The following is a 57,671-nucleotide window of genomic DNA, read 5'->3' on the forward strand; positions in this document are numbered from 1 at the left end:
AAGCGTATGGCGCCGTCTATGTTCGGTTTGGCAAAGGGTCACGAGGATCGGCACACAAGCGTCGCACCGTGTTGACGGTACCGCTGATGGACTGGGCCTCCGACGTCCTCGAGGCCTGGGCAGGTCCCCAGGGCTGTCGGCAACTGATGCGCCAGGCGGACGACTCGCCCTGGTTGTGGCCGTCAGAACGCGGTCAGCAACTGACCCTGAACTCTTACGCCACACGGTTCACCAACTATCGCCGACGTGCCGGACTATCAGATGGATTGTCGCTGCACGGATTTCGCCGCTCCTACGTCACTCACCTGATCGAAGATGGCTACGACCCGTTGTTCGTGCAACAGCAAGTGGGCCACGAGCATTCATCGACCACTGCGCTCTACACCCAAGTCAGTTCGGACTACCGGCAGAAAACCCTGCAGCGCATGATCCGGGAGCGCCTGGCTTCCGCAGACATCCCCTACGGCGAAAGCAGCCACGCATGAACGTTCAGAAGCGCGTCGATTTCCATTGGAACCTCCGAAAACTCATGGCCGAGCGTAACCTCTGGAAGTCAACAGAATTGGTCACCCTGCTGCGCAGCCGCGGGGTCACGTTGTCCCAACCCCAGGCCTACCGGTTGATGACGGGCAAACCGGAACGCATCAACAGCCGGGTGCTCGCCGCGCTCTGCGACATCCTCGACTGCTCCCCCGCCGAGTTGTTCGAGCCCGTGGTCGTCATGCAGGGACGAGCCACCGCATCGGCCCCCGACATCGTGCCCGCTGGGGACGCCAGGCCGAAGCGGGCTCCCGGGGTTCGTCGGGTCCGTGTGGTGGAGTCCGACGAGGGTCCAGACCATGCGTAGCGCACGGTGATGGTCGATGGCACGACCCAAGCCCGCACCTGAACCTGATCGCTACGAACCGTGCGAACGGTGCGGACAGGCCTACCTGACCGCGGCGTGGTGGCAAGACACCCCGATCTGCTGCTACTGCTACAACCAAGCCAAACGTGTTGTCGGACAATGTGTTGAGTGCGGTCATGTGGGTATCGTTCCGGGCCGTACACCGACCGGCCGATATCTGTGCCGTGGCTGTAGCGGGATCCGACTCAACGTCGACTGTGCCGAATGCGGTGCCGAGGCCGAACTCTACCGGCGCGGGCACTGCTGGCGATGCGAACTGGCCCACCAGGTAGACGAGCTGCTCACCCATCCGCAGACAGGCACCATCAACCCACACCTGATCGGCCTGGCCCAGGCGATCAAGCAGATGCCTGACACGCCCTGGGAATCTTGGAGACTCCTGACCTTGGAAACGAGGATGCAGGTATGGCCACAGGATCGCCGTCAGGGAAGAAGCCGACCAGCCGTCGGTACAGCTCAGAAGAGAAGGCTGCCGCGGTCCGCATGGTCCGTAGTTTGCGGGCCGAACTGGGCACCGAGCAGGGCACCGTCTCACGGGTAGCTCATCAACTGGGCTACGGAGTGGAATCGGTCCGCTCCTGGGTGCGCCAGGCCGATATCGATGACGGACACACCCCCGGTGTCACCACCACAGAGGCCACCAGGGTCAAAGAGCTCGAACAAGAAGTCCGAGAGCTCAAGCGAGCCAACGAGATACTGAAACGAGCAGCGTCTTTCTTCGGGGCGGAGCTCGACCGCCAACACAAGAAGTAGTCACGTTCATCGATGATCAGCGGGCAGAATTCGGGGTTGAGCCCATCCTCGCCGTCCTGCGCAGCGCAGGTGTGCGGATGGCCCCGAGTACCTACTACGACATCAAGAGCCGCCGCCCCTCGGCGCGGTCGCAACGTGACGCTGTCCTCGCCCCTGCGCTACGACAGCTGTGGGAAGACAACTACCGGGTCTACGGTGCTCGCAAGCTATGGAAAGCTGCGCGTCGCGCTGGACACGATATCGGTCGTGACCAGGTTGTTCGACTGATGCACGCACTCGGAATCGAAGGCGCGCGGCGCGGCCGGCGGGTCCGCACGACCCGCCCCGATTCCTCGATGCCGCGCCACCCGGATCTGGTCAAACGGGAGTTCACCGCGACTACACCGAATCAACTGTGGGTCACCGATCTGACCTATGTCCCGACGTGGTCGGGCGTGGCGTACGTGTGTTTTATCATCGACGCCTACTCGCGGATGATCGTGGGGTGGCGAGTGGCCTCGCATATGAGGACTGCGATGGTCCTCGATGCGATCGGGATGGCCCGATGGAATCGGGGAAACATGTTGCCGGGCTTACGGTGTCACTCTGATGCGGGCGCGCAATTCACCTCCGTGCGTTACGGGGAACGTCTCGCCGAGATCGGGGCGACACCCTCGATCGGGACCGTGGGAGACAGTTACGATAACGCTCTGGCCGAGACGGTGAACGGCTACTACAAAGCGGAATTAATTTACGGACCCGCCCGCACCGGTCCATGGAAAACGGTCGACGACGTCGAACTGGCGACCCTGGGCTGGGTGCACTGGCACAACACCGAACGCCTCCACGGCTATCTCGGCAACATCCCACCCGTCGAGTTCGAAACCATCATCTACGATCAGTCACGGGCCGACCAACACCGGGTCGGAATCCCATAACCCGAGCCTCCGGGAAACCCAGGGCGCATCACGGTGACCAACCGCACAGCCTTGGCCCGGGTCGCCTCGTCGTACTTCTTCGGCATGATGCCAACTTTCCCTCACATAGAGGTGTGCACCAAACCCGGGGACGTTCAGCCTCAATGTCTGTTCGGTTGTGCACCCCAGCGCTCTGTCCCCCGTGGGTTCGATATTCGTCACTGTGACGTTTCGTGTTGTTGCACGTTGCTTGCTGGACAGGTCATTTGGCGTTTCCTGTCCGTGGCCCCAGGTGTGGTCGTCCGCTGGGATCGATGCGCGCCTCCCTCCGATCACAGCGAGAGACGCTCGGATACTCGACAAAATCAAAAGTAAAAAGAAATTCAACCCCGGACCACTAGGTACGTTCCGCGGACTTGGTATGTACCTGATGTACCCGAACTGAGGCATAGCCTTTTCAGTGAACGCGGTCCCGTTTGGCACGTTGAACTACCTAGCGCGAACCGGCGGAGTCGACATGCGCAATCAGTCTGGTTGGGAACCCCATCGTTTCGATCTCGCGCAGGTTCGCGCGTTCGGCCCCTCAAGAATTTCCTGTTCTGTTCAGTCCGCTGGCGACAGGGTCCACGATTTGCCGAGCCTGCCTGGCACTTGCTACAGGTACAGAAGTAACGTCTGTTACATTCACAGTCGTGACAGAAGTTCAGACGTCGGCTCGATGGCTGGTGCTGATGGTTCGGGTGCCGACCGAGCCGTCGCGGCATCGGGTGGCGGTGTGGCGTGAACTGCGTCGTGTGGGCGCGTTGCAGGTCGGCCAGGGCGTGTGGGTGGTGCCTGATGTTCCGGTGTTCGCCGACGGCGTCGCGCGGGTGATCGAGCTGGCGCGGCGAGGCGAGGGTGAGGTGCTGGTGCTCGATGCCACGGGCCATGCCGACACCGACACCGCACGGTTGCAGGCGCTGTTCACCGCCGAGCGTGATGAGGAGTGGGCGGAGTTCCTGGCCGATTGTGCCGGGTTCGATGCCGAGATCGACAAGGAGATCGCCAAAGCCAAGTTCACGATGGCCGAACTCGAGGAAGAGGAGCAGAGCCTGGAACGGCTGCGGCGCTGGCATCGCGACATCACGGCCCGCGACGTGTTTGGTGCACCCGTGGCCGCCGAGGCCGAGCAGCAGCTCAAACACTGCGCTGACCGGCTGGCCGACTACACCGAGCGGGTCTTTCAGGCCCTGCACCAGATGTAACCGACTGCCAACGAACCCGAGGGAGCCTCCATGAACTTGGATACACGAGTTTTCGACGACATCAACGACTTTGCCCGCGCTACCCCGTGGCTGCATCCGATCGTGTCCGGCTACGCCACATACGGTCTAGTGCTGTTCGCAATACTACTGCTGGCAGGATGGTGGACCGCGCGGCGCGACGGCGATCGTGTGCGGATGGTGGCGGCGGTGTGGGCGCCGCTGGGCGTGTTGATCGCGGTGGCGATCAACCAGCCGATCGCCGCCGCGGTCGACGAGACCCGTCCCTGTAACGCGTTGCACGACATCGTGGTTCTGCATTGCAATACCGATGCCGGGTTCCCCAGCGACCACGCGGTCATGGCCGGCGCGGTGACGGCGGGGCTGTGGCTGGTGCACCGGCGACTCGCGGTGATCGCCGCCGTGGCTGCGGTCGTGATGGCGTTCGCGCGGGTGTACATCGGCGCGCACTACCCCCAAGACGTGTTGGCGGGTCTCGTGCTCGGGGCCGCGGTCAGTCTGCTCGGGTTCTACCTCGCCCGGCCGCTTCTTTCGCGGCTGCTGGCCCTGCTCTGCGGTACTCCATTGAGCATTCTGTTCACCAGCACCGCCGCTGAGCCTGGCACCGCACGGCGAGAGTCGTGATGAGCGCTGTCCCCGATGCCCGCACCGGTGGCGGTCGGGCGCGGCTACTACCGCTGTATGCGGCGGGGTTCGTGACCGCGTTCGGCGCCCACAGCATCGCGGCCAGCCTCGCCGGATACACCGGGGAACAGCACGCGAGCCTGCTCACCCTGGGTGTGCTGTTGGCCGTTTACGACGGGGCGGAGGTGCTACTCAAACCCGTCTTCGGGACGCTGTCCGACCGCGTCGGCGCACGGCCGGTGCTGCTGGGCGGACTGGTGGCGTTCACGCTCGCGTCCACGGCATTCGTGGTGGTCGGCAATCCGGGCCTGGTCGGTGTCGCGCGGTTCGGCCAAGGTGCCGCCGCTGCCGCGTTCTCCCCGGCCGCCGGGGCGATGCTCGCCCGGCTGACCCCGGCGGGCGGACACGGGCGCGTGTTCGGCAGCTATGGCGCGTGGAAAGGGTTGGGATACACCCTCGGCCCGCTGCTGGGCGGTGTCCTCGTCGCCCTCGGCGGCTACCGACTGCTGTTCACCGCGCTCGCCGTGCTCGCCGCCTCGGTCGCACTGTGGGCGGCGTTGGTCGTGCCTGCTGTCGAGGTGCTGCCGAAGACCCGTCAGACCGTGGTGGATCTGGCACGCCGCCTGACCAGTGGTTGGTTCCTTCGCCCGACTGCGGCGTTGGCCGGAGCCACTGCCGCGCTCGCGGTTGGAGTCGGGTTCCTGCCTGCGATCGGTTCCCGCCACGGCCTGGGCCCGCTGGCCACTGGAGCTGTCGTGTCGCTGCTCGCCGCCACCGCAGCGGTCGTTCAACCACGCGTTGGCCGCGCCCGCGACGCCGGACGGCTGAAGGATCGATCCGGGATGGCAGCCGGGCTGCTGCTGGCCGCGATCGGGATCGAGGTCGCAGCAGCCGTGCCGGCAACAGTCGGCACGGTGTGCGCGGCCGTCATGATGGGGGCCGGTACGGGACTCATCACCCCCCTCGGATTCGCCCACTTGGCCGCGACGAGCCCACCCGAACGGCTCGGGCAGACCATGGGAGCCGCCGAACTCGGCCGCGAACTCGGCGACGCGGGCGGCCCGCTTCTCGTCGGCATCACCGCCACCGCCGCCACGCTCAACACCGGGCTGCTCACCCTCGGCGCGGTGCTCGCCGGCCTCGCGGCCGCGATAGCCCTGACCGCGCAGACAACCACCGTCGCGAACCCCGGCACCGGCGCTGCCTGACACCGCGAAAACCGCACCATCTGCCGCTGTGGGCTGCGGAGGCCTGCGCCACCACATCAGCATCGATGCAACGCCGACAGTTCATCTGGTCAACAGCGAGGCATAATACATTGCGGTTCAAGCGATTACCGCGCGGTGTGCAGGGTCGAACACCGTGCTTGGTCGGTTTGAGCTTCCAGGTGCGCTACCTGATCGACGGTCCCTTCCCCACTGGCGTCGTTCTCGTCGACACCGGGTGACCCTCTACGGATTCGGCTGAGCAAAGCCGTTGTGTGGAAAGAGTTCCCGGTGCGTCTGCATGACCGTCACTCGGGTCGATCGCTGGCATCGTGTGTGGTGGTGGGCAGCTTCATGGTAAACCGCGCGCCTGTGCCGGGACCGTCGCTGTGTGCGGTGAGGGTGCCGCCGTGGGCTTCGACGAGGGTGCGGGCGATGGTCAGTCCGATTCCGCTGCCGCCTTCCTGACGGCCGCGGGCGGTGTCTGCGCGGTAGAAGCGGTCGAACAGGTGCGCGAGATGCTCTGGGGGAACGCCTTCGCCGGTATCGGTGACGGTGATCGCGGTCCATCCATCTGGAGTATTGGTGGAGGCGACGGTGACGGTGCCCCCGGCGGGAGTGTGGCGCAGAGCGTTGTCGAGCAGGTTTCCGAGGACCTGTCCGATCCGGTCCGGGTCGACGGTGACGGGGGCTGTATCGGCGTCGTCACAGATCAGTGCGACGTGCGCGGCAGCGTAGCGATCGGAGTGGCTGCGGACTGCGGCGTCGACGAGGGCGCGGGTGTCGGTGTGCACGGGGTTGTTTGCAAGTCTGCCTTCTTGTGCTCGTGAGACGGCGGTGATGTCCTCGGCGAGCCGAGCGAGTCGGGCCGTGCTCGACCGCAGGATTGCGAAGGTCTGAGTGTCGGGCAGGCGCAGACCGTCCTCGAGGGCTTCGAGGTGGGCATCGAGAGTTGCCAGGGGTGTTCGCATCTCGTGGGCCAGGTCGGAGAGCATACGTCGGCGGGTGGTCTCCACCGAGTCCAGTCGGTCAGCGAGTTGGTTGAACGTTTCGGCGAGCTGGTCGAACTCTCGGCCGAGGCCGACACCGGTCAGTCTCGCCGTGTATTGGCCGCTGGCGATCTCGGACGCCGACGCGGCGACCTCGGTGATCGACCGTTGGACACGGCGCGTGAAGTACCAGCTCACCGCCAGTGCGATCAACACCGAAACCATCAGCGCGATGGCCAGAGAGAGGATCATCGCTGAGGTGAACGCCCGCTCGACGTGGGCTGTCTCGGTCTGGGCGTGCGCGATGCCGGCCTGCTGCAGGTGCTTGTGGAACAATCTCGGTGCCACCGCGGCCGCGACCAGCCAGGCGCTCACCGCACCCCCCACGACAACGATTGCCTGCGACACCAGCAGGCGGGTACCGAACCCGGACCCACGGCGCACGCGTGTGGGTGCGGGTGCGGGAGGCGTCGTGGTCACTGCCCCGTCCCCATCCGATATCCGACACCGCGCACGGTGCGCACGAAGATTCCGCGAGTGGCGTCGTCGCCGAGTTTGCGCCGCAAATGCCCGATGTGCACGTCGACCAGGTGTTCGTCGCCGATCCAGCTCGGCCCCCACACCGCGGCTATCAACTGGGCCCTGCTGAACACCACATTCGGATGCTCGGACAACGTGGCAAGGACGTCGAATTCGGTGCGGGTCAACGCAATCAAGGTTTCGTCGATCCGCACCTCGCGGCCCGCCGGGTCGATCGTCAGGGGCCCGAACACGCGGCGCTTCGGCGCTACGGCCGACGCAGCGAGGTCACTCGAGGTTCGAGGCCGACGCAGCATGGCCTGGATGCGGGCGACGAGTTCTCGCGGACTGAACGGTTTGGTCATGTAATCGTCGGCGCCGACCGACAACCCGACCAGGGTGTCGACCTCCTCGGCGCGGGCGGTGAGCATGATGACATAGGCATCGGAGAAGGTGCGTAGCCGTCGACACACCTCGATCCCATCCAGCCGAGGCAGACCCAGATCCAGCACGACCACGTCGGGATCGACCTGCCGTGCGCGCTCGACGGCGTCGAGGCCGTCGTGCACGATCGTGACGTCGAACCCGCTGCGCTCGAGATAACTGCCCATCAACGCCGCGAGAGGCACCTCGTCTTCGACCACCATCGCCCGCAACCCCGTTGGCGCGGTCGCCGCGATGGGGGGCGGGGCTGGACGAGGCTGATCGGAGTCGGACGCCATGTCCCCATCGTGGCGAGAGTCGCGGCTGACGGCATGTTCTTCAGCGAACCTTCATCAAAACCCTGTCCTCGGCGTCGGGTCCGGCGACCAGACTCGGACACGATCGTCGAGGAGAGGAGCCGGCGCGATGGTGGGATCGGGCTTGATGGCGGGGGGTGGCTGGCTGGTGATGGTACTGGCCGTCGCCGCTTTCTGGGTGCTGGTGGTGGTCGGAATCAGGGCGTTGTTTCGACCGGGGCGCCGCCGCGACGATGTTCCCGCGGACAGCGCCGATGACCCGCTGTGGATTCTCGACGACCGCTTCGCCCGGGGAGAGATCGACGCCGACGAGTACTGGGCACGCTATCGGGTTCTTCGCCCGCCGCATTGACCGCGATCCCGAAGGCAGCGCCATTCGGCGCCGAGGAAGAAGGGAAACGGAGATGGCCAACACCACCGTGGTCGAGGTCGGTGGACTGCACTGGGCGACATCGACGGCCACCATCGAATCGGTGCTGGGCCGCCGTCCGGGGGTGGTCTCGGTGACGGCGAACGCGATGAATCAGACCGCCACGGTGACCTACGACCCCGACCGCACCTCGGTATCACAACTGTCGGAGTGGGTGCGTGAGTGCGGCTACCATTGCGCCGGCCGCTCGGTTCCTGAGCATGTGTGCGACCCGATGGGCGAACCGAGTCCGGGCACTGCTCTGTCGACGGCACACGGCGAAGGCCAGCGGACCGGACACCCCGAGCACTCCCTCGACGCCGGACCCGAGGTGCACGGCGAGCGCGCCCCGCAGGAGATGATGGGCCACGGTGGGCATGCCGGCATGTCGATGGATGCGATGGTCCGTGACATGCGCAACCGTTTCCTGGTCGCGCTGGTGCTGTCGATCCCGATCATGCTGTGGTCGCCGATGGGGCGGGACATGCTGGGGTTCACGGTGTCCGCACCGTTCGGGCTCCGTGATGACGTGTTCACCCTGGTGCTCAGTCTTCCAGTGATCTTCTACTCGTCGTGGATCTTTTTCGACGGCGCCTATCGGGCGCTGAAGGCCCGAACCCTGGACATGATGGTGCTCGTGGCCGTGGCGATCGGCACCGGTTGGCTCTACAGCGTCGGGGTGACCCTGACCGGCGGTGGCGACGTGTTCTACGAAGCCGCGTCGATGCTGGCGACGTTCGTGCTTCTCGGACACTGGTTCGAGATGCGTGCCCGCGGTGGGGCCAACGACGCCATCCGCACACTGCTCGAGCTCGCACCGCCCAAGGCGGTGGTGCTGCGCGACGGCGAACTCGTGGAGGTACCCACCGCCGAGGTCGTGGTCGGGGATCTGCTGATGATCCGGCCGGGCGCCAAGGTTCCGGTTGACGGGATCGTCGAGGACGGCAACTCCGAGGTCGACGAATCGATGGTCACCGGGGAGAGCCTGCCGGTGGCCAAGGCCGAGGGGTCGGAGGTGATCGGAGCATCGATCAACACCACCGGCACGCTGCGGGTGCGCGCAACCCGGGTGGGTTCCGACACCGCGTTGGCCCAGATCGTCGCGCTCGTACAGGAAGCCCAGAACTCCAAGGCTCCCGGCCAGCGTCTTGCCGACAGGGCGGCGTTCTGGCTGGTGCTCGTCGCGCTGATCGGCGGATTGGGCACCTTCGTCGTGTGGTGGGCGGTCGACGGCGACGTTCAGGTGGCGCTGCTGTTCGCGATCACCGTCGTCGTCATCACCTGCCCGGACGCGCTCGGCCTGGCCACCCCGACCGCGATCATGGTCGGCACCGGGTTGGGCGCGAAACGGGGGGTTCTGTTCAAGAACGCCGGCGCACTCGAGACCTCCGCCCACGTCGACACGGTGGTGATGGACAAGACCGGCACCCTGACCAAGGGTGAACCGGAAGTGACCGACGTGGTTGTCGACGGGATCGGAGAGGACGAGTTGCTGACCCTCGTAGCGGCGGTCGAACGTGAATCCGAACATCCCCTCGCCGCCGCGATCGTTCGCTACGCGGCCCTCCGCGACGTTGCCACGGTTCGGCTGGAGCACTTCCGCACCATCCCGGGGCAGGGTGCGATCGCGGAGGTAAGCGGGCGCCACATCGCCGTCGGCAATCGGACGCTGATGACCACCGAGGGAGTCGATGTCGGCGCGTTGATGACTCGGCGCGCCGAGTTGGCCTCGAGTGGGCGCACCGCGGTCCTGGTCGCCGTCGACGGCCGCGGCGTCGGGGTCATCGCCCTCGCCGACGCGGCGCGCGAGACCTCCGCCGAGGCGGTGCGCACGCTCCACGAACTCGGTGTGGAGGTGGTCATGCTCTCCGGAGACAACGAGGCGACCGCCCGACGTATCGCCGGGCAGTTGGGCATCGACACGGTCATCGCCGAGGTGCTGCCCGGTGACAAGGCGGACAAGATCGCCGGTCTGCAGCGTCTCGGGAAGAAGGTCGCGATGGTCGGTGACGGCGTCAACGACGCCCCGGCGCTCGCGCAAGCGGATCTGGGCATCGCCATCGGCGCCGGCACCGACGTCGCGATCGAAACCGCCGACCTGGTGCTGATGCGTTCGGATCCTCTCGACGTCCCGCTCGCGTTGCGCATCGGCCGGGGCACACTGCGCAAGATGCGGCAGAATCTCGGGTGGGCCGTCGGCTACAACACCATCGCGTTGCCGATCGCCGCCGGCGTGTTCGAACCTGTCGTCGGGCTGGTGCTGCGCCCCGAAATCGCCGCGTTGTCGATGTCCGGATCGAGTCTGATCGTCGCGGTGAACGCCCTGATGCTCAAGCGACTGCATCTGCCGTCCCCGCCTGAAGCGCAACCGGTGACTCGTCGGGCCCCGGAGCCGATTCCCACCCGATCCTGAGATCGTGCGCTCCCCCACCTGGCTCTCCCGACGAGATTCCGTCTTCTCGCCGCCGGACGACTTCTTCATCGGATCTTCATGGGACAACCCGGTCAACGCATATGAGCGCTGAGCACCATGTGGAGTGAACAGACGTGGCGCAGCGGAGGGTCGCCGCCGCAGTGGTGGTGAGCGACGGGAAATGTCGGTGACGTCATCGTCGCTGCCACTGAGAGTTTCACTCAGATCTGATATGTACCCTAGGGGGGTACCGTATCTACATGACGATAGTCTCGGCGGAAAGGACGTGAAGGTGAACAAGACTTCCCGCAGGGATGTTCTGGTGGGTGGGCTCGGACTGATGGGGGCGGGAGTTCTCGCGTCGTGTGGCATCAGGTCGGGGGGCTCCGCGACGTCATCGGCCGTATCCGGGTCGTTTGGGGCGCCGCGCCCGATGAACGCGGCAGCCGGGCAGCGGGTGGTCGACGCGTCCTTGACCGCGACCGAGACGACCGTTGATCTCGGCTCGGGGGTGACCGCGCGGACCTGGGCCTACGGCGGTGTCGTGCCGGGTAAGGTCGTTCGCGCGAATGCGGGTGACTTCATCCGCGCGAAGGTGACCAACCGGTTGCCGGCCGACACCACGATCCATTGGCATGGGGTGCAGTTGCGCAATCCTGCCGACGGGGTTCCGGGTGTTACCCAGGACCCGATCGCCTCCGGTGACACGTTCGTCTATGAGTTCACCGCGCCCAATGCCGGCACCCATTTCTTCCACCCGCACGTCGGCGTGCAGATCGACCGAGGCCTGTATGCGCCTCTGATCATCGACGACCCGGGCGAACGCGGCGACTACGACGACGAGTGGATCGTCGTGCTCGATGACTGGACCGACGGCGTCGGGCAAAACCCCGACGACATCCTCGCCGGCTACCAAGCGCAGAACGGAACGCTCTCCGGCATGGGCGGGATGGGTGGTGGCTCCATGCCCGGGATGGGTGGTTCGTCGAGTTCGCCGCTTGGCGACGCGGGCGACGTCGACTACCCGTACTACCTGATCAACGGTCGCGTCCCCACCGCACCGACGTCGTTCTCGTCGAAACCGGGTCGCCGCATCCGGATTCGGTTGATCAACGCCGGCGCGGACACGATCTTCAAGGTCGCCTTGGGCGGTCATCAGATGACGGTGACCCACTCCGACGGCTACCCCGTGGTGCCGCGCACGACCCGCTCGCTCTACATCGCGATGGGCGAACGGTACGACGTCATCGTCACCGCCGGCGACGGCGTGTTCCCGCTCGTCGCCGACGCCGAGGGAAAAAGCGGCCAGGCCCTCGCTCTGCTACGCACCGCCGCCGGCACAGCGCCATCGGCCATGGTGCACCCCACCGAACTCGACTCGGCGGCACTGCTGGGGGCGAGTGATCTCACCGCGGCCGACTCGGCCCAGCTGCCCGCAAAGAATCCCGACGGCACACTCATCGTTCAGCTGGACGGACAGATGACGCCGTATGCCTGGGGTATCAACGGTAAGAAGTATGGCGCGGACACCCCGATGACCGTTCACGCCGACCAGCGGGTGCGGATGCGCATGACCAACATGACAGCGATGGTGCATCCGATGCACATCCACGGGCACAGCTGGGCGCTGCCGGCCAGTGGCGGGCTACGTAAGGACACCGTGCTGATCCGGCCGATGGAGACGATCGTGGCCGACTTCCAGGCCGACAACCCCGGCGACTGGGCCTTCCACTGCCACAACATCTATCACGCCGAGGTGGGGATGATGACCACCGTCAGATACACGTGAGCACCGACACGGTCATCACCCGCCGAGCGGACGCGGGTCACCCAGCAGGAGGAGTCGTCGACGGTGACGCGTTGGTGACGTCGAGTTCGGCGTACATTCCCGCGCCGTAGTGGCCGGCGATGTTGCAGACCAACTCATAACGTCCGGCGGGCAGGTTGATCGTGGTCCAGCCGGTCTCGCCGGCTGTGATGCCGTCCCCTTGCCCAGCGCCACACGACCGGGAGGCCTCCCCCAGACTGCCGGCCTCATCGACCTTGCCGTCCGACCCGATGGTGCGCTGACCGGGCTGCTGCCCGTCGGCGAGCGGGAGCACCACCAGCTCGTGGGTCAGCCAGCCGGAGTTGAGCACTCGGAACAACACCTCACCCGCAGGAACGGAAGTCGGATTGACCGCGACATGCATCATCCCCGGACGGCCCATGATGCCCATGTTCGGCCACTGGAACTGACCCTGCACCGGCCCGTACCCGCCGTTCCCGCCCCGGCCCATCATGCCGCCCATGTCGGCGAGGGTGACGTCGACCACAGTGCCGGGCAAGCCCGGCACGCTACACGACGACGATGACGTGCCCGGGTACCCGCCCATCATGCCCTGGCCCAAGCCGGCGCCATACGCTCCGCTCGGATATGGACCGGTGAAGGCCGGCGACGTGGTGGTGTTGTCCGGTCGGACAGCGTAGATGACTGCCGTGGTTCCGATTCCGAGCACCAGCGATGCGATCACGATGCCGAAGATGGTCCACAGCCGACGACGTGAGCCCATCGCGGTCAGCGGTGTTCTCGCAGCGCTGTCATGCGCTTGCGGTATTCGTCTTCATCGATCTCGCCGCGCGCGAACCGTTCGCCGAGCACGTCTTCGGCCCTCGACGGTCCAGGGCCGGGCTGGCCGGGTCCGGGCACTCCGCCGGAGTGGTGGCGCGGCCCCGAGAAATAGCGGATCGCCAGCACGACGGCCGTGATCACGGCCGCCCAGAAGAGCACCATCATGCTCGCCATCAGGATCCAGCCGCCCCAGCCCCAGCTATTGCCCCACATGTAGCCGTTGTCGTACATCGTCACCGCAACCCTTCTCGCGCTTGCCTGCACAACCTGATGCTCATGATTCCAGCTTGCTCTCGGCGGGGCAGCACTGTCGAGGGACGTTGGTCCGCACGTCACACCCAGAGTGACCGATACGCAACGCCTGTCCGATCTGCCAAGGGGGCTCTCACTCGCATGCCGCGACTTTGGTGGGTGCCACTTCCGTAAGATCTACCACATGCTGCTCGTGGGAACTCGAGACAAAGTGATACGAGTGCTTACCAGTCTGGTGGCTGCGGCGATGCCACGATTCCGTCGGCTGTGTGAACGGTCACCGAGATTGGCGAGTTTTCACCAATTTGGCGAATCTGACGTCCGTTTTGGCGAGGTTTGACAACGCTTCCGGCTCCGAACAAGCCCACCCTCGGTTATCCCGTGTTGTAGAACGCCAGAGTCTGCTGTTCGATCAGCTCGACCCCCACCTCGGCGCCGCAGTGCAGCACCCTGCCGAGTGGCATGACAAGGCATGGCATTCGGACAAGTTCGTCGGCGGTGGATACGCGGCCCTCCCCGTGCCCGGGACCCGCGAAGGCTTCTACCCCGTGGCGCACTCTCCGGTCGGTGACATCCATTGGGCTGGAACCGAAACCGCTGCCGAGCACGGCGGCTACATCGAAGGCGCCATCGAGTCCGCACATCGTGTGGCGGCCGAGGTCGGTGGCGACGATAGGTGAGGGACAGCCGGCGGTGTCCCCCGATTACGCCGAAGTAGCACTCTCGATCTCTGATCCGACAGGGCGTGCAGATACCTCTTCGGATGCACGGGTGGAGGGGTACAGCATGCGGCCGGTAGCGGCCGATGACCGTCGGCCTACAGTGCCGACGAGTCGCCCTGCTGCTTGCCTTGCATCCATGCGAGAACATCGAGGACTCGCGGCTCACTGATGTGCTCAGGTAGTCCCGCGGCACTGCGCGCTCACACGAGACGCGTGCGGAGTCTGGGATCTGTGCGCAGGGCTGCTTTGGGCCCGGCATCGACCGAGAGCAGCGTGATCGCAACGAAGTCGTCGGTGGTGAGTTGGTTGGCATCGGCGTCACGAGTCCCGAGTGAGTCCGGGGAGTCGAATGATGTCCCTGTGTAGGTCTTGCCTGTCAGTTGGCGACCATCTGTCACACCTCGATCACGTCGACTAGGTCATCGAGGCCAACAAGGTCCGATGCATTGCGGGTGTAGAGGCGGGCGGAGTGGGCGTGCGCGGTCGCGGCGATCAGCAGATCCATCGACCGTGCACGCGGTTGTCGACCCGCCGCAACAACTGCTGCGGCGACGATCCCGTAACTTGCGGACACTGCCTCGTCAACGGGCAATGCGTCAAACATCTTCTCGATCAACAACAATCGTCGCAGTCGCTCGGCGCGGACAGCGCCGGTCTTGGCCACCAGCACGCCAAAGTGCATCTCCGCGAAGGTGATCGAGCTAAGCGCCAGTGATCCCGCGATCGGTTCGACATTGTTCGCAACGATCACACTCGTGTCGAGGATGCCTCTCAACGACGTTCCCACGGATCTGCGATCGTGTGATCAAGCATGTCGCGATCATCAGCCCAGGCGGGGTCTGCGGAGCCGACGAATAGCTGCTGCACGTCGGCCCACTCCCGCCAGATGCGTGGGGCCGCGGGAACAAGCCGGGCACTCGGGCGACCAGACACGGTGATAACGATCTCGGCGCCCGCCTCAACCCGACGCACCAATTCGGATGCATCTTGACGCAGTTCGCGCAGCCCTACGGTGTCGCTGCCCATGACGCCATGGTAGCACCTGTGCTACCGAAGTAGCGCGCGGCGGCACGGTGGAGTGCGTCGATACTCCTTCGTCGGGGGTGAGGGCGTTGCCATTCGCCACCTCTCTTGCTCGTTCACACGGGCTGTGAACAGTCACGCCGCACCTACGGTTCGTGACCCGCTTGCTACCCAGATTGCGGCGAGCGTCGGTGCTCCTGCACAAGTTCTTTGGTGCGGAGCAATCGCAAGGCGGTGACCAGCACAATGCCACCGATCAAGTTGAACACCACGGCGTACCAGAACCACGACAGCCAGTCTGTGTAAGTCACATCGGCATGGACTTGGATTGCACCGAAGACGAGCAGCGAGTCCAGGACCGAATGAAACAGCTGTAGTCCGGCAAGCAAGAATGCGGCGCCCACCGCTGCCGCGATTTTGGCCGGGTCGGACGTGGTCCCCTGTTGCATCCGAGTCAGCAAGGTCATGGTGCTTCCGCCAAGCACCGCCAGACAGATGCTCTGTAGCGATAGCGGCGCGTCGACAAAATGATGCGCAGAATCCGACAGCGTCTTATTCCATTCGGGAAACGACCGGGTGATCAACCACATGATCGCCCAGCCGCCCACAAGATTCGCGAGTAGCGTCCCGCTCCAGAGCTTGATCAACTGCGGTACGGAACCGTGTCGAGCCGCCACGGCAGCGATGGGCATGAGGAAATCCTCGGTGAACAGTTCGCTGTGTGCGAGGTAGATCGCGATGAGTCCGATGCTGAACGCGAGACCGGCAAGGAGATGGTTGCCGGTCTCGTGCAGCACGGCAAGCATCGCCATCACGCCTAGACCGATTTCGAGCCCGCCGAACAGTCCGGTGATCAGTACCGTGCGAACCGTGCGGTGCAGGCGTTGGGCTCCTTCGGTCACTACCTCGTCGAAACTCTCCTCGAGTTCCTCCTCGACGGGGCCGTCGTTCTTGCCCACTTCGCGACGGACATCCTCCGGGTCTCGTTCGTTCGCGTTAATCCGATCCCCTTCATTTCGTGGCTGACTCGGCGTGTCAGAGGTCGAGCACAATTCGCAGCGCCTGATCAATCGCTTGCATGCGTTCTGGGCCGAGGATAGTTAGTTGAGACGACAATCGTTCAACGGATACGACTCGCAATTGATCGCAGCGTGCGTATGAGGTGTGGTCGAGTCCGCTGCTGTCTGGGTCGAGTTCGACGTGGCTTCGCAGACCGTAGCCTACGGTGGTGATCGGAACGACCACTACCAGGCCGCCGGGTCCGTTGTTGAGGATATCTACTGACACCACGACCGCCGGGCGGCCGAAGGCCGGCTCGTGGCCGGCCGGCTTGCCGAGATCGACGAGGTAGACCTCCCCTCGCCAGATCACGCCAAGCGGTCCCATTCTTGGCGTTCGTCTAGGTACTGTTCCCACAGTTCGGGATTGCTGCGCAGTCGCTGGTAGTCGCCGTTGAGTCCGCGAAGGAACTCCTGTCGTTCGAGGGCGTCGATTGCCGCGTGCACGACGTCGACAACGGCGGTCTGGCGGGCCTTGGCCAGTGATTGGAGGCGCTCGGAATCTGGTCGACGTACGCGGACGGTCGTGGTTTCGGCAGCCATCTCGCCAGTGTAGACGAATTGTAGACACGGAGATGGATCGCCGGTCGTGGCGGATCGCTCGGCATACGTCCTCAGCCCGGCATCACATATGCGCCGTCGAGCCCTTTGACCTGCTGCCAGACGCGGTCGAACGAGTCGGCATCGGCGACTGGCCGTCGAACGGCGCCGAGTGCCCATGACTGCTGCTCCGGCGTGGCCGTCGGCTTGCCGTACAGCGACACGGCGTAGCCGGAGAAGTCGCGGATCTGGAAATCGAAGATCCGGTTGAGGAGATCGGAGTCGAGTCCGGTGATCGCGGCCTGTTCGAGGATCAACTGCCCGTAGACGACCAGCGAGAACAGATGTCCGACGGTCAGGACGAAGTCCAAGTCCTTCTGCTGCTCCGCGCTCGGTGCCGCAGTCTGCAACAGCGTTTGCAGGGCTTTCGCCTGCTCGTAGAACACCCCGACGTTCGGCACATCGGTGCGAGCTTCATACGGCGTCGTCCAGTCGGCAAAGCGGACTTTACCTGCGCCGCCGACGGGCCCCTGTGCGAAGAAGAACGTGTCATCGGTGGCGTCGAGTCGAGTCCCGATCTCCGGGTAGTCGACCGGCCCGAACAGGTAGTTCGGCATGAACTTCAGGATCTGGCCGACGTTGACGTGCACCGTCCCCTCCAGCCGCGGTAACCAGCCGATGAATCGGTTGGCCTGATGGAAGTAGGTGTTCTTCTCGTATCCCTTGGCCGCGACGACGTCGAGCAGCAGCGTCATCACCGTCTCACCTTCGGAGGTCACCTTCGATTTCGTGACCGGGTTGAACAGCAGGTAGCGCCGGTCGTCGAGGCTCGCCGACCGGAAGTAGTCGACGGCGCGGTCGCTGAACAGCTTCATCGCCGACAACCGCGCATACGCGTCGACAAAATTGCCCTGCACGTGCGAAAAGTCGGTGATCGGTTTGCCGTACAGAATTCTGTTGTTGGCGTGGGTGATCGCCTCGAACAGCGAATGCGTGCACATGCCGATCGACCCGTGGCACAGGTTGAACTTGCCGACGTTAACGGTGTTGAGCGCGGCGGAAAAGGCCTCGGGGCCGGTGTGCAGGATGTCGTCGGCACCGACCGGATAGTTGTCGAGGGCGAAGGTCGACACGAACATCTGCCCGTGCACCACGTTGTCGATGAGGCGGTAGTTCTCGTGCCGAGAGTCGACGGCGAAGAACACGTAACCGTCCGGCCCCTCGATGTCGGCGCGGCGGCCGAACACCGACACCATGCCCGCCACGTTGCCGTTACCGATGTAGTACTTGGTGCCCGACGCGGTGAAACCGCCTGCGCCATCGCCCGTGAGCACCATGTCGGTGCTGTACACATCCGCGCCATGCGACCGTTCGGACAATCCGAAGGCCATCACTTCTCCGTCGAGAAGCCGCTGTGCCGCTTTGGTCTTCGCGACTTTGTTGTCCGACATCCAGATCGGCCCGAGGCCGAGGATGGTCACCTGCTCGGCGTACCAGTAGGACAGGCCGTAGAAGCCGAGGATCTCGCTGAGCGCGGCATTGCGAGACCCGTCCCAGCGACGGTTGTCGTCACCGTCGGCATAGGTGGCCGGCGTGAGAAATGTCGCGAACAGTTTCTCCTTCTTCTCGAACTCGAGGAAGTCGGTGACCCACTCGGCGTTCAGGTCGGCCTGCAGCAGGCGCTGCTTCCCGTAGGACTCGAAGAAGTCGATCGTCGCGCGCAGCAACCTGCGTGTCTCGGCGTCGAACCGTGAGTAGTCGTCGGTGGCGGGGTTCAGTAGCAGGCCCATGTGGCAAAGCGTAGTGGCGTCGAGAACTGCACCGGAGGCGGACCGCCCACGGGCCATGACAGCACTCAAGCGATTCGCGACACAATCATCCGTCATGTGGCAGCCGGTAGGGCGCCGCACCGCCGGCGTCGAGCGCTATCGTCGAGCGGCTCCTGCTGTCAGTGCGCATCACAGGAGCCACCTCTACCGGGCGATATCGGCGTCCCGCGACGCCATTTCCTTCCCGCGTCGGTAATTCCATGCGCGAGAAGGAAATGGCGCAGCGGGAGGGTCGAGCCGGGGTCTCGGCTGTGGTGGCCGACCGTCGGGTGGCCGTCGCGGTCTCCGATCCCGGCACACCGGCGCTGTTCACTCAGATCCGTGGCCGGGTGGTCGAGATGACCAGCGACGGTGGAGTCGACTCGATCAACGCGTTGGCCCACAAGTACACCGGCAAACCGTACGCGTGGTACGGCGGTCGGGAGCAGACCCGACTGATCCTGACGATCGAAGCGGACCGCATCGCTACCGTGCCGTGAAAGCGTGACCCGCTCTGTCGGGATAGCGTGTGAACTTGCATGCCCAAACCACATCTCTAACGGGCGATGTCGGCGTCCCGCGTCGCCATTTCCTTCCCGCGTCGGTAATTCCATGCGCGAGAAGGAAATGGCGCAGCGGGAGGGTCGAGCCGGGGTCTCGGCTGTGCATCGCTGCCGTGCCGTGAGAGCGTGACGCGCTCTGTCGGGATAGCGTGTGAACTTGCATGCCCAAACCACCCTGGGAGCCGCTGTGACCGTCAAGCTCATGATCATCCTCGGCAGCGTCCGCGAAGGACGTATCGGATTGCCCATCTCGGAATGGGTGAACAACGCGGCCGAAGCCGACGACAGATTCGACGTCGACTTTGTCGACCTCGCCGAACTGGCCCTGCCGTTCATGGACGAACCCAACCATCCGCGCCTCAAGAGTTATGTGCACGACCACACCAAGGCATGGAGTGCGCGTGTGGACTCGGCCGACGGCTTTCTCTTCGTGTTCCCCGAGTACAACTACAGCTACTCCCCCGCGATCAAGAACGCCCTGGACTACTTGCACAACGAGTGGATTCGCAAACCGGTCGGATTCGTGAACTGGGGCGGGATTTCCGGCGGCACACGCGCCCAGGTGGCGCTGCGGGTGGTGGTGACCGCGCTCGGGCTGGTGCTCACACGCGGCAACGTCGAGATCAACTTTCCGCAGAAGCAGCTGACCGACGACGGCGTCTTCGAACCCAGCGACCAACAGAGCGCTGTGCTGGCCGCGCAGCTGGATGAAATCGCCGCTCTAGCAGAAGCGTTGCGTCCCTTCCGTAGTTGACGTGTGTTGTCGGCAAGAGTTTGCCGAGTGTTCAGCCACACCACGTGGGGCGCGTCCGATGCCGCGGTCGATGACCACGGGTATCTGCGTACCGGTTGCGCAGGTGCCCGGGGATCGTAATCCTCGTAGCCAGGGAACCTGGCAGACGGGTTCTGCCGAACGAGAAGCGCGAGGTACCGATGACAACCACGTACCCATCCAGTGGCGGGACCTCATCGGATCACCGTCATGGTTGAGCAGCACGCAGCGCCCACCAGTATCGGCGTACTGACCAGCGGTGGCGACGCATCGGGAATGAATCCCGCAGTCCGTGCGGTAATCCGCACCGCGCTGCATCATGGCCTCGACGCGTACGCGATCCACGAGGGCTACCAGGGTCTCGTCGAGGGCGGCGATCTCATCAAACGGATGTCCATCTCCGACACCGACGGCACCCTCCATAAAGGTGGCACCGACATCGGTACCGCTCGCTCAAAGGAGTTCCGCACCCGGGAGGGCCGCCGCGCGGCCGCCCGGCACATGCTCGAGCGTGGCATCGACGCCCTGGTGGTGATCGGCGGAGATGGCAGTCTCACCGGCGCGAACATGTTCCGGGCCGAATGGCCCGAACTGCTCGCCGAGTTGGTCGATGCCGGCGAGGTCGCCCCCGACGTCGCGCAGGCTCACCCGTTCCTCCGCTTGGCGGGCATCGTCGGCTCGATCGACAACGACATGTCGGGCACCGACATGACCATCGGCGCCGACACCGCGTTGCATCGGATCGTCGAGGCGATGGACGCGCTGCGCAGCACCGCGTCGAGCCACCAGCGTTCATTCGTGGTGGAAGTGATGGGACGCAACTGTGGCTACCTCGCGCTGATGTCGTCACTGGCCACCGCAGCCAACTGGGTGCTGATTCCCGAGCAGCCCCCCGAGGACGGTTGGCAAGACCGGATGTGCCACGACATACGAACCGGTCGTCTCATCGGCCGGCGCCAATCGGTGGTGGTGGTCGCCGAGGGCGCCCACGACTGTCACGGCAACCCGATCACCGCCGAGCAGATCAAGAAACTCCTCGAAGACGAACTCGGTGAGGACACCAGGATCACCACCTTGGGCCACGTCCAGCGCGGCGGCCCGCCGAGTGCGTTCGATCGCTACCTGGCGACGCTGATGGGCAACGCCGCGGTGGAACGCCTGCTCACCGACGATCCCGAAGCGCCGGCCCAGTTGGTGGGTCTGCGTGGGAACCGCGTGGTCACCTCGCCCCTGATGGAATGCGTCGAGCAGACCCGTGCCGTCGCCGACCGCATCAAGAATCATGATTACGAGGGTGCGATGCTGTTGCGTGGCGGCAGTTTTCGCCATTCCCACCGCATTCTCCAGACGGTCCAGCAGGCCGCCGCGCGCCCGACACCGCACGGTCGGCGCCGATTCCGACTCGCGATCGTGCACGCCGGTGGCCCGGCACCGGGCATGAACACCGCGGTGCGCGCAGCCGTTCGCCTGGGTCTGGACCGTGGCTACACCGTGGTGGCGGTGAAGAACGGTTTCCGTGGACTTCGCCGAGGCCAGATCCAGGAGATGGACTGGATGGACGTCAGCGGCTGGGTGTCGGACGGTGGTGCCGAAATCGGCACCGATCGGTACGTCCCGTCCGGCGAGGCGATCGCGCAGATCGCCGAACAGCTCGCTGCCCACCGCATCGACGGTCTGCTGATGGCCGGCGGATGGGCAGGGTACGAGGCCGCCTACGAACTGCACAGGCATCGAGAACGATTCTCGGCACTCGACATTCCGATCGTGTGCCTACCGATGACCATCAACAACGACGTGCCCGGGACCGAACTGAGCATTGGCAGCGACACGGCGCTCAACAGCATCGTCTCCGACGTCGACAAGATCCGACAATCCGCGGTGGCCACCCGGCGGGTGGTGGTGGTGGAGGTGATGGGGCGCAACTGCGGATACCTCGCGTTGCTCTCGGGAATCTCCTCGGGTGCCGAACGGATCTACATGCCCGAGGACGGCATCACCATCGACGACCTGACCACCGACATTCACAACATGGCCGACCGCTTCCGGTCCGGCAGAAGACTGGGCCTGATCATCCTCAGCGAAGGCGCCGACCCCGTGTACAACACCTGGTTCATCACGTCGTTGTTCGAGAAGGAGGGCGGAGAACTGTTCGACGCCCGACAAGCGGTTCTCGGCCATCTGCAGGAGGGCGGAGATCCCTCACCGTTCGACCGCATCCACGCCACCAGCATGACCGCACGCTGCGTCGAGTTCCTCTCCGAGCAACTGGAATCCGGTGGCCGTGCCAGCGCGATGATCGGGTTCCAAACCGGCCGACTGCAATTCACCGACCTGACGTCGTATCCGACTCTGATCGAGGCCGGCGCCAGAAGGCCCGTCGAGCAACGGTGGATGGAAGGCAAGAGGATCGCCGAAATCATGCGTCATTGATCCGACTCACCCGGTGGTGCTGCTGCCCCCGTGCGGTGCCGGGCGCAATGCCCATGCCGGAACCCAATGCGTGACCTGCTCCTCGCGGCTGGTGGTCTTCACGGTGTAGGTGACCCGCCCGAACCAGCAGCCCCAATCGTCCATGGACCACGCCGTCAGAACTCCCAGATGTACCGAACGGATCTGCAATCCGTCGGGTTGATAGCGACCCTCGAAATGCGGTGGCGTCGGAAACAGGGCGGCCAGGTCGATCAGCACCGCCCGGTGTCCGACGTGATGGAAAGCCGATGCGTTGCCCGGCCGTCCACTGTCGCCGCCGATCGCCCGCATCTCCATGCGTCGAGTCTATCGCTCATACGTTCGATATGAGTGTCCGGATCGCACATCGTGGATCAGCACGGCCACGTGCAGTGACAGCATCGATTCGCCGTCGCCGAGGTCGGCCCCCAGCGTCGCCTCCAACGCGCGCAACCGTTTGTACAGTGCCGGCCGGCTGATGTGCAGCCGCTGCGCGAGCGCCGCCTTGTTTCCTTGCACACGAAGGTATTCCCGGAGAAGGTCGAGCGAATCGGGAGTCCCGGCCAGTACCGGCCGGAGCTCGGTTTCGGCGAAGGCCTGAACACGTGGATCATCCTTGAGCACGGCGATCAATCCGCGGAGTCGGACATCGGCGGCGCGATAGAGCGAACGGCGGGGGCCGCTCATCGCGGTGGCCACCTCGGCGACGTGGGCCGCATCGTCGAGACCGAGGATGGCGTCGGCCACGTGCCCACGCGGCGTGCCCGCCGCGACCACGCAGTCGGCCGCATCGTCGATGCGGTGTGCGGCAGCACGAATCGATTCGGCGACTCCGAGGAGTGGGTCCCCGGTTGTCGGGGTGGTCGCGGAGACCGCGGCGATCGCGCCGATGTCGCCATTGGAGCGGCTCGTGAACAGGGCGCTGTGCCCGGCGGCGTGCACGCCGTGGGCAATGGCCTCCAGGTCGGCGGAATGGCGCCGCTGAGCGTCGATGGGATCGGTGTCCGGTCGAGTACTGCCGATCCGGATCGCCAGGGGCACATACGCTTCGGCGTGACGCAGACCCAGCGCGTGCGCGCGGGCGGAGATGTCGCGTTCGGCGGTGATGCGGCCCTCGAGGACGTCGTCGAGCAGCCCGCTCTGGGCGCGCTGTTGCAGGCCTGTCCGGTCTCGTTCGATCATCCGATGCAGAGCCAGGGCCACGGCGGCGCGTTCGAGGACCGTGCGTGCGCGGCCGGCAGACGACGGCGTGCGCGGAATGATCAGCCGGCCCCAGGACTCCCCGCTCGGACCGACCGTGGTCGAGAGCCAGCGCTCGGCGACACCGGTCGCGCCGGCCACCCGTCGGGAGCGACGCTCCCAGTCGGTCAACACCGACGCGGTGTCGCTCTGCCCGGACGCCGCCACGGCGAGAACGCGATGTGCGAGGTCTTCGAGGACCACGGGCTCGTCGAGCATGCGGGATGCGGCGTCAACGATGGCTGCGACGGAGGCGCGTTTCATGCTCAGGTCGGTGAAGGTCTCGTGCGCGCGCCGGTCGAACTCGACGGCGTCGTACTGCTCGGCGACGATGCGGCGGTGTACCGCTTCGGTGACCTCGACGAACCGCACCGTGCGATGCAGCACGACCAGCGCGAGGTCCTGTGCGCGTGCGATGCGGGCGACCGCGGGTGGAAGCCTCGGCAGCATGGTGCCCAACTCCACCACCACCCCCACCGCACCGGATTCCGCGAGACCCTCCAGATAGCGCTGCGGCCAGTTCGCCAGTGCCGCGCCGGTGGTGAGCACCAGTTCCCCACCTTGGAGCAGCCCGGTCAGGTCGGGCACGTCCCCGATGTGCACCCACCGGATCTCCTCGTCGAAGCGGCGGTCGCTCAGTATCTCGGGGTCACCCCGTTGCAGTTCGGGCAGCGAGACGGCATCCGCCACGGTGATCGGCATTTACAGAGTGTAATTCCAGTCGCCTCATTGGTTACAGAACGTCACGCTGTTCGGTGTCCGCCGAGCCCGACACTGGAGGAAACACCGCGGGTCACGAGCGTCGAACGAAAGGGTGCCGCATGTCAGCCACGATCTGTCACTGGGCCAACAACAAAGCATTTCCCGGCACATCGACCGCCACCGCCCCGGTGACGAACCCGGCCACCGGCGTGGTGACCGGGCAGGTCGCCCTCGCCGGCGTGGAGGATGCGCGAGCGGTGATCGCCGCCGCCGCCGCAGCCTTCCCGGCCTGGCGCGACACAAGTCTGGCCAAGCGCACCGAAATCATGTTCGGATTCCGCGAACTGCTCAACGCCCGCAAGGACGAACTCGCCGCCATCATCACCGCCGAGCACGGCAAGGTGACATCCGATGCGCTCGGTGAGATCTCGCGCGGACAGGAGGTGGCCGAGTTCGCCTGCGGGATTCCCCACCTGCTCAAGGGCGGTTTCAGCGAGAACGCATCGACCAAGGTCGACGTGCACTCGGTGCGCCAACCGCTGGGACCGGTCGGCATCATCTCGCCGTTCAACTTCCCGGCGATGGTGCCGATGTGGTTCTTCCCCATCGCCATCGCCGCGGGCAACACCGTGGTGGTCAAGCCTTCGGAAAAGGATCCGTCCGCCTCGCTGTGGCTGGCCGAACTGTGGCGCGACGCCGGACTCCCCGACGGTGTGTTCAATGTGCTCCAGGGAGACAAGACCGCCGTCGACGAACTGCTCACCAACCCCAGTATCAAGTCCATCAGCTTCGTCGGGTCCACGCCGATCGCCCAGTACGTCTACGCCACCGGCACCGCGGCCGGCAAACGGGTCCAGGCCCTCGGCGGCGCCAAGAACCACGCGATCATCCTTCCCGACGCCGACCTCGATCTGGCCGCCGACGCCATGGTCAACGCCGGCTTCGGTTCGGCGGGCGAACGATGCATGGCGATCTCGGTCGCCGTCGCCGTCGGTGACATCGCCGATGAACTCGTCGCCAAGATCGCCGAGCGGGCGTCGACCATCCGCACCGGCGACGGCACACGCGACGCCGACATGGGCCCGCTGGTCACCGCGGCACACCGCGACAAGGTCGCCTCCTATGTCGATGCCGGCGAAAAGGACGGGGCCACCATCGTTCTCGACGGTCGAGGCGTGGAAGCAGATGGTGGTGCCGACGGATTCTGGCTCGGCCCCACCCTGTTCGATCATGTCAGCACCGACATGAGCATCTACACCGACGAGATCTTCGGACCGGTGCTGTCGGTGGTGCGGGTGGACTCCTACGACGAAGCGCTCGAACTGATCAACAACAACCCCTTCGGCAACGGCACCGCGATCTTCACCAACGACGGGGGTGCCGCCCGGCGGTTCGCCAACGAGGTCGAGGTGGGCATGGTGGGCATCAACGTTCCGATCCCGGTTCCCATGGCCTACTACAGCTTTGGTGGATGGAAGGCCTCCCTGTTCGGTGACACCCACGCCCACGGCACCGAGGGCGTGCACTTCTTCACGCGCGCCAAGGCGATCACCACGCGCTGGCTCGATCCCTCACACGGCGGCCTCAATCTCGGCTTCCCGCAGAACATCTGATCAGGGCGGAACGCCTGATTCATTCCCACGAGACGAGAGGTGACCACACCATCGTGACAGCCACGGTTGACCGCCACACCCTTCCCAACGGCCTCACCGACGCCGGGGCGCGCGCGGAGGCGGCCCGCGCGTACGAACTCGACCGCGCCCACGTCTTCCATTCGTGGTCGGCGCAGGCCGAGATCGCGCCGATGACCGTCACCGCATCGCAGGGTTCCTACGTGTGGGACGGCGATGGAAAACGATTGCTGGACTTCTCCTCTCAGCTGGTGAACACCAACATCGGCCACCAGCACCCGAAGGTCGTGTCGGCGATCGCCGGCCAGGCCGCGAAGCTGTGTACCGTTGCGCCGCAACACGTCAACGCCGCCCGGTCGGAGGCGGCCCGCCTGATCACCGGCCACACACCGTCCGGACTCGACAAGGTGTTCTTCACCAACGGCGGTGCCGACGCGGTGGAACACGCGGTACGCATGGCGCGGCTGCACACCGGACGCTACAAGGTGCTCTCGAGGTACCGCTCTTACCACGGCGGCACCGAGACGGCGATCAACCTGACCGGAGATCCGCGGCGCTGGCCCAACGATCACGGAAACAGCGGTGTGGTCCACTTCTTCGGGCCGTTCCGCTACCGGTCCCGCTTCTTCGCCGAGACCGACGAGCAGGAGTGTGCGCGCGCCCTCGATCACCTCGACGAGGTGATCCGAATGGAGGGACCGTCGACCATCGCCGCGATCATCCTGGAAACGATCCCGGGTACCGCGGGCATCATGGTGCCCCCGCGCGGTTACCTGCAGGGCGTGCGGGACCTGTGCGACCGCTACGGCATCGTGTACATCGCCGACGAGGTGATGGCGGGATTCGGCCGCACCGGAGAGTGGTTCGCCGTCGACCTCTTCGATGTCACGCCGGATCTGGTCACCTTCGCCAAGGGCGTCAACTCCGGATACGTGCCGCTCGGCGGCGTGGCCATCAACGAGGCGATCGCCGAGACGTTCGCGCACCGCGCGTATCCCGGCGGACTCACCTACTCCGGGCATCCGCTGGCGACCGCTGCCGCGGTGGCCACCATCCGGGCGATGGAGGACGAGCGCATCGTGGAGAACGCGGCGCGGGTCGGCAGGGAGGTCATCGGACCGGAACTGCACCGCCTCGCCGATGCGCACCCCAGTGTCGGCGACGTGCGGGGTGTCGGCGTGTTCTGGGCGATCGAACTCGTCTCCGACCCGGTCACGAAGGCGCCGCTGGCCCCGTACGGGTCGAGTAGCCCCGCGATGACGGAGGTGATCGGCGCGTGCACATCCGCCGGCCTGCTGCCGTTCGCCAATTTCAACCGCATCCACGTCGTGCCGCCGTGCACGGTCACCGACGACGAGGTCCGCGAGGGCATGGCTATCCTGGATCAGGCCCTCGAGATTGCCGACCGGCACGTGGGGGCGTAGACACGACACATGCGACGACCTCCCTCCCCGCTGATCGCGGCGGCCATCGTCGGTGCGGCACTGACCGTCGGCTGCGCGACGGGGAGTCCGTCGCAGGCGACGCCGTCGGAGGCGTCGTCGGACCTTCCCACTGCGAGCCCGGTATCCCGGGAGGCCATCGCCCCGGTGTCGCCCGCTGCCCGAGCCGAGGGGTTCGTCGACATCCGGACGGTGGTGCCCGACGCCCTCGTCGACTTGCGGTATGCCACGCCGCACAGTTTTGTCGGGGTACGGCTCTACCCCGTCGATGCCCGATGCCTCGTCCACGAGTCGATGACCGCCGGACTGCGCACGGCCGCACGTCAGTTGCGCACCACCGGCGACACCCTGGTGTTCTGGGACTGCTACCGGCCGCATTCGGTGCAGGTGCGGATGTATCAGAAGGTGCCCGATCCGGCGTGGGTGGCGGCGCCGGGGCCCTACTCGCGTAGCCACGAATCGGGCCGGTCGGTCGACGTCAGCCTCGCCACCCGCAACCCCACATGCCCGGCGCCCCACCGAATCGGTGACCACTGCCTGGTCGACATGGGGACCGACTTCGACGACTTCTCCCCCGCCGCAACCGCATTCGCGGTCGATGGGGTGTCACCCACCGCGCAGCGCAACCGTGCGCGACTGCGCACTGCCATGGCATCGGGAGGATTGTCGGCGTACTCCGGCGAGTGGTGGCACTTCGACGGCGCCGGGGCCGGCGTGCGTCGCCCGATCATCGACGTCCCGGTGAACTGACGACCCGCACCGCGAGATACCCCGACTCGGGCGCACCCGGCGAGGGCCGGTCGGCGGGACAGGTACCGATCAGCACGGTTTCGGCCGGTCGCGACGAAAGACAGGTAGCGCGCTACGCCACAGTTCGAGAGCACCCGTGCCTAGCGTCACTGCCATCAGCCCGCACACTCACACCAGGGGGCACCGATGCCCAAGAAGCTCATCTACTGCGCAGACGGAACATGGAACGGTCCCGCGACCCACACCAACGTCTCGCGGCTCTACTCGGTCCTCGCACGGTCGCAGACGCAACTGACGTTCTACGACCAGGGCGTCGGACGCACCGGTGGGATGCTGCGGCGGCTCACCGGCGGGGCCTTCGGCGACGGCCTGATCGACAACGTACGCCGGGGATATGACCGCATCGCCACCAGTTACGTGCCCGGCGACACGGTATATCTGTTCGGGTTCAGTCGCGGCGCCTACACCGCGCGCAGTCTCGCCGGCATGATCGCCTACTGCGGACTTCCCGCCGACGCCCCCACATCAGACGACGTCGACGCAGCATTCCGTGCCTATCGCCGTCGCGACGGAGCGTCGTCCTGGGTCGACCGGCCGGCGGGATTCGTCGACGCCCACATCGAGATGATCGGGGTGTGGGACACCGTCGGTACGCTCGGCGTCCCCGGTGCACTGTTCGGACATCAGGATCAACAGCGGTACGGATTTCTCGACACCGCGCTGCATCGTGACGTCCGGGCCGGTTATCACGCGCTGGCCATCGATGAGCGCCGCCGACAGTTCCAGCCGTCGCTGTGGGATTCCCCGGCACCCGGACAGATCATCGAACAAGTGTGGTTCGCCGGTGTCCACTGCGACGTGGGCGGCGGCGGAACGGCCACCGCGCCTTCACTTTCCGACATCACCCTGGCATGGATGCTGGAGCGGGCCGGTCGGCACCGAATCGAATTGAACACGGACGCAACAACCAATCGACTTCTCCTTCCGAAGAGCAGTGCGTTGGCCGCAATGCGCCGGTCGTGGCGACCCTACTGGGGTCCGCCGGTCACCCGCACCATCCCGGTAGGCGCGACGATCGCCAATTCGGTCGCCGTGCGAATGGAGTCCGATCCGCAGTATCGTCCGGTGCGCCTGGCGGCGTTGACTGCCCCACGGGCGGTGAGACCACACGCCTTCGACGAGGTGGTCGAGGCCGCATGAGAAGGTGCTGATCGGGCCGATCAGGCAGCGGCGCGATACACTCACGGGTGTCGCTCACCGAACGCATCGACGGCTTCCAGCGTCGGCATCCCCGTTCGGGCTACCCCCTGGCCGTCGCGTACAAGTTCTTCGACGACCAGGGCGGTTATCTGGCCGCACTGATGACCTACTACGGGTTTGTGTCGCTGTTTCCGCTGCTGCTGGTGTTCACCTCGGTGCTCGGTTTCGTGCTGCACGACAATCCCGAACTCCAAGCGCGCATCATCGACTCCGCGCTCTCCCAGATTCCCGTCATCGGATCGCAATTGGGAGAATCCGGCAAGCTGTCGGGCAGTGGCGTGGCGGTTGCCATCGGCGTGGTCACCGCCGTCTACGGCGGACTGGGAATCGCGGTCGCGGCGCAGAACGCGATGAACATCGCATGGACGGTGCCACGTAACAGCCGACCGAACCCCATCCAGGTCCGGATCAAGGGTGCGATGCTGCTGTCGACGGTCGGCGTCGCGATCATCGCCCTCACCGTCCTCAACGGGATCGGGGCCGCCATCGAACTGGGCTCCCTGAGCCACTGGCTGACGCTGGCCGGATCGGTACTGCTCAACACCGCCGTCTTCGCGACCGCGTTCCGCCTCGGCACCGCACGCGCCGTCGGGCTGCGTGACGTGCTGCCCGGGGCGATCGTCGCCGGCATCGGATGGCAGGCGCTGCAGAAGTTCGGGTCCATCTACGTCGAACGCGTCATCGGCAGGGCCAGTGAAACCTACGGGGTGTTCGCGGTGGTGCTCGGTCTGCTCGCGTTCCTCTACCTCGCGTCGGTGCTGATCGTGGTGTGCCTCGAGCTGAACGTGGTGCGTGTCGACAAGCTCTATCCGCGGTCACTGCTGACCCCGTTCACCGACAACGTGGTGCTGACCGCCGGCGACAAGGCGGCCTACACAGCGCAGGCGCGGGCGCAGCGCAGCAAAGGCTTCGAGAAGATCAGCGTGAGTTTCGACAAGCGCGCTGCCGCCGGCGACCCGGGCACGTCTTCGGACACGCGCCCCGCGACGCCCGGCGACCCCACGATTCGGCGCGCCGGGGTCTCCGATGCCGGCGACGTGTCGCGACTGCTCTATGACTTCAACACCGAGTTCCACGCTCCGACGCCCACCGCGGCCGAGTTCGGTGAGCGGTTCCGCATCCTGCTCGACCGCGACGACGTCGTCGTGCTGCTCGCCGAGCAGTGCGGCGCGGTGGGCTTCGCGCTGATCACGTTGCGGCCCACACCTTATGGTGAGGGTTCGATCGCACAACTCGAAGAACTGTACGTGCAGCCGGATCTCCGTGACCAGGGTGTCGGGGCGGCGTTGCTCGATGAGGCGCTGGCGGCGGTGACGGCCCGCGGCGCCCTGGAAATGCACATCAACGTCGACGAAATCGACGTGGAAGCGCGGCGCTTCTACGAGCGGCACGGGTTTGTGAACATCGAACCCGGCGCCGACCACCGGATGCTGTGCTACCTGCGTGCGTTGTGATCGCCGGAGTGGTCGTCGGATGCGGGCACATCGGCCGCCAACGCTGCGACGCCAACGCGGTACACCTGGCGACCGAGCGTGATGACCACGGCGCCCGGCACCACGATCCACACCAGATTCGGAAGCACCGCCACCATGAGGAACCCGCCGAGGTCGCCACGGTCGAGCGATTGCCTGGTCATCTCCAGTCCGCTCGCCGCTTCCACCAGGAAGTAGATCACCGTCTTCCAGAACGTCGCGACCGACACCAGCAACCCGACGATCACCGCCGACCACCGACGCGCATGACTGAGCACCCACACCAAGGCGATCACCTCGAGCAGGTTTGCCCAACTCTGCGCGCTGCCGAAGGCGTCGAACCCGGCATAGCGATGATCGAAGGAGGAGTAGAACACGTGCCCCGGCCACAGCCAGGCCATCGACCCACCCCGGTGCGAGATCGACCCGAGCAGCTCGTAGCAGGCGTCATAGGTCTGGATGGCTGCGGTGACGGCGAACCACACCACCACCCATCGCGGAAGCCGGAGATCTCTTGATTCCACCGACGTCATCTTCCGATCGCCTCCTCGCGCGCAGACATACGAGCAGGGTAGAACGCGTGTTGTGGTTGCGAGGCACGGTCGCGGTGATGAGGATGGTGTGGTTGCCTCCGGCGGTTCACCGCTCGCCGCCGAAACACGCCGACGCCGCCGTCTCGAGGAGTAGCCGCAGATGGATCTGGACCGGACACACACCACCCACACCACATCCCCGGGGGCGCCCGCGCCGCAGGGCGCAACACTGACCCGCACCGGGGTGAACTTCGCGCTGCACTCGGCCACGGCGTCACGCGTGGTGCTCGAGCTGTATCCGAACGCCGACGCCGAGCCGACCGACGTGATCGAGCTGTCCGGTCCCACCGAGGGGACCTGGCACGTCCACGTCGAAGGGGTTGGCGCCGGACAACTGTACGGCTACCGCGTCGACGGCCCGTACGAGCCCGCATCGGGACTGCGTTTCAACCCCGCGAAACTACTCCTCGACCCGTACGCCAAGGCGGTGACCGGGAAGTTCCGCAACACCGACAATCTGCTGCTGGCCTACGATCCCGAGCAAGGAGATGCCGATCTCTCCCCCGATCACCGCGATTCGGGCCCGGTCGTCCCGAAGGCCATCGTCATCGACGACGACTCCTTCGACTGGCAAGGGATCACCAGCCCGGAACTGGCGCTCGAGGAACTCATCATCTACGAGGTGCACACGAAGGGATTCACCGCCCATCCCTCGGCGCGGGTGGACGCTCCGGGAACCTATCTCGGGTTCGTCGAGAAGATCCCCCATCTCACCCGGCTCGGAATCAACGCGGTGGAACTGCTGCCGATTCACGAGCACTACGTCGACGACTTCCTGGTGGACAAGGGACTGATCAACTACTGGGGCTACAACACGATCGGGTTCTTCGCCCCCGAATCGTCCTACGCGTCCGGCGACACCCCCGGCAGCGCAGTGCACGAGTTCAAAACCCTTGTCCGTGAACTTCATCGCAACGGCCTCAAAGTGATCCTCGACGTTGTGTTCAACCACTCCGGAGAAGGCAACGAGATGGGCCCCACCATGTCGTTTCGCGGTATCGACAATCCCGCCTACTACATGCTGACCGGAGCCGACGACGCGCCCAAGCGGTACTACATGAACTTCAGCGGTACCGGAAACACCCTCGACTTCTCCAGTCCCACCGTGATCGGCATGGTGCTCGCCTCGCTGCGGTACTGGGTGCAACACATGCATGTCGACGGATTCCGGTTCGATCTCGCGGCGGTCCTCGGCCGCGCTGGCAGCGACGATAGCTTCGAGGGGCATGCGCCGTTCTTCGAAGCCGTCAGCGCCGATCCGGTGTTGTCCAACACGGTCCTCATCGCCGAGCCGTGGGACACCGGCACCTATCAGGTCGGCAACTTCCCGGTCGACTGGTCGGAATGGAACGGCAGATTCCGCGACACCATGCGCCGCTTCGTCAAGGGCGACGACGGCCAGCTACCCGACCTCGGCCGGCGACTCACCGGTTCGGCGGACCTCTACGCCGACGACGGCCGAACCCCGTACAACAGCATCAATTTCATCACCTGCCACGACGGCTTCACGCTGCACGACCTCGTCTCCTACGACCACAAGCACAACGACGCCAACGGCGAGGACAATCGGGACGGGTCCGATGACAACAACTCGTGGAACTGTGGTGCCGAGGGCGACACCGACGACCCGCAGGTGATCGGGTTGCGTCATCAGCTTGTCAAGAACCATCTCTGTCGGCTCATGTTCTCCGCAGGCACGCCGATGCTGCTCGGTGGCGACGAGTTCCTACGCACCCAGGGCGGCAACAACAACGCGTACTGCCAGGACAACGAGATCTCCTGGTTCGACTGGACATTGGCCGAGCGCAATCGTGACATCCTCGAGTTCGCCTCGAAGGCAATCGCTCTCACGCGTCGATTCAAGGCGCTGCAGCACCGCAAGTATCGGCTCGGTGCCGACAACGACGCGGGAATGGTCGCCGAACTCACCTGGTTCGGCCCCGACGGCAATTCGCCGCACTGGTCGGATCCCGCCGCGCACACGCTGTGCTACCGCCTCGACACCGAGGACGCCTACCCCGACAACCCGGTCTCCTCGCTGTACTTCATCCTCAACGCCGACTACAACAACGCGTGGATCGTGCTGCCCGAGTTGCCCGATGGGCATTCATGGCATCGGGTCGTCGACACATGTCTGCCCGCCGGTGAGGACTTCGCCGAACCCGGTGCCGAGGTGCTGATCGACCCCGACGACCACTACCTGGCCAGCGCCCGGACCGCAGTGATCCTGGCCGGACGAAAGACGTAGCCGGTGGAGATCGACGGTCGCGAGATTGCCGTTTCGGGCAGTCTGCTGCAACCGCTGACCCGGCGCACCAGCGACATCCTCCGGTTGACTCTGGCCGGGCTCTTCCTCGCCATCGTGATCGTGGGTTCGCTGATCACGCGCGCCGACTGGGTGGGTCTGGAGAAGTCGATCTCCGACATCGTCGGCGTGCTCACCCCGCGGCAAGCGGATCTGGTGTATCTCGCCTACGGCATCGCCCTGTTCGCGCTGCCGTTCGTCGTCCTCGTCGGTCTGGTGGCGGCCCGACAGTGGCGCATGTTGTGGGCATACTTCGCGGCCGCGTCGATCAGCTTTCTCGCACTCTCGGTGACCGAGAACGGAATCGCCGCGCCGCAGTGGCATTTCGATCGGGGCGAACGACTGGACTCGGTGTTGTCGCAGTTCCTCGACGATCCGCGATGGATCGGGATGCTCGCCGCGGTGCTCACCGTGTCGGGGCCGTGGCTTCCGGCGCGGTGGCGGCGCTGGTGGTGGGCGTTGTTGCTGGCGTTCGTTCCCATTCATTTGTTCGTGAGCGCGGTGGTCCCCGCGCGCGCATTGTTGGGATTGGCGACGGGATGGTTCGTCGGTGCACTGGTGGTGTGGGTGGTGGGTACCCCGGCGCTGGCTGTGCCGCTCGAGCAGATGGTCCGGGCGCTGGCACGTCGTGGTGTCGTGGTCACCGGGCTCACCGTGCTGCGTCCGGCGGGGGCCGGGCCGTTGATGCTGTCGGCGGAAACCGGCGTCCCGGACCCGATGGGAACGCCGTCGACGGTGATGATCTCGCTGTACGGACCGAATCAACGCAGTGCGGGTGCGTTGCGTCAGTTCTGGAACAAGATCCGGTTGCGCAGCCAGGAGACCGCCCCGCTGCAATTGTCGGTCCAGCGGGCTGTCGAACATCGCGGGTTGATGGAGTTGGCGGTGCGGCGCCTGGACCTGTCCAATGCCGACACCCTGGCGGTGGCCCAGCTCGACCTCGGCTGGACTCTGTACGCGCACACGCCGACCCGCGGATGCACCGTGAACACATGCACCGACCCGGATCCCGCGCCGCGCGTGTGGCGGGCGCTGGCCACGCTGCACGAGCACGGCATGACACACGGCGACCTGCGCGTCACCGAGATCACCGTGGACGACGGGCACGTCCGCTTCGGGGGCTTCGGTTATGCGGAGTTCGGGGCCACCGACGTGCAGATGCAATCGGACATCGCGCAGTTGCTGGCCACCACGACCGACCTCTACGGGGCACACACCGCGGTGGCCGCGGCCATCGACGCCTTCGACGAGGACAGCGTGCTGTCCGCATCACGTCGGCTGACCAAATCCGCTCTGCCGCGCAGGATTCGGGAGCCTCTCGGCGAACCTGAGGCGGTGATGAAGGCGGCACGCGACGAAATCCGCTCGCAGACCGGAGCCGACGCCATCCCGGGAGAGGTGGTCACCCGCTTCTCGCGCAGCCAGGTCATCCAATTGGTGCTGCTGGTGGCTCTGGTCTACGTCGCCTACCCCTTCATCAGCACGGTCCCGACATTCTTCAGCGAACTGCGTACCGCCAACTGGTGGTGGGCCGCAGTGGGACTCGCCGTGTCGATGCTGACCTACGTCGGGGCCGCGGCAGGACTGTGGGCGTGCGCGAACGAGATCGTCAGTTTCCGCAGTCTCACGCTCATGCAGTTCGCCAACACCTTCGCCGCCACCACCACCCCCGCGGGCGTGGGTGGGCTGGCCCTGAGTACACGCTTTCTACAGAAGGCCGGACTCGGCGGTGTGCGTGCCACCACCGCGGTGGCACTGCAACAGGCGGTGCAGGTGATCGTGCACGTGGTGCTGTTGGTCTTCTTCACCACGCTCGCCGGCACGTCGACCAACCTCTCCCACCTCGTTCCGTCCACCACCGTCTTGTATCTCATCGGCGGAATCCTGCTCGGTGTGATCGGGATCTTCCTGTTCGTCCCCACCCTTCGGCACTGGCTTCGGACCGCGGTACGTCCCAAACTCAGCGAGATCCTCACCGACCTCGTCGAGGTGTCCCGTGAACCAAAGAGACTATCGATCATTGTTCTCGGTTGTGCGGCAACAACTCTCGGCGCAGCCCTGGCGCTGTGGGCCAGTGTGAACGCCTTCGGTGGCACCGCCACCTTCGTCACGGTGACCGTGGTGACCATGATCGGTGGCACGCTGGCGTCGGCGGCCCCCACACCAGGCGGTGTCGGCGCCGTCGAGGCGGCGCTGATCGGAGGCCTGGCGGCATTCGGGGTGCCCTCGGCGATCGCAGTACCCGGGGTGCTGCTCTACCGGGTGCTGACCTGCTGGCTGCCGGTCTTCATCGGGTGGCCGGTGATGCGCTGGCTGACCCGTAACAACATGGTCTGAGACTGCGTCGCGGCAAGAGTCGCCTTAGGCTCGAGCGCATGGATCTTCCGCGCATCCCGACCCCCGATTTCGTCGCCGGACTGCCCAAGGCCGAGCTCCACGTCCACCTCGAGGGCACCCTCGAACCGGATCTGAAGCTCACCCTGGCCCAACGCAACGGCGTCGAGCTCGCACAAACCACTGTCGACGAGGTACGCGCAACCTACGAATTCGACTCGTTGGCAAGCTTTCTGGCCATCTACTACCCGGCGATGGAGGTGCTGCGGACCGAGCAGGATTTCTACGATCTGGCCTGGGCCTACCTGGAACGGGCCGCAGCCGACGGCGCGGTGCACGTCGAGATGTTCTTCGATCCGCAGGCCCACACCTCACGCGGGGTCGCCTTCGCCGATGTGATCACCGGTTATCACCGTGCCGCCGTCGACGCCGCCCGGCTCGGCATCGATGCCGGGCTGATCATGTGCTTCCTGCGTGATCTGCCTGCCGACGGCGATCCCGATTCGGCCGAGGCCACCCTGGATGCACTGCTTGCCTCGACCGAGTTCACCAGCTGGGTGCTGGGTGTCGGCCTGGACTCCGATGAGCGCAACAATCCGCCGTCGAAATTCGCCGCCGTGTTCGCACGGGCCCGGGCCGCGGGACTGCATCTCACCATGCACTGCGACATCGACCAACCCAACAGCATCGAGCACATCAGGCAGGCGATTCACGAGATCGAGGTGGAACGCATCGACCACGGCACCAACATCGTGGAGGACCCGGCGCTCGTCGACGACGCACTGGCACGCGGTCTCGGATTCACCTGTTGCCCGGTCTCGAACAGCTTCGTCACCGACGACATGAAGTCCGACGAGATCACCTACCTGCTGGGGCGTGGTGCCGCGGTCACCGTCAACAGCGACGATCCCTCGTATTTCGGCGCGTATCTGGCCGGGAACGTGACCGCACTGGCCGAGCACGCCTCGCTGTCGACCGAGCAGGTGATTGCGCTCGCGCGCAACTCTTTTGTGGCGTCCTGGATCAGCGACGAGCAACGCCGCGACTACCTCGATCGGATTGATGCCTACGTGGCCGGGTTCGGCGGCTGACGCGGCCGCCCGGTTCGTCGGCTGTGCCCTGCCGCAAGGCGCGGCGGCGCACCGTCTAGGCTGACCACGAGCCATCAATCGAACAGCGGAGGATTGCAATGACACAGCTCGGAGTGGTCGGCGGCGGCACCATGGGCGCCGGGATCGCCGAGGTGGCGATCCGCGCGGGCGACGACGTCCTCGTCCTCGAGCGCGATCAGGCGGCCGCCGACGCCGCCCGCGCCCGGATCGAGAAGTCACTCGGCCGTGCGGTCGCGAAATCCAAGATCACCGACGACGACGCGCAGCAGGCGCTTGCGCGACTTCGGCTCACCACCACGATCGCCGATTTCGGTGACCGTGAGCTGGTGATCGAGGCACTGCCGGAGATCGAATCGCTCAAGATCGGGTTCTTCGCCGAACTCGACAAGGTCACCGCGCCCGAGGCGATCCTGGCGACCAACACGTCGTCGTTGCCGATCATCCGGATCGCCAAGGATGTCGCCGACCCCTCACGCGTGGTGGGCGTGCACTTCTTCAATCCGGTGCCGGTGATGCCGCTGGTGGAGATCATCTCGAGCCTGGCGAGTTCGCCGCAGGCCATCGAGACCGTCACCGCGTACGCGCGCGACCATCTCGGCAAGCACACCATAGCGGCCGGCGACCGCGGCGGATTCGTGGTCAACGCACTTCTGATCCCGTACCTGGTGAGTGCCATCCGCATGTACGAGAGCGGGTACGCCACCAAGGAGGACATCGATGCGGGCATGGTGAAGGGCTGCGCCCACCCGATGGGACCCCTCACCCTGTGCGACCAGGTGGGCCTCGACGTGGTGCTCGACGTGTCCGAATCGCTCTACCAGGAGTTCCGCGAACCGCACTTCGCGCCGCCGCCCGTGCTGCAGCGCATGGTGGAGGCGGGCTACCTGGGCAAGAAGTCCGGCAAGGGCTTCTACGACTACAGCGCTTAGCTCGTCGGACGCGTCTTCTTGCGGCCGCGTGGCTGATGGCTCTCCTCGCTCAGTTGGAGAACCTCGAAGCCGGCAAGGCGGTCACGCGCCGGTTCGCCCCTCTCGGAGGCGATCAGCGAGATCAGCAACTCGACGAGCATGAAGCCATGAGCCATCGAATCGAACGGTCCCGGGCCAGCGTGACTCGTGGTGAACACGACGCGCGCGTGCGCGGTCAACGGCGAAAGGAACTGGTCGGTCACCACGATCAGCTCCGCGCCTCGTTCGGCTGCCGCTGCACCCCATTCGATGGTGGTGTGCTGATACCGGCGGTAATCGAACAGCAATGCCACCGTGGTTTCGTCGACGTCGATCAGCGAGGCCATGTGATCACCCGAGTTCGGTGGCACGTCGACGACGTCGCGCCGCAGCATGTGCAGATATCGAGCGAAGTGCGTGGCGAGAACAGAACTGAATCGTCCGCCGACAGCCATCACGGTGCGGGTTGGGTCGGCCAGGGCCGAAACGGCCTGCCGGAGATCATCCGATGAGATGCCGTTGACCGTCGACTGAAGTCCGTCTCCGTACCGGTTTACGGCGTCGACAAGCGCCGCGTGATGGGCGTCATCGGTATACGCCGCTGGGTGCTGCTCCGCGGAGGGGTACGCGTTCACCGGCGAGAACAAGCGGGTCTGAACCTCGTCTCGCAGTGCTTCCTGGAATGCCCCGTACCCACTGAAGCCGAGCTTGGACACCAGCCGCAGTGCAGTTGGTGCACTGACCTCGGCCTGTGCCGCGAGTTGCGCGATAGGCACCAAACCGGCGGTCGGATATGCGCGGGTGAGGGCCGCAACAACACGAATCTCGCCGGGCGCCAGGGTGTCGCGCACCTGTCGGATACGTTGTGCCACGGTGCCGTTCGGTGAAGTCGCTGCGGTCATGAGACAAGAGTCTAGAGGCGAACGGCCTCGTTACACACGTTTAACGCGTTACGTTGACCGTCTGATACATAACAAACATAACGTCTCCTTTGTCGCAGCCACTCCCAGTCCATCCCTACGGTTGCATCCCAGGAGGTGTCATGTCCGAATCGTCGCCCCGCGCTTTCATCGCTCGCCACGCTCTGTGGTCGGACGAACAGCAGGCCGCCGCCGATGTCATCGAGCAGAGAGTCAAAGACAAGCAGTTCAAGACGATCAGAGTCAGCGTTGCCGATCCCCAGGGAAAGCTCCGCAGCAAGACGTTGATGCCCACAACATTCTTGTCCACCCTGCGCAACGCTCTCGATTTCAGTTCCGCCCAGTTCAATTTCGACTCCGGCGAGAACATCGCCTTCAACCCGTTCACCAAGGGCGGAAGCCTCGACATGGCGGAGATGGAAGGCTTCCCCGATCTCGTCCTGGTGCCCGATCCCCTCACTTTTCGCGAACTCCCGTGGTCACCGGGCACGGGCTGGATTCTCGGCGACATGTACTTCAACGACGGTACGCCCGCACCGTTCGACGCCCGCCACAGACTCAAGGACGTCGTCGCCGACCTTCGATCGGAAGGAATGGAATACGTTGCGGGACTGGAGATCGAGTTCTATCTGACGCGTGTGATCGACCCGAAACTTGCACCCGTCGACAGTGGGGCTCTCGGGTCGCCTCCCGCACCCCCCGAAGTCGAGACGATCGGAAAGGGCTACGCGTATCAGTCCGAGGTGCAGATGGACGCCATCGACGGCTTCCTCGGCACCGTCGCCGATTACTGTGAGCAACTCGGACTGCCACTGCGCACCATGGAAGACGAACTCGGACCGGGTCAGCTCGAGTTCACCTTCGATGTGATGGGCGCGCTGGAGGCGGCCGACGCGATGACTCTGTTCCGGTCGATGATCAAACAGGTCAGTGCCCGGATGGGCCTGCATGCCACGTTCATGACCGCGCCCGGTCTACCCGGGTTCTGTGCCAGTGGCTGGCATCTGCACCAGAGCCTGGCCGATGCCCAGGGACAGAACCTCTTCACCGCAGAGCCGGACTCCGACGGACTGCTCTCCCCCATCGGGCGAAGCTTTGTGGCGGGACTGCTCGAACACGCCTCCGCCGCTTCAGTCTTCACCACCCCGAGCATCAATGGATACCGGCGGCGCCGCCCCTACTCGCTGGCGCCGGACCGCGCGACCTGGGGGCACGACAACCGGGCGGCGATGTGCCGCGTACAGGGCGGCCCGGGTGACCCCACGTCGCACATCGAGAACCGCGTCGGTGAGCCCACCGCAAATCCCTATCTGTACATCGGGTGCCAGATCGCGGCCGGTCTCGACGGTATTCGCCGTGACCTCGATCCCGGTCCGGTGGAGGCCGACCCCTACAGTGCGACCGATCGGCCGGCATTGCCGGTCACGTTGATGGAAGCCGTCGACGAACTCAAGCGAAGCCAGTTCTTCCGCGACACCTTCGGGAGTGTGTTCATCGACTGGGTGCTGGGCATGAAGGCATCCGAGATCGGGAGATTCCTTGCCGCCGAACCCGAATGGGAGAAGACTCCCGACACCGTCACCGAGTGGGAGCACCGTGAATACTTCACCAAGTACTGATAGCGGGGAACCCGGAATGGTACATCCCTACGACGAACTCGTGACCGATGTCAGGGTCCATCGCAGTCTGTACACCGACCCTGCGGTGTTCGCCACCGAGATGACCCGTGTGTACGGCGGAACCTGGACCTTCCTCGCACATGAGAGTGAAGTCCCCCATCCCAACGATTTCGTTCGCAAGAAACTCGGTCTCCGACCGATCATCGTGACCCGCGACAAGACCGGCGAGATACACGGGCTGATCAACCGGTGCACCCACCGCGGCGCCACGGTGTGCCGTGTCGACTCGGGTAATGCGCGACGGTTCATGTGCCCTTATCACAACTGGACATTCACGAACACGGGCAAGCTCACCGGGGTGCCGATCCACAAGGGATACGGACCCAGTTTTGCCCGCGACGAAATGGGATTGGGTCGGCTGCGGATCCAGACGTACCGGGGATTCATCTTCGGCACCCTCAACCACGAAATCGACGATCTCGCTGCACACCTCGGCGATGCCACTCGCTACATCGACGAGTGGCTCGACCGATGGCCCGGTGCGCAGTTGGTGGTTCGCCATGGACAGACGCGCCTGAACTGCAAGGGAAACTGGAAGCTCGTATACGACAACTCCGCCGACGGCTACCATCCCGGCTTTTCGCACGCCTCCCTGCTGCGCATGCGCAAGGACCGCTACGGGGTGGGCGTGGACATGCAATGGGCGCTCGGCGACGTCGACTCCGGGCTACAGACGGTGACAGATCTGGGCAACGGCAACACCTTTCTCGACCAGCGGGCAGAGATCGACAGTTACTGGGACTCGGCAGCCCCGATGCCCGGACAGAACAGCTATGAGCAGGTCATTCGAGCCCGCCTCGATGAAGCGGCCGCCAAGGCGGCGCTCGACGTCGTCGTCGGTTCCGGTATGAACCTCAACATTTTTCCGAATCTGCTCATCATCGGCAACCAGATCCAGGTGATCGAACCGCTGGCCGTCGACGACACCGACATCGTCTGGTACTCGACCAGTCTGGACGCATCCGATTTACCGTCGGAGGTCAACTCCCTGAGAGTGCGTCTGCAGGAGGACTTTCCGGCGTTCGGAGAGCCGGACGATCTGGTCAACTTCGAGGAATGCCAAGTGGGGCTCGGTGTGGAGGAAATGGAGTGGGTGGTGACCAACCGCCACATCGACACCGGGACGGAGACCTATGACGCTCAAGGCAATCTGACCGGCCCGGTGACCGACGAACTGCCCATCCGATCCTTTTGGCGTGAATGGAAGAAGCTGATGACCTCCGAAACGAAGTTGGCTGCCCGGTGAATGCTCCCGAACTCGAGGTTCATCGTGATGTCGACGATCCCGTTGTGCGGTACGCGCTCAACGCGATTCTCGCCGACAGTCTGACGTCGAGTTACATCGACGACGACTACTACGCGATGCTGCGCCACGATCTCGAGGAGTGGGACTCGATCGGCACACCGCTGACGCAGGCCGAACGCGACGAGTACGAGGCACTGGTGCTGCACGAGAGCTGGTTGCTGGATCGGCGCGCCTTCGAACAGTGGTACCAGCTGTATTCACGAGAGTGCCTGTACTGGATACCAGCAGCACGTGACATGCCCGACCCCGAAGCCGGCGATCCGCAGAAGCACGTGACCATCGCCTTCGATGACCGACGGCGGATGGGTGACCGGATCGTGTGGTTGCGCACCGGGGTCGCCTACTCGCAACTACCGCCCTCGTACACCACGCACGTCAACACGGGCTTTGTCCGGGTCGAGACCGATATGGCCGACGAGGTGAAGATCCGCTCTCAGTTCGTGGTCCACGAGATGCGCGACGGACACCACTTGCAGACCGTTCCCGGGTGGATGGGTCATGTGTTCATCCGGGAAGACGGCGAACTGAAGATCGCACGCAAGATCGCGTGTCTCCTCGACGGTCATCGCAGCCATCACAACCTCACCTTCTTGGTGTGAGTCGACGCACGGTTCGGCGGGCGCTGGCCGTGGTACACGGGGTGCTACCCGGTTACGAGCGGGCCATTCTCGGGTCGCTGGCACCTGCGATGAGCCGACGCGGGTTCCTCGTCGACGTACGCAATGTAGGCGACCTTGTCGTTGACGGCCCCGATGCCGTGCGCCTTGATGGTGTTGATCTGGTGTGCGTCACCGGGTCACCAGACTCCGTGTACGACGAGACGCTGGACTGGGTCACGGCGGAACGGCGCCTTCTCCAGCGTGTCGATGACGCCCACATTCCTGTTCTCGGCGTCTGCTTTGGTGCCCAGATACTCGCCAGCGCGCTCGGCGGGTCGGTGAAACCGAGCGACTTTCCCGAACACGGATTCACCACGGTGAGTACCCTTCGCCCAGATCTCATCGCCGCCGGCCCGTGGTTGGAGTTCCATCACGACGCCATCACACCCCCGCCGGGTGCTGAGGTGATCGCCGCAACGGCGCACAATGTGCAGGCTTTTATCCTTGGTGCCCATCTTGGTGTCCAATTCCACCCGGAGATCACCCCGGAGTGCTTCGTCGCGTGGCGCAACGGATACAGCGCCGCCACGGCCGGATTGCCCGACCACGGCGTCGACTTCGCCGCACTCGCCGCGGAGATCGAACACAGCGCCACGCGAACTGCGGCAGATTGCGACGAATTGTTCGGCCGATTCCTGTCTCACGCGGGGTTGTGACTGCCTCGGTCCGAACTCGCGCCCTCAGCGCGATATGGGGAACACCGGCAGTCCGATGATGGTGTTGCAGGCGGTGGCGCCGCGTCGTAGGCCCGCATCGAACGCGGCCACGCGTTGTGCTCCGATGCCGTGCCCCGTATCGGCCCGGTTGCCACCCGAGGCCCGCAGCAGGTCCCGGGCGACGCCGAGATCGCGCCACGTCACGATGTGCCGCGCGATGTACCAGCGCATGGCCATCCCGGCCCAGCAGTCGGCGGACTGTTCGTAGCGGAACAGGTCGGGTGAATTGACCACCGTCACCCACACCGGGTCGAGTCCGGCCTTTTCCTGCAGGCCGTGGGCACTTTCGTGACTCAACGCGACCAGGGCGGTGACATCGTTGCGCAGCAGCTCCGTGTCGGTGCGGGGGTTGATGAACGTCGTGCCGTCACAGTGGTGAAGACCGAGCCCGATCGAGGAGAACCCGCAGATCCCGCGGGTGCTGCTGCTGCGCCACACGCCGACGGCGACGCTGTTGATCCACACGACCTGCTTGACCGCGGCGGATTCCTTCATGTGTGCGAGCCATTCACCGGAACGGGCGGTGGCACAGGCGGCGATGTCTTTCATATTGCTCGAACCGCAGGCCTCGAGCGATCCTGGCACCAGCGTGGTTCCCGGCGGTGGTGCCGCGGATGCGGTGCCGGCCTCGGTGGCGAACCCGGCGGTGAGGCCGAGTGCCACGACCAATAGCGGTATCGCGAGTACACGCAACGCACGAGGCCCGAGTGCCGGGTCTCGGGACCGGCCCCACAAACGTGTGGTGCGCATGTGACTCATGGGGTCATTGAACCACCGTCACCCCGGAAGGTGTCCGGTATTGGTGCGGCGCAGATCCGAGAACGTCTGGATCGACGTGGAAATCGCGGTCGCCACCGGGCGATTGTCGGCGTCCTGCGTCTTCGACACCATCACCACATTGTCGATGTAGGGCTGGATCGTGCTCGTGTTCTGCACGGTCGCGACGATGATGAGCTGGAATCCGAACTTGCGGAACGCGGCAAGCGCCTGCTGGGCGAATTGAGGGTCCGATTTCGAGAACGCCTCGTCGAGCATGAGCTGCGCGAAGATCGGCCGGGTACCGCCCGACGGGTGCGACAGGTTGAAGCTCAGCGCTCCGGCGAGACAGAACGCCATCAGTTTCTCCTGCTCACCGCCCGAATTGTCGCCGGCATTGCTGTAGGTCCGGATTGTCTCGCCGGTGTCGGAATCGCGTTCTTCGCAGTAGAAGTCGAAGCGGTTGCGCACGTCGAGTGCGTCGCGCGTCCACTGCCGATCCTCCGGAGTGGAACCGGCCAGGCGTTCGCGCAGCAGCAGGATGTCGGTGTACTGCTCCAGGATCGCCTGTTCGTCACCGAAACTCACCGCGGCGGTCCGCGCGGAGATCTGCCGTGCCTTCTCGGTCAGTTCGGCGACCGCGGGCAGGTGCTTGCGGCCCGGGCACAGTCGCAACCGGGTGCCGCGGTTGAATGCCACCGCGGCCAGGCCGGTGTTGACCCGTTCGATCTGCGCCAGGATGCGCTTCTCCTCGGTCTCGGCGGCCATGTGCAGGCCGAGAATCGCGCCGGGCGCCTGCTCGGTGATCAGTCGTCGCATGCGCTCGTACGCGGCGGGCAATTCGCGCTCGTCGATACGGCGGCACAGCGCCACATAATCGTGGAGGCGCTCGTCGAGATCGTCGCTGTCATTCGGGATGGCGTCGGGGAACTCCCGGTCGTAGGCGTCGAGAATCCGGGTCAGTTCGTCGCGGGACCGGCGGGTGTCGGCTCGCATCCGGTCACGTTCGCGCGCAACGGTTTTGCGTAGTTCCTGTCGATAAGGCTCGGGTGCGAGCACGTCGAGGGTGATCGCCGACTGCTCCCGGAAACCGTCGAGCGAGTTTTCCGCGTGCGCCGAGATCGGTTCGGGGGTGAGGCTTTCGACCAGTTCGAGCAGCTCGGTGCGGCGGCGATCGTGGGTGGCGATCTTGTCGCGCACCAGCGCCGCCTGCGAGATGGCGGCCCGCACCTGCTCCCAGAGCTCCTCGGCCTTGCGTCCGAGCGCCTCGGTGTCGGGATGCTCCTCCATCAGCAGTTCGTACTGCTCGGTGAGGGCGTCGACTCGCCCGTCCGCGGACTCGACGTCGATCTCGCTCCATGTGGTGAACTGTTCGCAGATCCGCCGGTAGGCGTCGCGGCGTTGTTCGTGCGCGGTACGGTCGGCGTCGAGTGCGCCGCTGGCCGCGCGCGCGGCCTCGTACGAGCGGTTCTCGTGGTCGAGTTCGTCGCGCAGCGCGGCAATCTTGGCGTCGACATTGCCGACGAAGATGTACTGCGACGGACGCAGGCGCTGGCGGTCGTCCTTGATCGCGAGTTTCGCCGAGTCCTTGCGCAAACCGGTGTCGGTGACCGCCCGGGTGTGATCATTGAATTCGGCAGTGGAGTCCACGCAGACGTGGTTGCCCAACTTCGCCAGGATGGTCAGCGCCTCGTTGGCGCACGGGTGATCCGGGTCGGCCGCGCGCAGCGTGGCACCGAGTGTCCCTGGTTCCGTCATCGGCGCCGGCCGGTTGTCGGCGTGGTGCAGGGCCACCCGGCCACGCATGTCGTGGTTGTTGACGAAACGTAGGGCTGCGCCGAAGTGCTTGTCCGGGACGAGGAGTCGCAGACCCGCGTGGCGCAACACCTTCTCCACCGCGACCCGCCAGCGCTCGGCGTCGGGACGCAACTCCACCAACTCGGCGACATAGCGTAGGTCGTTCTCGTCGATGCCCAACGCACCCGCGATGGTGCGGCGGATCTCGTGCTCGGCGCGTGGAAGCGCGGATCCGGCCTGCTCGACCCGGGTGAGTTCGTCGTGTGCGGCATCGCGGTGAGTGCGGGCGGCCACCTCGGCGGCAAGGGACTGGGCGTAGTGCGCCTTGCCGGCCTCGAGCACACCGTCGATTCGCGTGGCCTCCTCCATCAACGTCTCCCGCAGAGACCAGAACTCCTCGGCATCCTCCGGAATCTCGAATCCCAGTGCGCCGACACGGTGTTCGTACCCGGCACGCCGGATCGACGCTTCGTTGCTCACCTTCTGGGCGGTGGCCAACTGCTCCTGCAACGGCGCCAGATCCCCGGTCGAGGTGGCGACGCGCGCGAGCAGATGGCTGTGGTCCTGTCGCAATTGGTCGTGCTGGACGTTGAGAGCGGCGAGGTCGCTGTCGAGGCGCGCGATCTGATCGTCGAGGTCGGCGATCTCTGGCTCGGCGTTGCGCAGCCGCAGATTGGTGACGTACGCGCGCACCACGTCGGGTTCGATCGTGTCGAGTACGTCGAAGCCGGCGGCCTCGGTGGCGTAGCGCTCGTGGAGTCCCTCGATGTCGCCGAGAATGGTGCGTTTGCGTCGTGACACGTCGAGCAGTTCGCGGGCCTCGACGAGCGGATTGATCTGTTCGAGCGCATCGGTGATTCCGGTGATGCTGCTCGGTTCGTCGAGCATGAACTCCCGCACGAACTGCGCGAGTCCACCAACGCTCTTGAGCGACTTGGCCTTTCCGAGTAGCTGTTGCGCGGCGTCGGACCCGCGGATGCCGATCAGGGAGTAGAGGGTCGAGAGGTACCGACCCTCCCCTGGCCCGCCCTGCCAGCCGGCCTCCCGGAAACGGGCGGCGCTGTACCCCGACGACGCCCAGTCGTTACAGGGATCGACGATGTCGACGTCGCCGTCGTGGATGAAATAGGCGCTGTGGGCGTCGGTGAGTTTTCCCGCGGCGAGCCACTTGAGCACCAGACCGGTGATGGCCGTGCCCGACGTCGACGTGTAGGTGACCGCGATGGCTGCCCATGCCGGTCCCCCGCCCCGCAGGTACATGACCTCGCGATGCGCGCCGGTGGCGTCACGCCGTTCCCCCCACGCCCCACGCACGTACTTGCCCACGGTGCGCTTGCCGCCGGAGGAGCCGGCCGCCGTCGCGTCGCCGGAGGCGTTGAAATTGCGACGGTTGTCGGGCAGGAACGCCAACGAGATCGCGTCGAGCAGCGAGGATTTGCCGCTGCCGGACGAGCCGGTGATGAGTGCGCCGCCGGCGCTGAATCCGATGGAGTGATAGCCGTCGAACACGCCCCAGTTGATCAGCTGCAACCGAGACAGGTAGTACTGCTCGGTCGCGTCGCTCACCATTGGTCTCCTTCGTCCCCGGGCTCGTCCTCTGCCTCGTCCTCTGCGTCGCCGGGGCCATCGTGGGCATGTGCCTCACCGGGTCCGGGTTCGGATTCGAGGTCACCACCGGCACCGATGAATTGGTCGAACTGGCGTTGCAGGTCGGTGATCACCGACGCGGTCATCACTGCCGAGATCACCGGGCTCACGGTGAAGGTGTCGGGGTCGTCGCGATGTCGCCGCAGGAAGTCGAGTTCGCAGAGCTTGTCGATCGATCGTTCTATGCGCTTGTCGAACAGGGCGAGATCCCGGTCGATCGTGTTGGACACCCCGGCGAACATCTCGTGGATCTCCTCGCGGGTGATCAGGACGGTCTCGTCACGGGCGGAACGGAAGAACTTCGCGAGGTGCAGCGCGAGGATGGCGTCGTAGGTGTCGATGGTCTCCCGCTTGAGGATCCGGCGTCCCCACCGCGAGTCGTAGCCTGCCTGCTCCACGAATGCGACCTGCAGTTCGTCGACGAGCCGCAGCCGCAGGTCGAGTTCGGAGAGCCGGGTGCGCAGCAGATCCTGATACTCCGACACCCATGCCCAGAGCTGAGGTTGCTGATCACCGCTGAGATGCCGTCGCGTCAGGAGATTCTGGAGCGCCCAGCAGGCACGGTCGGGCATCTCGGACACGTCCCCGTCGAAGCGCGGGCTGCGGGGGGCGTCGTCGCGACCACGCGTCAGGGCGGTCGGCAGCTCGTCGAATCCGGCGAACTCGTTCGGCAAAGGGGCCGCCGACGGGGTGTCGGTATCGGTCATCAGACGTCGGTCTCCATCAGCTCAGCGGGTTCGGATGCGCCCGCACCGGTCGGGATCGGGTCGGAGAAGCTCGCCACGGGCACCTCGATGGCCCTGTCCTCACCTTCCAGGGAGCGGAACCGGACGAACACCGACTCCGTACCGCGTGGTCCCGGCTGGGTCAATGCCCACGACCACAGCACGATCACGTGTGCCAGGTAGGGCTCGTCGAGAGCGGCGATCAGGTCGTGCAGGAGTGCCGGACCCGAAGCGAGAGCGTCGTTGACCAGTTCGGCGAGTTCAACGGTGTCGACCTGGCCGGCCAGCGAGGCGAAAGAGGTGAGGTCGCCGCGGCCGTCGGCGGCGCGGGCCCGGGCGGGCGCCGAGGGTTCACGGATCTCGAAGGCCAACCGGCCCACCGACGTCACCGCCGGCGTGGCCAGGGGCAACTCGTAGCCGAGACGCCGGTCGGCCAGCGACTGCTTCAGCAGGTCGTTGCCGGCGGCAAGCGCGGCGTTGAGCTGACGTGCGACACCGCGACTGTCCTCGAGGGTTCCCGCGGCCACGAATCGCCGGATACGTCGGGCGCAGCGTTGCCGGGTACGGCCGACCTCGGCCATCTGATCGGCCACCAGGGTGAAGAAATTCTCCATCACGGCGCGCAGCCCCACATCGGCGGGCGGGAGGTGCTCGGCGACCACGGCGATGTCGGAGGTCAGGCGTGAGCGCCGGTCCGGATCCTGGATCATCTGCGCGAACGCGTGATACGAGGCGCTCTGTGCCGATTGCAGCAACGACTCGTAGTCGTCGAACAATTGACGCTGGGTGTCGCGGTAGGCCAGATCCGAATCGTGCGGGTCGTCGAGCAGCGCGGTGGTGATGCGATCGAGCATGGCCCCGTACTGGCCGATGTCGGTGATGATCTGTTCCATCTGATAGGCGATCGCCCGGGCCTCGTCGGTTGCTCCGCGCAGATCGGCGGGCGGGCGGCGGCCCTCGTCGAGCTCGGTGAGTTCGGTGTCGAGTTCCTCGATCTGCTGCTCGAGTTCGGCGCGGATCAATTCGGGATCATCGGTCACGCGGGTGGCCACCCGCCGCAGACCGGCGGCCACCCCGTTGATGGACCCGCCGGTGGCGACGCTGTCTTCGCGCCGCAACCGGCGCATGTAGTCGATCACCGACCTGGCCTCGGTGGTGAGGAAACAGATGTTGGGCGCATCGGGGGTGGCGGTGTCGGTGACGCGATGCACCCAGCCCTGCTTGGCCCACGACTTGATCAGGTCGAGACCGGGCGGCTGATCGGCGGCACCTTGATCGACGGCGGCGAGTTCGGTCAGGTCGCGGTCGAGGCGGATGGCGAGGTCGGATTCGGTCAGGCGGGCGCCGAAATCGAGGTGACGCTCCATCAGCGTGACGTAGAGGGCCGAGTTCGTCGCGGCGAACAACCGCACCGAGGCCGAACGCGCAATGCTGCGATTGGCCGCCCACGAGTCGGCCAGGGCCGACGACACCGCAGCGGTCGTCATGGTCACCTCACAGGTCGGCTCGGATCACGGGACCCGACGTAGTCTGCCATGCCCGTCGGACCGCGAGCCGGGGGCGTCGTGCCACTGCGGCGCGATTGCGCGACGGGTTCACCAGCAGGGGCGGCATCCGATCCGCCGACGAATTAGGGTTGATTCCGGACGCGCGGACCCGTGTGGCCGACGGTCGGACACGAAACCAGTGTGTGGCGACCGAACCCGAGAGCGAAGGCAGGTTATGAGCGAAACGCAGCCGACCATCATCTACACCCTGACAGACGAGGCGCCGATGCTGGCGACCTACGCTTTCCTCCCCGTCATCCGGACATTCGCCGATGCCGCCGGCATCGACGTCGACACCAGCGACATCTCCGTGGCCGCGCGGATCCTCGCCGAGTTCGACGACTACCTGACCGACGACCAGAAGGTCGACGACAATCTCGGTGAACTCGGGCGGCTCACCCAGGACCCCGACACCAACATCATCAAGCTGCCCAACATCAGCGCGTCGGTTCCCCAGCTGGTCGCGGCCGTCAAGGAGCTGCAGGCCAAGGGCTACGCCATTCCCGACTTCCCCGGCAGCCCGAAGACCGACGAGGAGAAGGCAATCCGCGACCGGTACACCAAGTGCCTGGGCAGTGCGGTGAATCCTGTTCTGCGTGAAGGCAATTCCGATCGTCGCGCCCCCAAGGCGGTCAAGGAGTACGCGCGCAAGCATCCGCACAGCATGGGCAAGTGGTCGATGGCGTCGCGAACCCACGTCGCACACATGACCGAGGGCGACTTCTATCACGGCGAGAAATCGATGACCGTCGACGGTGACCGTGAGGTCAAGATGGAACTCATCACCCGCGGCGGCGAGACCAAGGTGCTCAAGCCCAAGGTGTCGCTGACCGACGGCGACGTCATCGACAGCATGTACATGAGCAAGACGGCGCTGATCGAGTTCTACGAAGAGCAGATGCAGGACGCCTACGAGACCGGCGTCATGTTCTCGCTGCACGTCAAGGCGACGATGATGCGTGTGAGCCATCCGATCGTGTTCGGCCACGCGGTGCGCACCTTCTACAAGGACGCCTTCGCCAAGCACGGCGAGCTCTTCGACGAACTCGGCGTGAACGTCAACAACGGACTCTCCGACCTCTACAGCAAGATCGAATCGCTGCCGGCCTCCAAGCGCGAGGAGATCATCGACGATCTGCACAAGTGCCACGAGCACCGGCCCGAACTGGCCATGGTCGACTCGGCCCGCGGCATCTCGAACTTCCACTCCCCCAGCGACGTGATCGTCGACGCGTCGATGCCCGCGATGATTCGCGCCGGCGGCAAGATGTACGGCGCCGACGGCCGCACCAAGGACACCAAGGCGGTGAACCCGGAGTCCACGTTCTCCCGCATCTACCAGGAGATGGTCAACTTCTGCAAGACCAACGGGGCCTTCGATCCCACCACGATGGGCACCGTCCCCAATGTGGGCCTGATGGCGCAGAAGGCCGAGGAGTACGGCTCCCACGACAAGACCTTCGAGATCGAGGAGGCCGGTACCGCCAACATCACCGACCTCGCGACCGGTGAGGTGCTGCTCACCCAGGAAGTGGAGGAGGGCGACATCTGGCGGCTGTGCATCGTCAAGGACGCACCCATCCAGGACTGGGTGAAGCTGGCCGTCACCCGCACCCGCGAATCCGGTATGCCGGTGGTGTTCTGGCTCGACCCCTACCGCCCGCACGAGAACGAACTGATCAAGAAGGTCCACAAGTACCTGCCCGACCACGACACCGAGGGACTCGACATCCAGATCATGTCGCAGGTCCGGGCCATCCGGTACACGATGGAACGCCTCATCCGCGGAATGGACACCATCTCGGCCACCGGCAACATCCTGCGCGACTACCTCACCGACCTGTTCCCCATCCTGGAGCTGGGCACCAGCGCGAAGATGTTGTCGATCGTGCCGCTGATGGCCGGCGGCGGCCTCTACGAGACGGGTGCGGGCGGATCGGCGCCCAAGCACGTCAAGCAGCTGCTCGAGGAAAATCACCTCCGCTGGGATTCGCTCGGTGAGTTCCTGGCGCTGGCGGTGAGCCTGGAGGATCTCGGCATCAAGTACGACAACCCGAAGGCGAAGGTGCTCGCGAAGACGCTGGATGCCGCGACCGGCAAGCTGCTGGAGAACAACAAGGGCCCCTCGCGGAGCACCGGTGAACTCGACAACCGGGGCAGCCAGTTCTATCTGGCCATGTACTGGGCGCAGGAACTGGCCAACCAGACCGACGACACAGAGCTGGCGGAACACTTCGCGCCGCTGGCCAAGACCCTCGCCGACAACGAGGACACCATCGTCGCCGAGATGAACGAGGCCCAGGGCGGTGCCGTCGACATCGGCGGTTACTACGCACCCGACGCGGAGAAGCTGTCGGCCGTGATGCGCCCGAGCAAGGTGTTCAACGAGGCGCTGGCCGCGACGAACAGCTGACCTCGCACACTGCCCGGTGCTTATCTCTGGTGGGGACGGCTGTCCGCGCGCACCGCGGCGTCGGGCCACATCGGCGGGCACGGCGTGCCGGGCAGTGTCGCCAGCTCGAAGTGCCACCACTCGTTGGCGAACGTGCGGCACAACCCCCATCGGGAACCGTGTGTCTCCAGCCACGCCGCGCCGGCACGCGGGCCGACATCGATGGCATGCCCGCCGACATGGGTTGATTCCTCGGGCGGCAACACCCAGTGACGCGCAGCCGCCGGAGATCCGTAGGTCGCGATGCCCTCTCTCCACAGCCGGCGCTGCTCTGCGGCGGTTCTGGCGCCGGAGGTGATCCACAGGTCGACACCCTGCGCGTGTGCACGTCCGGCCGCCTGGGAGTAGGCGGCCGCGATGGCGGGATCGAGTCCGTCCGGACCCGACACCGCGTGCGCGGGTGACGCCCCCACAGCGGCGGCGCCCACCGTCATCGCCGCGGCGATCGACACCAGTGCCCCTGTCCGAAGGCCCGCGGGGAGGATTCGCATCTCACGTGCCTACCGGAATCGGACCGCCCGCGCCACCGTCCCGCGCCACCGTCATGACCAAAGACCCATCCGCGCTGCCCGCCGGTGCCCTACCGTGAAGTGCGATTTCGCTTTGACACAGGAGGCAGTGATGAGTGATCACGAGGTCCGGATGATCGTGTTGTCCACCGATGACCTGGACGAGTCGATCCGCTTCTACGGCGACACCCTCGGAATGGGACTGAAGTTCCGCGACGGCGCGCATTTCGCCGCGCTCGACGGCGGATCGGTGACGCTGGCACTGGCCACCGATGTGGATCACCCCATCCCGGGGAAGGTGGTGGTGGGTATCAAGACGACCGACGTCGACGCCGCGGCGAAAGAGGTCGAGGCAAGTGGAGGCGCCATCATCAAGGGGCCCTACGACGACGCCCACGAGCGACGTGCCGTGGTCTACGACAACAAGGGCAACGGGCTGGTGTTCTACAGCCCCCTCAAACGGTGATCCGCGGCGGCGACCCAGCCGCCGTTGGGTAGCGTGGCGCGGATGAACATTCGTCGCGCACTCGTCGTCCCGGTGACCGCAGCAGCGATCGTGGGGTTGGCCGCGTGTGGTTCGGACTCGGGCACGACCGGGGCGGCCGCACAATCGTGTCCCTCGGCAGCCCCTGATCACGCCGACCCCAACTGGACCTTGACGGGAACCACCGGTCGCGTGGCGGTCACCGGATCGACCGCCACCACCGCACCCCAGATCACCGTCACCACCCCGTTTACGGTGTCGGCGACGCAGGTGCATGTGATCAAGCCGGGTGACGGCGCCGAGGTCACCGCGGCATCCACGGTCGACGTCTGCTATGCGGGTGTCGACGGTCGCACCGGCAAGACCTTCGACAGCAGCTACGAGCGCGGCGTCCCCGCACCGTTCCCGGTCAATGGCGTGGTTCCCGGATTCCAGAAGGCGCTGATCGGCCAGCGCGTGGGCGCCGTCGTCGCGGTGGCGATGACATCGGCCGACGGATATCCCGAGGGAAACCCGGACGCGGGGATCGACAAGGGCGACACCCTCGTCTTCGAGCTCTCGATCCTCTCCGCGGAGGGCTGACCGGAGCACACCGTCACCGCACGCACCGTGCGAGCGTGTCGATGAGCGGGCCGGTCTTGCCGGTGAGGGCCGACACCGATATTCCGCGCCGCTCCAGGCCGCCGTGCAGACGCTGCTGGACTTGTGCGGCGCGCACGGCAAACGCGACCATCGGTTCTTGATCGATCGGCGCGACGGTGGTCGACAGTTCGAGGGTCTCGACGTCGCGCACCGACCACAACTCCGCGGTCACCGGGAGACCGTCTATGTCGAGGCAACGCCACAGTGCCGAGCGAATGGGACCGAGCGTGATCAGCCTGTCGATGGGCACTCCCCCGGACGTGCATCCGACCACGAAGAGCCGTTGGGTGACGTCGAGCAGATGGGTGGGGTCACCGGTGGCGTCGATCGCGGCCGCCAGGGTTCCCGGCGGACGCCTGCTCATCGCCGATGCGGTGAACCACCGGCGGTCGTGACACCAGTCGTGCTTGAGGTGGAATGCGAAACCGTCGGGATCGATTCGGCCCGCTCGCTGCGCTCCCGGCGCCGGATTCATTCGGCCCGCTCGCTGCGCTCCCGGCGCCGGATCGATTCGGCCCGCTCGCTGCGCTCCCGGCGCCGGGACCTCGAACGGCTGCTGCCACGAGTCGGGCAGTTCCCGGGGGACACAGGGGGCCACCTTCACCGTCAGGTCGTCGAACTCACCCGATCGCAACCGGATGATCATGCCGCTGTCGAAGAGCGGCGCGGGTATCCCGGGCCTTGCGTCATGTGCCTCGGCGAACCAGATGTTTCGTCGGATCGGATCAGTACCGGTGCAGTCGAGTGCCGCCATCGCGGGCGCGACATCCTGGTCGATGTTGACCTTGATGCTGATGGGTGCGCTCGCCACCGAACCGCCTTTCCGGATGCACGAATCGTGCGCTGGCCGCCGACGATCCCTCTCACCCGATCTTCCGGCAGTCCGCCGGTCATTCCACGAGTACGGCACTACTCGATTCGGTGTGCCATGTCGTTCGTACCGGTGAGGTAGTCCGATACCCGGTCCGTTCGGGCCCGGTTCCCTCATAGTGTTATGGGGTCAGTGTTATCGGGTCAGTGTTATCGGGGTCGAAGTGTTATCCGGCTGGGCGCGTCCGTGCGCGGAGGAGGAATGGTGACCGATAGTCGGAGTGACCTCGTACGCGGCTTGGGTTGGGTGGCGCAGACCATCGATCGACGCGTCGGTTGGGCGCGGCTGCCCACACCGATCGCCTTGGCCGTGCTGGTGGGGCTGCGCAGCCAGTTGCGCGCGCTGAATCTCTTCGACACCGATCCGCAGCCCGAGCCACCGGCGGACCCTCCGTTGTCGTCGGCGGACCATCCCTTCCGCACCATCGACGGTAGATACAACAACCTGGAACGACCCGACATGGGCGCCGCAGGCGCACGCTTCGGACGAAACGTGCCACTTGCGGACACCGAGCCCGAGACGGGACAGCGATTCACCGAGCCCAACCCGCGCCGAGTGAGTCGAAATCTTCTCACGCGCAACCAATTCGAACCGGCGACCACTCTCAACCTCCTCGCGGCGGCCTGGATCCAGTTCCAGGTGCACGACTGGGTGAGCCACCTGACCCCCGCCGAGACCGACCCCGTCACCGATACCTGGCCGATCGCCCTCGACCCCGACGACCCGTGGCCCAACGGGAATCCGATGAGGGTCCGTCGCACACCGCAGCTGCCCGGGGCGCCCGGGCAACCGCCCACCTACGCCAACCGCGACACCCACTGGTGGGACGGCTCCCAGATCTACGGCGACGATCCCGTCTATGCCAGGGCCATCCGCGACGTCGCCGAGGACGGCACACCGTTGGCCACCATCGCGCTGGACGACGCGACGGGTTTGCCCCCCGCCGGGACCGACGACCTCCTCGATCCCAACGGGCCGGTCGCCAACTTCTGGGTGGGTCTGGGATTGATGCACTCGCTGTTTCTGCGCGAGCACAACATGATCTGTCGGCGACTGGCGTCGGCCTACCCGGAACTGATCGCAGACCAGGACCGCCTCTACAACACCGCACGGTTGGTGAACACCGCGTTGATGGCGAAGATCCACACCGTCGACTGGACCACGGCGATCATCGCGCACCCGACCACGGTGACCGGGATGCGCGGCAACTGGTTCGGGCTGCTGGGCGAGAATTTCAACGCGCGGTTCGGTCGGGTGATCGACAACGAGGTGCTCTGCGGAATCCCGGGCGGGCACACCGAACTCGACGGAGTGCCGTTCGCGCTGACCGAGGAGTTCGTCTCGGTGTACCGGATGCATCCGCTGCTGCCCGACGATCTGAAGGTCTGCGATCATCAGAGCCGCCGGGCGATCGGACGCTACGACCTCACCGGGATGCTCGCCGATCAGACTCGCGCGGTGTTGGCCGACCGGGACATGGCGGATCTGCTGTACTCCTTCGGGATCGCCAATCCCGGCGCCCTGACATTGCACAACTTTCCCACCGCGCTGCAGGATCTCGCGCGGCCCGACGGAATGCCCGTCGACCTGGCCACCATCGACGTGCTGCGCGGACGTGAACGCGGAGTCCCCCGATACAACGAGTTCCGCAGACGGTTCCGCCTACCGCCCGCGAAGTCGTTTCTCGACCTGACCCGGGACCCGAAGACCGCGGCCGAACTGGCCGCCATCTACCGGGATGTGGACGATGTCGATATCCTCGTCGGCCTCTATGCCGAGCCCAAGCCGCCCGGATTCGGCTTCAGCGAGACAGCCTTTCGTGTCTTCATCCTGATGGCCTCGCGCCGGATCGCTGCCGACCGCTTCCTCACCACCGACTTCGGTCCGCAGTTCTACACCGAGGTCGGCATGGCCTGGATCCGGGACAACACGATGCGCAGCGTGCTCCTGCGCCACCACCCCACCCTGGCGCCCGCGCTGGCCGACGTGAAGAATCCGTTCGCGCCATGGCCGGCCCCGTGAGCGGAGAGGACGAGACCGTGCCGATGCAGCCTCCCTACGTGGAGTGGGAATCCCGATTCGAGAAGACCCCCGATGGCGAGGACGCGATAGTCGAGAAGATGGTCCGCGTGCTTCGCGACAACAACGAATACGCCTACCGCAAGTTCAAACGTGGTGTGCGCGATGCGCATGCCAAAAGCCACGGCATCCTGCGCGGCGAACTCGAGGTCCATGCCGGTTTGCCGGATGAATTGGCGCAAGGCCTGTTTCGTGAACCGGCGACCTACCCCGTCATCACCCGGTTGTCGAGTACCTCCGGAACACTGCGCACCGACCAGATGCGCGGGGTACGAGGCCTGGGAATCAAGGTGATCGGGGTCGACGGCCCGCGGGCACTGCCCGACGACACCGCCAACACGCAGGACTTCATCATGGTGACCCACCGTGAATTCCTGTTCGCCGACGCGAAGGAATACCTCGAGCGGGGCATGCCCACCGCGTGGGCGCTGGCGCACCTCACCGATCCGGTGCTGAAAGTGGGCGAGGATCTGCTGGCCGCGCTCAACGACCGCATCCTGCGGCCTCTCAAACGCCCACTGCCCGAGACGCTCGAGGTGTTCGTGCGGCCCAACACGCACATCCTGGGTGACACCTTCTAC

52 protein-coding genes, 1 pseudogene and 1 other annotated feature (2 of these 54 only partly in view) are annotated in these 57,671 nt (G+C 65.5%); of the genes and pseudogenes, 32 read left to right on the forward strand and 21 right to left on the reverse strand.

What is annotated here, in order from left to right; translation table 11 throughout:
• The 6 genes from ACWDSI_RS08455 to ACWDSI_RS08480 form a co-directional block, all read left to right on the forward strand.
• Window positions 1–485: the 3' end of a tyrosine-type recombinase/integrase gene (locus ACWDSI_RS08455; RefSeq protein WP_006368699.1), read on the forward strand. The gene continues 667 nt to the left of window position 1, outside the view; 485 of the gene's 1,152 nt are visible here — the last part of the coding sequence; its start codon lies beyond the left edge, outside the window; the stop codon is at window positions 483–485.
• The gene (locus tag ACWDSI_RS08460; RefSeq protein WP_006368700.1) at window positions 482–847 is read left to right on the forward strand and encodes a helix-turn-helix domain-containing protein; all 366 of its coding nucleotides are present in this window, start codon (window positions 482–484) and stop codon (window positions 845–847) included. The genes ACWDSI_RS08455 and ACWDSI_RS08460 overlap by 4 nt, the downstream gene beginning before the upstream one ends.
• A gap of 465 nt (window positions 848–1,312) precedes the next feature.
• Window positions 1,313–2,577, forward strand: a protein-coding gene (locus ACWDSI_RS08465; RefSeq protein ID WP_227918568.1) for an IS3 family transposase whose coding sequence is annotated in 2 segments (ribosomal slippage) — window positions 1,313–1,619 and window positions 1,619–2,577 — 1,266 coding nt in all. Because the reading frame shifts where the segments join, the coding sequence is not laid out codon by codon here.
• Window positions 1,615–1,746: a sequence feature (AL1L pseudoknot), on the forward strand. Its footprint overlaps the gene before it by 132 nt.
• 710 nt (window positions 2,578–3,287) lie before the next feature.
• The gene (locus ACWDSI_RS08470) at window positions 3,288–3,800 is read left to right on the forward strand and encodes a Chromate resistance protein ChrB (protein ID WP_006372941.1); all 513 of its coding nucleotides are present in this window, start codon (window positions 3,288–3,290) and stop codon (window positions 3,798–3,800) included.
• A 30-nt stretch (window positions 3,801–3,830) separates the two neighbouring features.
• Window positions 3,831–4,442 (forward strand): phosphatase PAP2 family protein, encoded by a 612-nt coding sequence (locus tag ACWDSI_RS08475; protein WP_006372942.1) that lies wholly within the window; start codon window positions 3,831–3,833, stop codon window positions 4,440–4,442.
• Window positions 4,442–5,650 (forward strand): MFS transporter, encoded by a 1,209-nt coding sequence (locus ACWDSI_RS08480; RefSeq protein ID WP_006372943.1) that lies wholly within the window; start codon window positions 4,442–4,444, stop codon window positions 5,648–5,650. Before ACWDSI_RS08475 ends, ACWDSI_RS08480 begins: the two co-directional genes overlap by 1 nt.
• A gap of 305 nt (window positions 5,651–5,955) precedes the next feature.
• Here the strand turns inward: ACWDSI_RS08480 and ACWDSI_RS08485 are convergent, their stop codons facing one another.
• Window positions 5,956–7,116 (reverse strand): sensor histidine kinase, encoded by a 1,161-nt coding sequence (locus tag ACWDSI_RS08485; protein WP_006372944.1) that lies wholly within the window; start codon window positions 7,114–7,116, stop codon window positions 5,956–5,958.
• Window positions 7,113–7,802, reverse strand: a complete 690-nt coding sequence (locus ACWDSI_RS08490) for a response regulator transcription factor (RefSeq protein WP_006372945.1) — start codon at window positions 7,800–7,802, stop codon at window positions 7,113–7,115. The genes ACWDSI_RS08485 and ACWDSI_RS08490 overlap by 4 nt, the downstream gene beginning before the upstream one ends.
• A gap of 202 nt (window positions 7,803–8,004) precedes the next feature.
• On the opposite strand from ACWDSI_RS08490, the gene ACWDSI_RS08495 reads away from it, so the two are divergent.
• The 3 genes from ACWDSI_RS08495 (at window position 8,005) to ACWDSI_RS08505 (ending at window position 12,506) form a co-directional block, all read left to right on the forward strand.
• Entirely contained in the window at window positions 8,005–8,247 is a 243-nt protein-coding gene (locus tag ACWDSI_RS08495) for an SHOCT domain-containing protein (protein ID WP_006372946.1), read from the forward strand.
• A gap of 52 nt (window positions 8,248–8,299) precedes the next feature.
• A complete protein-coding gene (locus tag ACWDSI_RS08500) occupies window positions 8,300–10,717 on the forward strand; it encodes a heavy metal translocating P-type ATPase (RefSeq protein ID WP_006372947.1) in 2,418 nt (805 codons plus the stop codon).
• A gap of 340 nt (window positions 10,718–11,057) precedes the next feature.
• Window positions 11,058–12,506, forward strand: coding sequence for a multicopper oxidase family protein (locus ACWDSI_RS08505; protein ID WP_247609003.1), 1,449 nt, complete (start codon window positions 11,058–11,060; stop codon window positions 12,504–12,506).
• A gap of 37 nt (window positions 12,507–12,543) precedes the next feature.
• Here the strand turns inward: ACWDSI_RS08505 and ACWDSI_RS08510 are convergent, their stop codons facing one another.
• Window positions 12,544–13,269, reverse strand: coding sequence for a sulfocyanin-like copper-binding protein (locus ACWDSI_RS08510; RefSeq protein ID WP_006372949.1), 726 nt, complete (start codon window positions 13,267–13,269; stop codon window positions 12,544–12,546).
• 5 nt (window positions 13,270–13,274) lie between these two features.
• Window positions 13,275–13,559 (reverse strand): SHOCT domain-containing protein, encoded by a 285-nt coding sequence (locus ACWDSI_RS08515; protein WP_006372950.1) that lies wholly within the window; start codon window positions 13,557–13,559, stop codon window positions 13,275–13,277.
• Between the two features lie 290 nt (window positions 13,560–13,849).
• Between ACWDSI_RS08515 and ACWDSI_RS08520 the strand changes: the two genes are divergently transcribed.
• Complete coding sequence (locus ACWDSI_RS08520; protein WP_449756281.1) at window positions 13,850–14,260, forward strand: FAD-dependent oxidoreductase; 411 nt, start codon at window positions 13,850–13,852, stop codon at window positions 14,258–14,260.
• A gap of 242 nt (window positions 14,261–14,502) precedes the next feature.
• Here the strand turns inward: ACWDSI_RS08520 and ACWDSI_RS08525 are convergent, their stop codons facing one another.
• The 7 genes from ACWDSI_RS08525 to ACWDSI_RS08555 form a co-directional block, all read right to left on the reverse strand.
• Window positions 14,503–14,700, reverse strand: a complete 198-nt coding sequence (locus tag ACWDSI_RS08525) for a DUF6308 family protein (RefSeq protein ID WP_449756282.1) — start codon at window positions 14,698–14,700, stop codon at window positions 14,503–14,505.
• A complete protein-coding gene (locus tag ACWDSI_RS08530) occupies window positions 14,697–15,089 on the reverse strand; it encodes a PIN domain-containing protein (protein ID WP_449746247.1) in 393 nt (130 codons plus the stop codon). The genes ACWDSI_RS08525 and ACWDSI_RS08530 overlap by 4 nt, the downstream gene beginning before the upstream one ends.
• Window positions 15,074–15,328 carry a type II toxin-antitoxin system Phd/YefM family antitoxin gene (locus ACWDSI_RS08535; RefSeq protein ID WP_449746248.1) on the reverse strand — a complete coding sequence of 85 codons (255 nt, stop codon included), beginning with the start codon at window positions 15,326–15,328 and terminating at the stop codon, window positions 15,074–15,076. Before ACWDSI_RS08535 ends, ACWDSI_RS08530 begins: the two co-directional genes overlap by 16 nt.
• 164 nt (window positions 15,329–15,492) lie before the next feature.
• The gene (locus tag ACWDSI_RS08540) at window positions 15,493–16,284 is read right to left on the reverse strand and encodes a formate/nitrite transporter family protein (RefSeq protein ID WP_449746249.1); all 792 of its coding nucleotides are present in this window, start codon (window positions 16,282–16,284) and stop codon (window positions 15,493–15,495) included.
• 76 nt (window positions 16,285–16,360) lie between these two features.
• Window positions 16,361–16,711: a type II toxin-antitoxin system PemK/MazF family toxin gene (locus ACWDSI_RS08545; protein WP_449756283.1), complete on the reverse strand. Its 351-nt coding sequence runs from the start codon at window positions 16,709–16,711 to the stop codon at window positions 16,361–16,363.
• Window positions 16,693–16,926, reverse strand: coding sequence for a hypothetical protein (locus ACWDSI_RS08550; protein WP_449746251.1), 234 nt, complete (start codon window positions 16,924–16,926; stop codon window positions 16,693–16,695). The genes ACWDSI_RS08545 and ACWDSI_RS08550 overlap by 19 nt, the downstream gene beginning before the upstream one ends.
• 71 nt (window positions 16,927–16,997) lie before the next feature.
• Window positions 16,998–18,713: an acyl-CoA dehydrogenase family protein gene (locus ACWDSI_RS08555; RefSeq protein ID WP_449756284.1), complete on the reverse strand. Its 1,716-nt coding sequence runs from the start codon at window positions 18,711–18,713 to the stop codon at window positions 16,998–17,000.
• Window positions 18,714–18,952: 239 nt separating this feature from the next.
• Between ACWDSI_RS08555 and ACWDSI_RS08560 the strand changes: the two genes are divergently transcribed.
• The 3 genes from ACWDSI_RS08560 to ACWDSI_RS08570 all read left to right on the forward strand — a co-directional run bounded on the left by ACWDSI_RS08560 (window position 18,953) and on the right by ACWDSI_RS08570 (window position 22,496).
• The gene (locus ACWDSI_RS08560) at window positions 18,953–19,231 is read left to right on the forward strand and encodes a hypothetical protein (protein WP_449756285.1); all 279 of its coding nucleotides are present in this window, start codon (window positions 18,953–18,955) and stop codon (window positions 19,229–19,231) included.
• Window positions 19,232–19,481: 250 nt separating this feature from the next.
• The gene (locus tag ACWDSI_RS08565; RefSeq protein ID WP_449756286.1) at window positions 19,482–20,048 is read left to right on the forward strand and encodes an NADPH-dependent FMN reductase; all 567 of its coding nucleotides are present in this window, start codon (window positions 19,482–19,484) and stop codon (window positions 20,046–20,048) included.
• 228 nt (window positions 20,049–20,276) lie between these two features.
• Window positions 20,277–22,496, forward strand: coding sequence for a 6-phosphofructokinase (locus ACWDSI_RS08570; protein ID WP_449756287.1), 2,220 nt, complete (start codon window positions 20,277–20,279; stop codon window positions 22,494–22,496).
• 6 nt (window positions 22,497–22,502) lie between these two features.
• On the opposite strand, the gene ACWDSI_RS08575 is transcribed toward ACWDSI_RS08570, so the two are convergent.
• Both ACWDSI_RS08575 and ACWDSI_RS08580 read right to left on the reverse strand, forming a co-directional pair.
• Window positions 22,503–22,826, reverse strand: a complete 324-nt coding sequence (locus tag ACWDSI_RS08575) for a hypothetical protein (RefSeq protein ID WP_449746499.1) — start codon at window positions 22,824–22,826, stop codon at window positions 22,503–22,505.
• A gap of 15 nt (window positions 22,827–22,841) precedes the next feature.
• On the reverse strand, window positions 22,842–24,455 hold the full coding sequence (locus tag ACWDSI_RS08580; protein WP_449756288.1) for a PucR family transcriptional regulator: 1,614 nt from the start codon (window positions 24,453–24,455) through the stop codon (window positions 22,842–22,844).
• 119 nt (window positions 24,456–24,574) lie between these two features.
• On the opposite strand from ACWDSI_RS08580, the gene ACWDSI_RS08585 reads away from it, so the two are divergent.
• The 6 genes and pseudogenes from ACWDSI_RS08585 to ACWDSI_RS08610 all read left to right on the forward strand — a co-directional run bounded on the left by ACWDSI_RS08585 (window position 24,575) and on the right by ACWDSI_RS08610 (window position 30,992).
• On the forward strand, window positions 24,575–26,068 hold the full coding sequence (locus ACWDSI_RS08585) for a CoA-acylating methylmalonate-semialdehyde dehydrogenase (RefSeq protein WP_449756289.1): 1,494 nt from the start codon (window positions 24,575–24,577) through the stop codon (window positions 26,066–26,068).
• 53 nt (window positions 26,069–26,121) lie between these two features.
• Window positions 26,122–27,510, forward strand: a complete 1,389-nt coding sequence (locus ACWDSI_RS08590; protein ID WP_449756290.1) for an aminotransferase class III-fold pyridoxal phosphate-dependent enzyme — start codon at window positions 26,122–26,124, stop codon at window positions 27,508–27,510.
• A 9-nt stretch (window positions 27,511–27,519) separates the two neighbouring features.
• Complete coding sequence (locus ACWDSI_RS08595) at window positions 27,520–28,278, forward strand: M15 family metallopeptidase (RefSeq protein WP_449746260.1); 759 nt, start codon at window positions 27,520–27,522, stop codon at window positions 28,276–28,278.
• Between the two features lie 186 nt (window positions 28,279–28,464).
• On the forward strand, window positions 28,465–29,478 hold the full coding sequence (locus ACWDSI_RS08600) for a DUF2235 domain-containing protein (protein WP_449756291.1): 1,014 nt from the start codon (window positions 28,465–28,467) through the stop codon (window positions 29,476–29,478).
• A gap of 47 nt (window positions 29,479–29,525) precedes the next feature.
• A pseudogene (locus ACWDSI_RS08605) lies at window positions 29,526–30,512 on the forward strand (YihY/virulence factor BrkB family protein); the annotation flags it as partial.
• 30 nt (window positions 30,513–30,542) lie between these two features.
• A complete protein-coding gene (locus ACWDSI_RS08610) occupies window positions 30,543–30,992 on the forward strand; it encodes a GNAT family N-acetyltransferase (RefSeq protein ID WP_449756337.1) in 450 nt (149 codons plus the stop codon).
• Here the strand turns inward: ACWDSI_RS08610 and ACWDSI_RS08615 are convergent.
• Window positions 30,974–31,543: a hypothetical protein gene (locus tag ACWDSI_RS08615; protein WP_449756292.1), complete on the reverse strand. Its 570-nt coding sequence runs from the start codon at window positions 31,541–31,543 to the stop codon at window positions 30,974–30,976. The genes ACWDSI_RS08610 and ACWDSI_RS08615 overlap by 19 nt on opposite strands.
• Before the next feature lie 160 nt (window positions 31,544–31,703).
• Here ACWDSI_RS08615 and glgX point away from each other — a divergent pair, with 160 nt between their 5' ends.
• From glgX to ACWDSI_RS08635, 4 genes are all read left to right on the forward strand, one after another.
• Entirely contained in the window at window positions 31,704–33,851 is a 2,148-nt protein-coding gene (gene glgX / locus ACWDSI_RS08620; RefSeq protein WP_449756293.1) for a glycogen debranching protein GlgX, read from the forward strand.
• Between the two features lie 3 nt (window positions 33,852–33,854).
• Window positions 33,855–36,245 (forward strand): lysylphosphatidylglycerol synthase domain-containing protein, encoded by a 2,391-nt coding sequence (locus ACWDSI_RS08625; protein WP_449756294.1) that lies wholly within the window; start codon window positions 33,855–33,857, stop codon window positions 36,243–36,245.
• Between the two features lie 38 nt (window positions 36,246–36,283).
• Window positions 36,284–37,333, forward strand: a complete 1,050-nt coding sequence (gene add, locus ACWDSI_RS08630) for an adenosine deaminase (protein ID WP_449756295.1) — start codon at window positions 36,284–36,286, stop codon at window positions 37,331–37,333.
• Between the two features lie 98 nt (window positions 37,334–37,431).
• Window positions 37,432–38,283: a 3-hydroxybutyryl-CoA dehydrogenase gene (locus tag ACWDSI_RS08635; protein ID WP_449756296.1), complete on the forward strand. Its 852-nt coding sequence runs from the start codon at window positions 37,432–37,434 to the stop codon at window positions 38,281–38,283.
• Here ACWDSI_RS08635 and ACWDSI_RS08640 read toward each other — a convergent pair.
• Window positions 38,280–39,203: a MurR/RpiR family transcriptional regulator gene (locus ACWDSI_RS08640; protein WP_449756297.1), complete on the reverse strand. Its 924-nt coding sequence runs from the start codon at window positions 39,201–39,203 to the stop codon at window positions 38,280–38,282. The two genes, ACWDSI_RS08635 and ACWDSI_RS08640, sit on opposite strands and share 4 nt — an antisense overlap.
• A 140-nt stretch (window positions 39,204–39,343) precedes the next feature.
• Between ACWDSI_RS08640 and ACWDSI_RS08645 the strand changes: the two genes are divergently transcribed.
• The 4 genes from ACWDSI_RS08645 to ACWDSI_RS08660 are packed head-to-tail and all read left to right on the forward strand — an operon-like array spanning window position 39,344 to window position 43,521.
• Window positions 39,344–40,840: a glutamine synthetase family protein gene (locus ACWDSI_RS08645; protein ID WP_449756298.1), complete on the forward strand. Its 1,497-nt coding sequence runs from the start codon at window positions 39,344–39,346 to the stop codon at window positions 40,838–40,840.
• 16 nt (window positions 40,841–40,856) lie between these two features.
• Window positions 40,857–42,146 carry an aromatic ring-hydroxylating oxygenase subunit alpha gene (locus tag ACWDSI_RS08650; RefSeq protein ID WP_449756299.1) on the forward strand — a complete coding sequence of 430 codons (1,290 nt, stop codon included), beginning with the start codon at window positions 40,857–40,859 and terminating at the stop codon, window positions 42,144–42,146.
• The gene (locus tag ACWDSI_RS08655; RefSeq protein ID WP_449756300.1) at window positions 42,143–42,805 is read left to right on the forward strand and encodes an aromatic-ring-hydroxylating dioxygenase subunit beta; all 663 of its coding nucleotides are present in this window, start codon (window positions 42,143–42,145) and stop codon (window positions 42,803–42,805) included. The genes ACWDSI_RS08650 and ACWDSI_RS08655 overlap by 4 nt, the downstream gene beginning before the upstream one ends.
• Window positions 42,802–43,521, forward strand: a complete 720-nt coding sequence (locus tag ACWDSI_RS08660) for a type 1 glutamine amidotransferase (protein ID WP_449756301.1) — start codon at window positions 42,802–42,804, stop codon at window positions 43,519–43,521. The genes ACWDSI_RS08655 and ACWDSI_RS08660 overlap by 4 nt, the downstream gene beginning before the upstream one ends.
• A gap of 24 nt (window positions 43,522–43,545) precedes the next feature.
• Here ACWDSI_RS08660 and ACWDSI_RS08665 read toward each other — a convergent pair whose 3' ends face one another.
• The 4 genes from ACWDSI_RS08665 to ACWDSI_RS08680 form a co-directional block, all read right to left on the reverse strand.
• A complete protein-coding gene (locus ACWDSI_RS08665; RefSeq protein WP_449756302.1) occupies window positions 43,546–44,244 on the reverse strand; it encodes a hypothetical protein in 699 nt (232 codons plus the stop codon).
• 114 nt (window positions 44,245–44,358) lie between these two features.
• On the reverse strand, window positions 44,359–47,700 hold the full coding sequence (locus ACWDSI_RS08670; protein WP_449756303.1) for an ATP-binding protein: 3,342 nt from the start codon (window positions 47,698–47,700) through the stop codon (window positions 44,359–44,361).
• Complete coding sequence (locus ACWDSI_RS08675) at window positions 47,697–48,488, reverse strand: DUF4194 domain-containing protein (protein ID WP_449756304.1); 792 nt, start codon at window positions 48,486–48,488, stop codon at window positions 47,697–47,699. The genes ACWDSI_RS08670 and ACWDSI_RS08675 overlap by 4 nt, the downstream gene beginning before the upstream one ends.
• Complete coding sequence (locus tag ACWDSI_RS08680) at window positions 48,488–49,993, reverse strand: DUF3375 domain-containing protein (RefSeq protein WP_449756305.1); 1,506 nt, start codon at window positions 49,991–49,993, stop codon at window positions 48,488–48,490. The genes ACWDSI_RS08675 and ACWDSI_RS08680 overlap by 1 nt, the downstream gene beginning before the upstream one ends.
• A 235-nt stretch (window positions 49,994–50,228) precedes the next feature.
• On the opposite strand from ACWDSI_RS08680, the gene ACWDSI_RS08685 reads away from it, so the two are divergent.
• On the forward strand, window positions 50,229–52,466 hold the full coding sequence (locus ACWDSI_RS08685) for an NADP-dependent isocitrate dehydrogenase (protein WP_449746271.1): 2,238 nt from the start codon (window positions 50,229–50,231) through the stop codon (window positions 52,464–52,466).
• Window positions 52,467–52,486: 20 nt separating this feature from the next.
• Here ACWDSI_RS08685 and ACWDSI_RS08690 read toward each other — a convergent pair whose 3' ends face one another.
• A complete protein-coding gene (locus tag ACWDSI_RS08690; RefSeq protein WP_449746501.1) occupies window positions 52,487–52,939 on the reverse strand; it encodes a M15 family metallopeptidase in 453 nt (150 codons plus the stop codon).
• Window positions 52,940–53,126: 187 nt separating this feature from the next.
• Here ACWDSI_RS08690 and ACWDSI_RS08695 point away from each other — a divergent pair, with 187 nt between their 5' ends.
• On the forward strand, window positions 53,127–53,480 hold the full coding sequence (locus ACWDSI_RS08695; protein ID WP_449746272.1) for a VOC family protein: 354 nt from the start codon (window positions 53,127–53,129) through the stop codon (window positions 53,478–53,480).
• A 42-nt stretch (window positions 53,481–53,522) separates the two neighbouring features.
• The gene (locus tag ACWDSI_RS08700) at window positions 53,523–54,080 is read left to right on the forward strand and encodes an FKBP-type peptidyl-prolyl cis-trans isomerase (RefSeq protein WP_449746273.1); all 558 of its coding nucleotides are present in this window, start codon (window positions 53,523–53,525) and stop codon (window positions 54,078–54,080) included.
• 13 nt (window positions 54,081–54,093) lie between these two features.
• On the opposite strand, the gene ACWDSI_RS08705 is transcribed toward ACWDSI_RS08700, so the two are convergent.
• On the reverse strand, window positions 54,094–54,951 hold the full coding sequence (locus tag ACWDSI_RS08705; protein ID WP_449746274.1) for a hypothetical protein: 858 nt from the start codon (window positions 54,949–54,951) through the stop codon (window positions 54,094–54,096).
• A 261-nt stretch (window positions 54,952–55,212) separates the two neighbouring features.
• Between ACWDSI_RS08705 and ACWDSI_RS08710 the strand changes: the two genes are divergently transcribed.
• Together ACWDSI_RS08710 and ACWDSI_RS08715 are read left to right on the forward strand one after the other, a co-directional pair.
• Window positions 55,213–57,033: a peroxidase family protein gene (locus ACWDSI_RS08710; protein WP_449756306.1), complete on the forward strand. Its 1,821-nt coding sequence runs from the start codon at window positions 55,213–55,215 to the stop codon at window positions 57,031–57,033.
• A protein-coding gene (locus ACWDSI_RS08715; protein WP_449756338.1) for a catalase family protein crosses the window boundary here: on the forward strand, window positions 57,030–57,671 show its 5' portion. The gene runs 486 nt beyond the window's last position; 642 of the gene's 1,128 nt are visible here — the first part of the coding sequence; its start codon is at window positions 57,030–57,032; its stop codon lies off the right edge, out of view. The genes ACWDSI_RS08710 and ACWDSI_RS08715 overlap by 4 nt, the downstream gene beginning before the upstream one ends.

The organism is Gordonia sp. NPDC003429 (assembly GCF_053588575.1).

Coding starts and splice junctions, on each gene's coding strand:
- ACWDSI_RS08580 (WP_449756288.1), bottom strand. CDS start 24,455: ATGCCGATCACCGTGGCGGATGCCGTCTCGCTGCCCGAACTGCAACGG.
- ACWDSI_RS08495 (WP_006372946.1), top strand. CDS start 8,005: ATGGTGGGATCGGGCTTGATGGCGGGGGGTGGCTGGCTGGTGATGGTA.
- ACWDSI_RS08695 (WP_449746272.1), top strand. CDS start 53,127: ATGAGTGATCACGAGGTCCGGATGATCGTGTTGTCCACCGATGACCTG.
- ACWDSI_RS08690 (WP_449746501.1), bottom strand. CDS start 52,939: ATGACGGTGGGCGCCGCCGCTGTGGGGGCGTCACCCGCGCACGCGGTG.
- ACWDSI_RS08615 (WP_449756292.1), bottom strand. CDS start 31,543: ATGACGTCGGTGGAATCAAGAGATCTCCGGCTTCCGCGATGGGTGGTG.
- ACWDSI_RS08710 (WP_449756306.1), top strand. CDS start 55,213: ATGGTGACCGATAGTCGGAGTGACCTCGTACGCGGCTTGGGTTGGGTG.
- ACWDSI_RS08515 (WP_006372950.1), bottom strand. CDS start 13,559: ATGTACGACAACGGCTACATGTGGGGCAATAGCTGGGGCTGGGGCGGC.
- ACWDSI_RS08460 (WP_006368700.1), top strand. CDS start 482: ATGAACGTTCAGAAGCGCGTCGATTTCCATTGGAACCTCCGAAAACTC.
- ACWDSI_RS08570 (WP_449756287.1), top strand. CDS start 20,277: ATGGTTGAGCAGCACGCAGCGCCCACCAGTATCGGCGTACTGACCAGC.
- ACWDSI_RS08545 (WP_449756283.1), bottom strand. CDS start 16,711: ATGGGACCGCTTGGCGTGATCTGGCGAGGGGAGGTCTACCTCGTCGAT.
- ACWDSI_RS08560 (WP_449756285.1), top strand. CDS start 18,953: ATGCGCGAGAAGGAAATGGCGCAGCGGGAGGGTCGAGCCGGGGTCTCG.
- ACWDSI_RS08600 (WP_449756291.1), top strand. CDS start 28,465: ATGCCCAAGAAGCTCATCTACTGCGCAGACGGAACATGGAACGGTCCC.
- ACWDSI_RS08535 (WP_449746248.1), bottom strand. CDS start 15,328: ATGGGCAGCGACACCGTAGGGCTGCGCGAACTGCGTCAAGATGCATCC.
- ACWDSI_RS08700 (WP_449746273.1), top strand. CDS start 53,523: ATGAACATTCGTCGCGCACTCGTCGTCCCGGTGACCGCAGCAGCGATC.
- ACWDSI_RS08500 (WP_006372947.1), top strand. CDS start 8,300: ATGGCCAACACCACCGTGGTCGAGGTCGGTGGACTGCACTGGGCGACA.
- ACWDSI_RS08575 (WP_449746499.1), bottom strand. CDS start 22,826: ATGCGGGCGATCGGCGGCGACAGTGGACGGCCGGGCAACGCATCGGCT.
- add (WP_449756295.1), top strand. CDS start 36,284: ATGGATCTTCCGCGCATCCCGACCCCCGATTTCGTCGCCGGACTGCCC.
- ACWDSI_RS08675 (WP_449756304.1), bottom strand. CDS start 48,488: ATGACCGATACCGACACCCCGTCGGCGGCCCCTTTGCCGAACGAGTTC.
- ACWDSI_RS08640 (WP_449756297.1), bottom strand. CDS start 39,203: ATGACCGCAGCGACTTCACCGAACGGCACCGTGGCACAACGTATCCGA.
- ACWDSI_RS08470 (WP_006372941.1), top strand. CDS start 3,288: ATGGTTCGGGTGCCGACCGAGCCGTCGCGGCATCGGGTGGCGGTGTGG.
- ACWDSI_RS08685 (WP_449746271.1), top strand. CDS start 50,229: ATGAGCGAAACGCAGCCGACCATCATCTACACCCTGACAGACGAGGCG.
- ACWDSI_RS08680 (WP_449756305.1), bottom strand. CDS start 49,993: ATGACGACCGCTGCGGTGTCGTCGGCCCTGGCCGACTCGTGGGCGGCC.
- ACWDSI_RS08480 (WP_006372943.1), top strand. CDS start 4,442: ATGAGCGCTGTCCCCGATGCCCGCACCGGTGGCGGTCGGGCGCGGCTA.
- ACWDSI_RS08585 (WP_449756289.1), top strand. CDS start 24,575: ATGTCAGCCACGATCTGTCACTGGGCCAACAACAAAGCATTTCCCGGC.
- ACWDSI_RS08595 (WP_449746260.1), top strand. CDS start 27,520: ATGCGACGACCTCCCTCCCCGCTGATCGCGGCGGCCATCGTCGGTGCG.
- ACWDSI_RS08550 (WP_449746251.1), bottom strand. CDS start 16,926: ATGGCTGCCGAAACCACGACCGTCCGCGTACGTCGACCAGATTCCGAG.
- ACWDSI_RS08650 (WP_449756299.1), top strand. CDS start 40,857: ATGGTACATCCCTACGACGAACTCGTGACCGATGTCAGGGTCCATCGC.
- ACWDSI_RS08505 (WP_247609003.1), top strand. CDS start 11,058: ATGGGGGCGGGAGTTCTCGCGTCGTGTGGCATCAGGTCGGGGGGCTCC.
- ACWDSI_RS08645 (WP_449756298.1), top strand. CDS start 39,344: ATGTCCGAATCGTCGCCCCGCGCTTTCATCGCTCGCCACGCTCTGTGG.
- ACWDSI_RS08635 (WP_449756296.1), top strand. CDS start 37,432: ATGACACAGCTCGGAGTGGTCGGCGGCGGCACCATGGGCGCCGGGATC.
- glgX (WP_449756293.1), top strand. CDS start 31,704: ATGGATCTGGACCGGACACACACCACCCACACCACATCCCCGGGGGCG.
- ACWDSI_RS08490 (WP_006372945.1), bottom strand. CDS start 7,802: ATGGTGGTCGAAGACGAGGTGCCTCTCGCGGCGTTGATGGGCAGTTAT.
- ACWDSI_RS08510 (WP_006372949.1), bottom strand. CDS start 13,269: ATGGGCTCACGTCGTCGGCTGTGGACCATCTTCGGCATCGTGATCGCA.
- ACWDSI_RS08475 (WP_006372942.1), top strand. CDS start 3,831: ATGAACTTGGATACACGAGTTTTCGACGACATCAACGACTTTGCCCGC.
- ACWDSI_RS08555 (WP_449756284.1), bottom strand. CDS start 18,713: ATGGGCCTGCTACTGAACCCCGCCACCGACGACTACTCACGGTTCGAC.